The 45,782-nt window shown below is 31.1% G+C and carries 45 protein-coding genes; 1 reads left to right on the top strand and 44 read right to left on the bottom strand.

The annotated features are described in order from the left end of the window. Window positions 1-40 precede the first annotated feature (40 nt). From IAI56_RS06375 to IAI56_RS06415, 9 genes are read right to left on the bottom strand one after another with little or no spacing between them, the layout of a single operon-like run. Entirely contained in the window at window positions 41-727 is a 687-nt protein-coding gene (locus tag IAI56_RS06375; RefSeq protein WP_187657085.1) for an acylneuraminate cytidylyltransferase family protein, read from the bottom strand. Beyond that, entirely contained in the window at window positions 727-1,887 is a 1,161-nt protein-coding gene (gene neuC, locus IAI56_RS06380) for a UDP-N-acetylglucosamine 2-epimerase (RefSeq protein ID WP_187657086.1), read from the bottom strand. The genes IAI56_RS06375 and neuC overlap by 1 nt, the downstream gene beginning before the upstream one ends. After that, complete coding sequence (locus IAI56_RS06385; RefSeq protein ID WP_187657087.1) at window positions 1,884-2,891, bottom strand: N-acetylneuraminate synthase family protein; 1,008 nt, start codon at window positions 2,889-2,891, stop codon at window positions 1,884-1,886. The genes neuC and IAI56_RS06385 overlap by 4 nt, the downstream gene beginning before the upstream one ends. A 34-nt stretch (window positions 2,892-2,925) precedes the next feature. Continuing rightward, complete coding sequence (locus IAI56_RS06390; RefSeq protein WP_222940986.1) at window positions 2,926-3,828, bottom strand: glycosyltransferase family 2 protein; 903 nt, start codon at window positions 3,826-3,828, stop codon at window positions 2,926-2,928. 3 nt (window positions 3,829-3,831) lie between these two features. Beyond that, window positions 3,832-4,848: a glycosyltransferase family A protein gene (locus IAI56_RS06395; RefSeq protein ID WP_187657088.1), complete on the bottom strand. Its 1,017-nt coding sequence runs from the start codon at window positions 4,846-4,848 to the stop codon at window positions 3,832-3,834. After that, on the bottom strand, window positions 4,845-6,008 hold the full coding sequence (locus tag IAI56_RS06400) for a glycosyltransferase family 4 protein (RefSeq protein ID WP_187657089.1): 1,164 nt from the start codon (window positions 6,006-6,008) through the stop codon (window positions 4,845-4,847). The genes IAI56_RS06395 and IAI56_RS06400 overlap by 4 nt, the downstream gene beginning before the upstream one ends. Window positions 6,009-6,023: 15 nt before the next feature. After that, window positions 6,024-6,722 (bottom strand): class I SAM-dependent methyltransferase, encoded by a 699-nt coding sequence (locus IAI56_RS06405; RefSeq protein WP_187657090.1) that lies wholly within the window; start codon window positions 6,720-6,722, stop codon window positions 6,024-6,026. Between the two features lie 4 nt (window positions 6,723-6,726). Further along, window positions 6,727-8,010 carry an ABC transporter ATP-binding protein gene (locus IAI56_RS06410; protein ID WP_187657091.1) on the bottom strand — a complete coding sequence of 428 codons (1,284 nt, stop codon included), beginning with the start codon at window positions 8,008-8,010 and terminating at the stop codon, window positions 6,727-6,729. Beyond that, window positions 8,010-8,876, bottom strand: a complete 867-nt coding sequence (locus IAI56_RS06415; protein ID WP_187657092.1) for an ABC transporter permease — start codon at window positions 8,874-8,876, stop codon at window positions 8,010-8,012. The genes IAI56_RS06410 and IAI56_RS06415 overlap by 1 nt, the downstream gene beginning before the upstream one ends. Before the next feature lie 153 nt (window positions 8,877-9,029). Here IAI56_RS06415 and IAI56_RS06420 point away from each other — a divergent pair, with 153 nt between their 5' ends. Continuing rightward, entirely contained in the window at window positions 9,030-9,764 is a 735-nt protein-coding gene (locus IAI56_RS06420; protein ID WP_187657093.1) for a tyrosine-protein phosphatase, read from the top strand. Here IAI56_RS06420 and IAI56_RS06425 read toward each other — a convergent pair. The 35 genes from IAI56_RS06425 to IAI56_RS06590 all read right to left on the bottom strand — a co-directional run bounded on the left by IAI56_RS06425 (window position 9,751) and on the right by IAI56_RS06590 (window position 45,111). Further along, a complete protein-coding gene (locus IAI56_RS06425; protein ID WP_187657094.1) occupies window positions 9,751-12,138 on the bottom strand; it encodes a GumC family protein in 2,388 nt (795 codons plus the stop codon). The two genes, IAI56_RS06420 and IAI56_RS06425, sit on opposite strands and share 14 nt — an antisense overlap. A 2-nt stretch (window positions 12,139-12,140) precedes the next feature. Further along, entirely contained in the window at window positions 12,141-12,899 is a 759-nt protein-coding gene (locus tag IAI56_RS06430) for a polysaccharide biosynthesis/export family protein (protein ID WP_187657095.1), read from the bottom strand. Between the two features lie 57 nt (window positions 12,900-12,956). After that, window positions 12,957-14,900, bottom strand: coding sequence for a polysaccharide biosynthesis protein (locus tag IAI56_RS06435; protein ID WP_187657096.1), 1,944 nt, complete (start codon window positions 14,898-14,900; stop codon window positions 12,957-12,959). Window positions 14,901-14,955: 55 nt separating this feature from the next. Further along, window positions 14,956-16,089: a DegT/DnrJ/EryC1/StrS family aminotransferase gene (locus IAI56_RS06440; RefSeq protein WP_187657097.1), complete on the bottom strand. Its 1,134-nt coding sequence runs from the start codon at window positions 16,087-16,089 to the stop codon at window positions 14,956-14,958. A 14-nt stretch (window positions 16,090-16,103) separates the two neighbouring features. Then, window positions 16,104-16,658 carry a sugar transferase gene (locus tag IAI56_RS06445; protein ID WP_187657098.1) on the bottom strand — a complete coding sequence of 185 codons (555 nt, stop codon included), beginning with the start codon at window positions 16,656-16,658 and terminating at the stop codon, window positions 16,104-16,106. Window positions 16,659-16,667: 9 nt separating this feature from the next. Continuing rightward, complete coding sequence (locus IAI56_RS06450; RefSeq protein ID WP_187657099.1) at window positions 16,668-17,300, bottom strand: NeuD/PglB/VioB family sugar acetyltransferase; 633 nt, start codon at window positions 17,298-17,300, stop codon at window positions 16,668-16,670. A gap of 5 nt (window positions 17,301-17,305) precedes the next feature. Continuing rightward, window positions 17,306-17,911, bottom strand: coding sequence for a sugar transferase (locus IAI56_RS06455; RefSeq protein ID WP_187657100.1), 606 nt, complete (start codon window positions 17,909-17,911; stop codon window positions 17,306-17,308). Between the two features lie 4 nt (window positions 17,912-17,915). Next, window positions 17,916-18,920, bottom strand: a complete 1,005-nt coding sequence (locus IAI56_RS06460) for a sugar-transfer associated ATP-grasp domain-containing protein (RefSeq protein WP_187657101.1) — start codon at window positions 18,918-18,920, stop codon at window positions 17,916-17,918. A 1-nt stretch (window position 18,921) separates the two neighbouring features. Further along, window positions 18,922-20,055: a hypothetical protein gene (locus IAI56_RS06465; RefSeq protein WP_187657102.1), complete on the bottom strand. Its 1,134-nt coding sequence runs from the start codon at window positions 20,053-20,055 to the stop codon at window positions 18,922-18,924. Between the two features lies 1 nt (window position 20,056). Beyond that, window positions 20,057-21,208, bottom strand: a complete 1,152-nt coding sequence (locus IAI56_RS06470) for a glycosyltransferase family 4 protein (protein ID WP_187657103.1) — start codon at window positions 21,206-21,208, stop codon at window positions 20,057-20,059. A gap of 24 nt (window positions 21,209-21,232) precedes the next feature. After that, entirely contained in the window at window positions 21,233-22,387 is a 1,155-nt protein-coding gene (gene gmd, locus IAI56_RS06475) for a GDP-mannose 4,6-dehydratase (protein ID WP_187657104.1), read from the bottom strand. A gap of 17 nt (window positions 22,388-22,404) precedes the next feature. After that, the gene (locus IAI56_RS06480; protein WP_187657127.1) at window positions 22,405-23,355 is read right to left on the bottom strand and encodes a GDP-L-fucose synthase family protein; all 951 of its coding nucleotides are present in this window, start codon (window positions 23,353-23,355) and stop codon (window positions 22,405-22,407) included. A 7-nt stretch (window positions 23,356-23,362) separates the two neighbouring features. Then, window positions 23,363-24,499 carry a glycosyltransferase family 4 protein gene (locus tag IAI56_RS06485; protein WP_187657105.1) on the bottom strand — a complete coding sequence of 379 codons (1,137 nt, stop codon included), beginning with the start codon at window positions 24,497-24,499 and terminating at the stop codon, window positions 23,363-23,365. A gap of 13 nt (window positions 24,500-24,512) precedes the next feature. Next, window positions 24,513-25,409, bottom strand: a complete 897-nt coding sequence (locus tag IAI56_RS06490) for an NAD-dependent epimerase/dehydratase family protein (protein WP_187657106.1) — start codon at window positions 25,407-25,409, stop codon at window positions 24,513-24,515. An 8-nt stretch (window positions 25,410-25,417) separates the two neighbouring features. Continuing rightward, window positions 25,418-26,503, bottom strand: coding sequence for a glycosyltransferase (locus IAI56_RS06495; RefSeq protein ID WP_187657107.1), 1,086 nt, complete (start codon window positions 26,501-26,503; stop codon window positions 25,418-25,420). Beyond that, window positions 26,493-27,512, bottom strand: coding sequence for an ATP-grasp domain-containing protein (locus IAI56_RS06500; protein ID WP_187657108.1), 1,020 nt, complete (start codon window positions 27,510-27,512; stop codon window positions 26,493-26,495). The genes IAI56_RS06495 and IAI56_RS06500 overlap by 11 nt, the downstream gene beginning before the upstream one ends. Further along, a complete protein-coding gene (gene asnB / locus IAI56_RS06505) occupies window positions 27,513-29,402 on the bottom strand; it encodes an asparagine synthase (glutamine-hydrolyzing) (RefSeq protein WP_187657109.1) in 1,890 nt (629 codons plus the stop codon). It abuts the gene before it with no gap. Window position 29,403: 1 nt separating this feature from the next. Continuing rightward, the gene (locus tag IAI56_RS06510) at window positions 29,404-29,961 is read right to left on the bottom strand and encodes a serine O-acetyltransferase (protein WP_187657110.1); all 558 of its coding nucleotides are present in this window, start codon (window positions 29,959-29,961) and stop codon (window positions 29,404-29,406) included. Window positions 29,962-29,963: 2 nt separating this feature from the next. Next, window positions 29,964-31,094: a CapA family protein gene (locus tag IAI56_RS06515; RefSeq protein ID WP_187657111.1), complete on the bottom strand. Its 1,131-nt coding sequence runs from the start codon at window positions 31,092-31,094 to the stop codon at window positions 29,964-29,966. Between the two features lie 73 nt (window positions 31,095-31,167). Beyond that, entirely contained in the window at window positions 31,168-31,947 is a 780-nt protein-coding gene (locus IAI56_RS06520; protein ID WP_187657112.1) for a methyltransferase domain-containing protein, read from the bottom strand. Window positions 31,948-32,097: 150 nt separating this feature from the next. Further along, a complete protein-coding gene (locus IAI56_RS06525) occupies window positions 32,098-33,219 on the bottom strand; it encodes a hypothetical protein (RefSeq protein WP_187657113.1) in 1,122 nt (373 codons plus the stop codon). Between the two features lie 5 nt (window positions 33,220-33,224). Further along, a complete protein-coding gene (locus IAI56_RS06530; RefSeq protein ID WP_187657114.1) occupies window positions 33,225-34,448 on the bottom strand; it encodes an EpsG family protein in 1,224 nt (407 codons plus the stop codon). Further along, entirely contained in the window at window positions 34,448-35,548 is a 1,101-nt protein-coding gene (locus tag IAI56_RS06535) for a glycosyltransferase (RefSeq protein WP_187657115.1), read from the bottom strand. The genes IAI56_RS06530 and IAI56_RS06535 overlap by 1 nt, the downstream gene beginning before the upstream one ends. Window positions 35,549-35,553: 5 nt before the next feature. Beyond that, a complete protein-coding gene (locus IAI56_RS06540; protein ID WP_187657116.1) occupies window positions 35,554-36,234 on the bottom strand; it encodes a class I SAM-dependent methyltransferase in 681 nt (226 codons plus the stop codon). Continuing rightward, window positions 36,231-37,241 carry a glycosyltransferase family 2 protein gene (locus IAI56_RS06545; protein WP_262896772.1) on the bottom strand — a complete coding sequence of 337 codons (1,011 nt, stop codon included), beginning with the start codon at window positions 37,239-37,241 and terminating at the stop codon, window positions 36,231-36,233. The genes IAI56_RS06540 and IAI56_RS06545 overlap by 4 nt, the downstream gene beginning before the upstream one ends. Before the next feature lies 1 nt (window position 37,242). After that, the gene (locus IAI56_RS06550; RefSeq protein WP_187657118.1) at window positions 37,243-38,187 is read right to left on the bottom strand and encodes a glycosyltransferase family 2 protein; all 945 of its coding nucleotides are present in this window, start codon (window positions 38,185-38,187) and stop codon (window positions 37,243-37,245) included. Window positions 38,188-38,201: 14 nt separating this feature from the next. After that, window positions 38,202-39,677, bottom strand: coding sequence for an oligosaccharide flippase family protein (locus IAI56_RS06555; protein ID WP_187657119.1), 1,476 nt, complete (start codon window positions 39,675-39,677; stop codon window positions 38,202-38,204). After that, window positions 39,677-40,807: a DegT/DnrJ/EryC1/StrS family aminotransferase gene (locus IAI56_RS06560; protein WP_187657120.1), complete on the bottom strand. Its 1,131-nt coding sequence runs from the start codon at window positions 40,805-40,807 to the stop codon at window positions 39,677-39,679. The genes IAI56_RS06555 and IAI56_RS06560 overlap by 1 nt, the downstream gene beginning before the upstream one ends. Further along, window positions 40,800-41,300 (bottom strand): acyltransferase, encoded by a 501-nt coding sequence (locus tag IAI56_RS06565; protein WP_187657121.1) that lies wholly within the window; start codon window positions 41,298-41,300, stop codon window positions 40,800-40,802. The genes IAI56_RS06560 and IAI56_RS06565 overlap by 8 nt, the downstream gene beginning before the upstream one ends. A gap of 3 nt (window positions 41,301-41,303) precedes the next feature. Then, on the bottom strand, window positions 41,304-42,221 hold the full coding sequence (locus tag IAI56_RS06570) for a DegT/DnrJ/EryC1/StrS family aminotransferase (RefSeq protein WP_187657122.1): 918 nt from the start codon (window positions 42,219-42,221) through the stop codon (window positions 41,304-41,306). Then, complete coding sequence (locus IAI56_RS06575; RefSeq protein ID WP_187657123.1) at window positions 42,221-43,156, bottom strand: hypothetical protein; 936 nt, start codon at window positions 43,154-43,156, stop codon at window positions 42,221-42,223. The genes IAI56_RS06570 and IAI56_RS06575 overlap by 1 nt, the downstream gene beginning before the upstream one ends. Beyond that, window positions 43,138-43,557: a sugar 3,4-ketoisomerase gene (locus IAI56_RS16105; RefSeq protein WP_204158760.1), complete on the bottom strand. Its 420-nt coding sequence runs from the start codon at window positions 43,555-43,557 to the stop codon at window positions 43,138-43,140. Before IAI56_RS16105 ends, IAI56_RS06575 begins: the two co-directional genes overlap by 19 nt. 6 nt (window positions 43,558-43,563) lie before the next feature. Continuing rightward, window positions 43,564-43,959 (bottom strand): sugar 3,4-ketoisomerase, encoded by a 396-nt coding sequence (locus IAI56_RS16110; protein WP_204158759.1) that lies wholly within the window; start codon window positions 43,957-43,959, stop codon window positions 43,564-43,566. Between the two features lie 98 nt (window positions 43,960-44,057). Then, on the bottom strand, window positions 44,058-44,579 hold the full coding sequence (locus IAI56_RS06585; protein ID WP_187657124.1) for an ArsR family transcriptional regulator: 522 nt from the start codon (window positions 44,577-44,579) through the stop codon (window positions 44,058-44,060). Between the two features lie 70 nt (window positions 44,580-44,649). Next, window positions 44,650-45,111 (bottom strand): UpxY family transcription antiterminator, encoded by a 462-nt coding sequence (locus tag IAI56_RS06590; RefSeq protein ID WP_187657125.1) that lies wholly within the window; start codon window positions 45,109-45,111, stop codon window positions 44,650-44,652. Window positions 45,112-45,782 lie beyond the last annotated feature (671 nt).

Genomic DNA, 45,782 nt, shown 5'->3' on the forward strand with positions numbered 1-45,782 from the left:
AAATTTATTTGAATTAATTTTGTGTACAGTAATTAAACTGTTAAATTATTGTTAAAATTTTCTCTGCATTTTCCCAATCGGTTATTGTGTCTATATTGACATAAAAATTTGCGTTACTTTCTATATATGCAATTTTATTTCCAAAAAAACTTCCATTTTTTAATGTTTGGATTTTGGTTATATAAATTGAACCATCTCGATGGAATGCATTTGGCAAATCTTGTCTTCTTGAGATTATTTTCTCTTCGCCTGTAGCTATTTTTAAAGTTCCATTATTTTCTTCAAATATCCAGTGAGGATTATATTGATGTGGAACAGGAAGAACACTTATTAAACTATCAGCATCAGATTCAATAAATTTTTCTATTGCTTTATCAATAAATCCATTTTCTCTAAAAGGACTGGTAGGTTGAAGTAAGCAAACCGCATCGAAGAAAGAATTTTGCTTTTCAAAAAATTCTACTGCATGTTGTACTACTTCAATTGAGGTAGAATGGTCTTGAGCCAAGTTTGTAGGTCTAATAAATGGTGGTTTACAACCAGCTAATTCAGCAGCGATAGCAATTTCATCATCATCAGTAGATACAACTATTTCTGTTAAAAGAGTAGCGTTTTTTGCAGAGTCAATGGTAAATTCAATTAAGGGTTTATTTCCTAGAAGTTTTATATTTTTTCTTGGTACTCCTTTTGAACCGCCGCGTGCTGGAATAACTGCAAGTATTTTCATTAATAAGTTATGGTTTTATGAAACTTTAACGGTAAGCTGCTTAATAATTTTGCAATTTTTTCTCCAGCATTTCCACCGCCATAAACTGTTGATTTTTCTCTTTTGTTTTCTTTCAATATAATTTCAACTGCATTTACAATATCATCTTCATTGTATGAAACATCAATTACATTTTTTCCTCTATCTCTTCTGTTTTGTCTTGAACCTATGTTAACTGTGGGAACACCAAGATAGGCGCATTCTCGAATTCCAACACTGGAATTTCCAATTAAACATAACGAATGATTTAATAATGTTAAGAAATCATCGCCTTTCATGTTTTTAAAAAAATGTACATTTTCAAGTTCATATTTTTCTCTAAAAGAACGAATTCCACTAGACGTTCCGTCGGCTCCAGCATCAACATTTGGCCAAAACCACAATGTTGGTTTATTTATTTTTTGTATGGCTGTAAGTGTAGCTTCAATATGCTTTCTTGAGTCTTTATATTCGTTAGTAACTGGATGTTGCATAACCACTAAATAACCCTTTTTTAGATTAGGTTGAGAACCAACTCCTCCATATCTTTCATAAGGATTAAAGTCTAAATTAGTTTTATTATTAACTTGACTTGCAATATCTATTGATGGACAGCCTGTATTAAAAACCATTTCAGGATTTTCGCCCAATTGTATAACTCGTTGTTTAGCATTTTCAGAAGCTACAAAATGATAGTCTGCAAGTTTTGTGATTGAATGTCTTACTTTTTCATCAATATTACCAGTAACTTCACCACCTTGAATATGGGCAAGAGGAATATTCATATAGGAAGCTGAAATAGCTGTTGCCATTGTTTCAAAACGATCGGCAACTGTGACAACAATATCTGGCTTTAAATTATCAAATACTGTTGATAATTCTAGTATTCCTATTCCAGTTGTTTTTGCTGCGGCAGTTAAATTTTCTCCTTCTAAAACATTAAAAACTTTTGCTGCAATTTCAAATCCATCATTTACAATGTAATTAACAGCACTTCCATATCTATCCAATAATGCTGATGCAGCAACAATTAGCTGTAATTCTAGTTCAGGATGATTTTGTATTGCTGTTAATACTGTTTTTACTCTACTGTAAGATGGTCTTGCTGTTATGACTACAGCTATTTTTCTTTTTACATTCATTCTAAGTCATCTTCATTTAAAAAATCCCATTGTGATTTTTGTTTGTTTAGTTTTCGTCCAATAACTTTATGGAAATCTAACGCTAAAATACCAAAACCTTTTGGTTTTTTACTTTCTAAATCGTCAAATGTAATTATATGGTTTTTAGGTAAATTTTTATTAACTGCTAGTGATTTTTCAAAAATTTGCTTCAACTCTTTGAATTGATTGTTGTTGTTTTTATCGATTGGATTATCAATGGCTTCTTGAATTTGATTTACTGCTTCAACTAATTGTATAGTTTCTTCAATTGTTAAAGAAGCTTTTGCATCTGGTCCAAAAATATCTCGATGAAACACAACATGGAATTCTAAAATTTTTGCACCCAAAGAAACTGCGGCTATTCCTGTAGCAATTTTTGCTGAATGGTCTGAAAATCCTATGGTTACATTGTACCTATCACTCAGTTCTTTTATTACATTCAGTCCAAACTGTTCTGGTTTAGTTGGATAAGCTGTTGTACATTGTAAAATTGAAAAATCGGCCTTATTATTTTTTAAAAAATTGATAGTTTCATCTAATTCATCATAACTACTCATTCCTGAAGAAATAATAATTGGCTTTCCAGTTTGACAAACTTTTTCTAACAATAAAAAATTATTGACTTCGCCCGAGCCTATTTTATAAGTGTGTACACCTATTTCTTCTAACCAATCAACAGCAAGATTACTAAAAGGGGAACAAATAAAGTCTAGTCCAACTTCATCACAATGTTTTTTAATATCTTTCCATTGGTCCATGGAGAATTCCATTCTTTTCCAATAGTCAAATCGAGTTAAGTCTTCTTTTGAAAATTTAACTCTGAAAGGTTCATGAACACTACTTTCTGCCTCAGCTAAATGCATTTGAAATTTAATAGCTTGAACACCTGTTTTTGAAACGGCATCAATATAGGAATGAAGTATTCCAAGACTTCCTTCATGAGCTTGAGCAATTTCAGCTATTAAATAAGGTTTGTTTTTCATCAATTATACTTTTTTTGGAAGTAGGTAAATGTAATTATTTTTGTGGTTTCCAATAAATTTTTGGTTCGCTTAATTTTTTATAAGAATCAAACTCTTCTTCAGTAAATTTATTTCTATTTTTTAGAATTGTTGGAAAACTTTTTATCAGATCGAGAAATGCAAAGAAAAAAGGTTTAATTACTTTGAAATTTCCTTTGACTATTTTTTTAAATTGCATGAGAATTGAATATGCAAAATAGTAAGTTATTTTCTTTTTGGGATAAAATAAGAAAATATTATACCATCCAGCTCGAAGACTTCTTCTGTATCTAAAACTAAAGTCTTTCTTTTGTTTTGCTCTATTCTTTAAATCTACTCTATGTTGAATTAAAATTTCTGGATTATAATCAACTTTCCATTTTTTTTTGAATAATTGCATTGAAGCAAAACTCTCTTCTCCATAAAATTCATACCATTCTGGATAATTAGGTATACTTTTCCATGCTTTTGTTCGCCATGCATGTCCACATCCTACAAAACTTTTAACTTGATGTGTTGTATCATTAGTTGTAATGCAGTTTGTTTCTTCTAAACTCCAAAAAATTCGGAAAGCAATTAATCCACACGATGGATTATTATTAAAATGTTTTTCTATTAATTCTAATGAATTTTTAGAGATGAAATGAGCATCATCGTCAAGAGAAATTGCAAATTCAGCATCAGTCTCATTAAGCATTTTATTTCTACAATAAATGTAACCATTGGAAATTTCATTTCTTTGAATATCTAGAAGTGGAAATTTTTCTTTGACAATATTATAGGTGTTATCTGTTGATCCATCATCAATAATAGTACAATCAACATCGCATCTATTTAGTATATCACTCATTTCATTTAGTGTAAATACTAAGTCTTTTTGGCGATTTTTTGTTGTAATTAGAAATTTGAATTTAGTCAAAATTTAATATTTTGTAATGGAAGATTTTGGCAAATCTTTTATTTTGTAGAAAAACCTTCTAAACTCCTTTCTATTGAAAAGTTTTCTAAAAAGTTTGTTTTTTATGTAGAAACTTATTTTATTTTCTTTGGTAAGTTGATTAAAATCTAATAATTCTATACTTTTTTCATTATTCTCATTTAATTTTTGTACTTCTTCATCCATCCATTTTTCATAATAATTCCCCATATGGTATGCATGATTTTTACTTGTAGTTAAACGCCAAAGTTTATGATACAATGGTAGACTATCTAAATTTTTTAAAATTTTTGGTCCCATTTTTAAATTAGAATGAGTTTTAATTGTCTCAAAAAAATCGCCTCTGTAAGTAGCAACAAAATGTCCTGAACCTACCACCGTTTTACAACCATTTTGTTCAAACGTTAAATGATATTTTAAATAATCTTGATTGTAATTATTTCCCCATCCAAGACTTTCATAAAACATTTTTAAACCATCAGGATCATCTACATTTGTAAATTTCAATTTATTAGAAAATAATTTTTCAAAAATTAAATTAGTTGAATGCTCTCCAAAACTTCTGAACTGAGGTACTAACCCAACAATTCCTGCTCTCGGGATTTTATTATAAACTTCATAGGTAGCATTTTGCCAATTTTTCAGAAATAAAACATCGGCATCGGCTATTGTTACTAATTTAAATTTTCTTCCAGAAATTCCTTTTACAATTGCATTAAACTTTCCAATATTATCTGTATGTATGACTTCGTGAATAATTTTATCCTTGTACAAACTATTTAAATAATCAACCACTTCAATATTTGAACCGTTATTAACAATTGTGATATATGTTTTTGTATGTATGGTTTTTAATAGAGATTGTAAACAAATTTTAAAAATTTTAAATGCATCAACGAAGTAGTCTTCATTATTAGGAATATATACAGGAATTATTATCTGATGAAAATAAATGGTCTCATAAGAAATATCATTTTTAGATGGATTTGTGCCTATTCTCATTTGACAATAATATTATCAATTAGTGCTAAATATTGACTTTTTATAGTAGCAAAACTATACTTTTTCACATAAACTTGTCTATTTATTTCTGCTATTTTTACTAAATCAGCTTGTTTTAACTGTTCAATTATTTCAATACTTAAGTTTATTGATTTTTTTTCGTTAATGTCTATCCAAAAATCATTTTCTGTTGAAAACAATCTATCTTCCATAGCACCAACTTTTGTTGAAATAATAATTTTACCAGCTGCCATAGCTTCTAATCCTACCAATGGTCCTGATTCTTCGTGAGATGCAATTACTAACACATCAATTTCTTTGAAAAATTTATAAAGCTCTTGTTGATTTATTTGCCCTAGAAATTTTATGTTTTTTTTCTCTTTGCTTTTAATTTCTATATCATTTTTCAAGACACCATTTCCTGCGACTATAAACTCATAATCATCATTTTTGCAAAAAAAATCAATTAATTCAATTATGCCTTTCTCCCTACTTATTCTACCGAGAAAACCGTATTTTTTTTTCTGATTAAAATTTATTGGTAACTCTAAAAGGCAATTGTCGTTTAAAGCGCATTGATCAATAATGGCATATGGTAATTCAATTTGGTTATTCAAATTTCTTGCATTAGTTTCAGAATGGTGCACAAAAAGTGCTACTCTTTTTAGAAAGTCAGTTTTTTTAATATCAAAATCTCTAACTGTACCTGTAGTTCTTACTATACAAGGTTTATTATGTTTATTTGAAATTTCAACTAGTTCTTTTAGATAATTTGACGACAGTTGAACGCAAGCAATAACGACATCCGATTCTTTAATTTTACTTTCCAGAATTGAGATGTTGTTTTTTTTAAAATTAAATATTTTTTTTGAGAGTTTATTTTTTACAAACGCATATGCTTTTTTGTTTTTTTTATTCTTAAACTTTAAAACATATGCCAAAATTCTTAAAAGTAAGGAAGAATTAAATGCTTGTATTTGAAAAGAGGTGAAATTTTGTACTGCAAGGTCTGCTAATGCATAAGATTTATCAGAAATATAGATTGATGATAGTAAACTTATATTGTATTTTCCATTTAATGACTTTGCGATAATGTTTACTTCTACATCTCTACCACCAAAATCACCAATTGGACCAAAAATTAAAACTTTCTTGTTCAAAATTTTATTAAAAATTTAATTCAATCTATACAATAGAAGATATTTGTCAATATATTTTCCATTTTTTTCAGTACAGTTTTCAAATAGACTATCAACTGGATTATCCATATTGAATGGAGCAATTTCAAGATTTATAGGTCTCCAAATGCCAATTTCTCCATTATCAATATTTACAGTTGTATTTTTAAAACTTGTTGTTAAAAGATATTTGGAGCCACTTTTTTGAATATTCTTTAGTGCTAAAGAAATTTGTTTGTTTTTTAAATGTACTAATAAATCTCTACAAAAAATTAAATCTACTTTTGGTAATGGTTGAGTTAGTATGTCTATTTCTTTGAAAGTAATTGAAGAGTTGGAAAATTTTATATTATTTTCATTTATTACTTTTTCAACTATATCAGCACCTATGTAATTTATAGAATTCAAATCAACATTTTTCATCCAATAAAAATCTCCACAAGGAATATCTAACATACTTTTAATTTCGTATTTTTTTAGAAGTATAGGCAGCTTTTCAATAATTTCTTTTGTTTGTTCAAGATCAGAACCTGAACCAGATTTGGATACATTATTAGCATTATTACTTCTTTCATTAAACAAATCTTTTTCATAAATTTTAGTAAAAACACGTTTATTAAAAGAGTGATTATTTACATTCAATGAATTAATAAACAACTTAAATCTTTTTTTAATAATTTTTTTTATTTTTTTCATTGTTTTAAATTATTTCCCAAGAAGTATTAAATGCTATATTTCCATGTAATCTTGGATTTATATCTCTATTGATATTTAATTTTAATGCATCAATAATCTCAAGCGACATGAAATTTTCTATGGTTTTGACTTTTGAGGTATCATTATAGTTAACGACTACTAGATTAATTTTATAGTCGCCTTTCATAAAGTTAATTGGACCAATATTTATTCTTAAAATAAGTTCATTTGTTTTTTTATTCAAAATAAATCCTGATAAATAACTTGAAATAACAGATATAATATTCCCAAAAATATCAATTATTTTTAACTCAAATACATAATTTTTAAAGTCAACTGTATTTTCAGATTTAATCAATAAATCAACAACTATATTTGAATTCGATCTAAAAGATGTTCTCTCTTGAAACTCTTCATCTAATAGTTTATAATTTACAATAAAACTATCGTTTCCAATGGTTATCAACTTGTCACTTATGGTACTTGAAGCATTCCCTTGCTGTAAGTAATGATTTATTGCATTTGAAATTTCTCCATCAAATGATACTGAACCGTTTACAAGAACAATTCCATGGTTACATAAACTCTGTACGGCTGCCATGTTATGACTAACAAACAAAACTGTTCTACCTTGGCCTTTACTTATATCACCCATTTTGCCTAAGCATTTTTTCTGAAATTCGGCATCGCCAACGGCTAGAACTTCATCTACAATTAAAATTTCGCTTTCAAGATGTGCTGCAACAGCAAAGGCTAAACGAACGTACATTCCTGAAGAATATCTTTTTACAGGAGTATCAATATATCTTTCAACTCCAGAAAAATCAATTATTTCATCTAACTTTCTGGCAATCTCTTTTTTTCTCATACCAAGAATTGCACCATTTAGAAAAATATTTTCTCGACCTGTTAATTCTGGATGAAATCCAGTTCCAACCTCAAGTAAGCTTGCAATTCTACCTTTTACTTTTATTTCGCCAGTTGTTGGACCTGTTACTCTTGATAATAATTTTAGTAGAGTACTTTTTCCTGCTCCGTTTCGACCAATAATTCCAACCGCTTCTCCTTCATTAATTTTAAAATTTATATCCTTTAATGACCAAACTATATCAGTGTTTCCTTTACTTGTTCTATCATTAGTTTCGCCAATTTTTAAAAATGGATCTTCTTTACCAAGAACTTTGGTTAACCAAAAACGTTCTATATCTCTAGATAATGTTCCAGTTCCAATTTGTCCTATTTGATAGGCTTTTGATATATTGTTTAGTTCTATAACTGTTTTACTCATTATATTGTATCTACAAAGTTCTTTTCTGTTTTGTTAAAAATCAAGATTCCAAGTGTTAGTAAAACTAAAGTGACGCAAGTTGAGTATCCAATACTCCAAAAAGTGAACTCTCCTTTTCCTAAAAAAGCATATCTAAAAGCTTCTATAATTCCAGTCATTGGGTTTAATTCAATAAATTTTCTATATTCAATTGGCACTTCACTCAATGGATAAATGACTGTTGTTCCATACATCATTAGCTGAACTCCAAATGTTACTAAAAATGTTAAATCTTTATATTTAGTGGTTATAGCTGTTATTATCAATCCGATACCTAATCCTAATAAAGCCATTAACAATACTATAACTGGAAATAAAAAAATTCCTTTAGAAAATGAGAAACTTGTTCCTTCTACTGGATTGATATAGAAATAACCCATCATAATAAGCAACAATAATAATTGGACTGCAAAACGAACCAAATTACTCACAATAATACTTAACGGCATTATCAATCTTGGAAAATAAACTTTACCAAAAATATTGACATTGTCTCTAAACACGGTACTTGTTTTAGTTAAGCAATCAGAAAAATATGCCCAAGCAGTAATTCCTGAGAGAAAAAACAAGTATTGTGGTATTCCATCTGTTCCGATTCCAGCAAGTTTACCAAAAACAAAACTAAAAACTATAGTTGTAAAAATAGGCTGAATAAAAAACCACAACGGACCAAGAACTGTTTGTTTGTAAAAACTAACAAAATCTCGTTTTACAAATAGCAACAACAAATCTCGATAATGCCACAAATCTTTGAATCTAACATCAAAAAGCGATGTTTTCCCTTTAATAATTAAATCCCAATCATGAGATGGATTTATATTTTTCATTATATATAATTAAATATTGCTGTAGGATTTAATAACTTTGCAAATATATAAATTCGAGGTAGTCATTTAATGAAAATGATAATTAAAACTGTATAATTACACTCATTAAAGGAAAAAAATTATAGTTTTACACTTATTTAAAATTTTGAAAAATTGTTATTCTTTTCTAAAAGCAAACCTTATTTAAAGGATTTAATTTCTAGCGGTACTGTTGATATTCATTCTCATTTATTACCAGGAATAGATGATGGAGCAAAAAACATTGATGAAACTATTTTTTTAATTTCTAAAATGAAAGAAATAGGATTCACTAAAATTATAACTACACCACATATTATAACAAATATTTGGGACAACAATGAAAACACTATTATTGATAAACATATTGAGACTTCTGCATTGATAAAAGATACAATAGAAAAAAGTAATTTTAATGTAGCCGCAGAGTATATGTTAGACTCTTATTTTTTTAAACGATTGAACACCGAAAAACTTTTAACATTAAAAGAGAATTATATTCTAATTGAAATGTCTTACTTGAGTCCGCCTATTCAATTATATGACATTATTTTTGAGATTCAACTGTGTGGTTACAAACCAATTTTGGCACATCCTGAACGTTATACTTTTTATATTAATAATTATAAAGAATTTGAAAAATTAAAAAATTCTGGATGTCTGTTTCAGTTAAACCTTTTATCAACTGTTAATTATTATGGTGAAATTGTAGGCAAACAGACTGAAAAACTTTTAAAAAATAACATGTATGATTTTGTTGGTAGTGATATTCACCATGAAAATCATATCAAAGCTTTTGAAAGAAAAATAGAGATAAAAAGTACTAAAGAACTTGAAAAGGTTATTTTAATGAATTCTATTTTCTCTTAAAAAATTTGTCTTTCCAAGATTTATTTTCAATTTCCATACCATATCCATATCCATAACCGTATCCATAAGCATATCCATAGGATTTCTTTAAATCGGTATCATTTAAAATTAATGATAAGTTAGGTAGTTTTTTCTGTTGATATAAATCTTCAATAAATCCAAGCATTCTTTTGTCTAGATAATTTGCTCTAATGACGTATATGAAAGCATCAGCATTTTTTGCTATTAAAAGTGTATCTGTTACCAAGCTAACTGGTGGTGTATCGACTATGATATAATCATATTCTTTTTTCAATTCATCAAATAATACGTTTATTTTGTTATTGCTAAGTAATTCTACTGGATTAGGTGGAATTACACCAGATGGTAGTGCATAAAAATTTTCAAAATTTTCTACTTTAACAATGTACTCATTTATATTGTTTTCGTTTCTAGCTAAATAATTAGTTAATCCTTTTGCTGGCAAGTTGATATATTCATTGAGCTTAGGATTTCTAATATCTAAACCAATAATTAATACTTTTTTTGAAGTCAAAGCAATTGTTGATGCTAGATTTATGGAAACAAAAGTTTTACCTTCTTTTGGAATAGAAGAGGTTACAAATATTGTTTTGCATTTTTCATCACTAATATTACCTAGAATAAAATCAAGGTTCGTTCTAATCATTCTAATTGCTTCAGCAGAACTTGAACGACTGTTTACTTCGATGATTTTATCATTACTTTCGGATGCTGGGATATCTCCTAAAAATGGTATTGTTACAACTTGTTCAACATCTTTTCTGTTTTTGACTTTAGTATCAAGAAAATCATGTATAAATATTACTAGAAAAGGTATTAATAAACCTGCTAAAAGAGCAAAAAGTTGAACTAATCTTGTATTTGGTGAAAATGGTGATTTTGCAGGAATAGCAGAATCAATAATTTTAGCATTTGGTGCTGTGATTGCTAGTGTTATTCCAACCTCTTCTCTTTTTTCAAGTAGGTATAAATATAATGTTTCTTTAATTTTTTGTTGTCTTTCAATACTATTAAATTCTCTTCCTTGTCTTGGTATTTCAGATATTTTACTGTTGGTAATATTATCTTGCAATTGGAGTTCATTTTTTTTAATTTTTAAAGAAGCCGATAACCTATTTAAGCTTTCTTTAATACTTTTTCTCATATCATCAATTTTATTATTCAAATTGATGACTGTAGTATTTTTTTCTGTTCCTCCGTTTTCTAGATTTCTATTTCTTTGATTAACAAAACTATTGTATTGATTAATCAAATCACCGGTATTTATTGAGTTTTCATTTGTTGAAGGAATTATATTGTTAGGTATAATTGCATCTTTTGCAGAGGAATTTAAGTAGTCAATCATTGACTTTACTACTTTTATTTGTGTTTCTGTTAAAATCAATTCTTTCTCAAATTCAACAGAATTTTCAAGAAAAGTTTCTGCATTATTAGCTATACTAGTTAATTTATTTGATTTCAAATAGTTTTCACCAGCTTTTTCTACATCACCCAACTCTCCTGTTATGTATTTTAATCGTTCATCAATAAATTTTTGAGTGTTTTTTGAGATGAAATTCTTGTCATCAATAGCATCTTGATTATAAATTTCAATCATAGCATTTAAAAAATCAGCTGCTTTATTAGGTACAGGATCATTTAATGTTAATTCAACAACACTGGAGTTTTTACTTAAAGGAGCAACGGAAACTCTAGATTTATAGCTCTGTACAACTTGATCTAAAGGACTAATTCTTAAAATAATTGAGTATTCCTTTTTTTCAAAATTATGAGTAATTGTTCTCTTTGTAATTACCATTTTCGCATTTGGTAAGTTTATAATGGCTCCAAATTTATAGGTACCAATTAATTTATTGTCTAATGATTTTAAATCGAATGAATTTTCATTTTTGTAGTTCACTAAAAACGATTGTCCTCTTTTGTAAAAATCATCATTGGTTTCAAAAAATGATACTTCAATAGGGCTATTTTCATAAAGCTCTATAGTTTTTACTCTTCCTTCAGTCAAAAAAGACACATTAAAATTTAATGCTTTGACTGCCGACTCTATAACACTTCTTGACTTAATTATTTCAATTTCATTATCAACGTTATTTTTAACATTCATTAAACCTAATTCGTTAAAAGCTGATAGTTCTGACTGCAAATTACCTTTTCTATCATCTTTAACCAATATTGTAGCTACAGATTTGTATTGTGGTTGCGTATATCTTAAATACATAAAAGCAAACAACAATGAAATTATAACTGAAAAAACAAACCAAGGCCAATGCTTTATATAACTTTCAAGCTGTTCTCTTAAATTTATACTTTCATCTTGAAGTTTATGTTGAAATGAATTATTTTCTTTCATTTTTAATTCCTTGTTAATAATAAAATAATTGTAGCTATAACAGACAATGCTGATATAGTAGCCGTAATATTAGGTCCAAAGGCAGAGGAATTCACTCTTGTTTTATTTGGTTCTACAATTACAACGTCATTTTGTGTTAGATAATAAAAATCTGAATTAATAAAATCTGATTTTGTAATATCGATGCGGTTATAGGTCTTTTTACCATCTTTTTCCCTGATGATTAAAATATTATCTCTTCTACCATAAATTGTTAAATCTCCTGCATTGGCAATTGCCTCTAACAAAGTAATTCTTTCACTATTAATTGTATAATTACCAGCTTTATTAACTTCTCCCAGAACGGATATTTTATAGTTAAGAATTCTTAAGTTTATCGTAGGATTGGTAATGTAAGGCTTAATTTTTTCTGCTAACTTATCAATTGCTTGAGTTCTAGTTAAACCTGCTAACTTAATTCTACCTATAACTGGAAATTCAATTTCACCTTTTGTATCTATAAGGTAGGTTTTAATTCCATCTTGGTTTTCGTTTACTTTATAACTTCCTTGAATTTGAGGAATATTAAACATATAGGTAATTTCAGGATCATTAGCTGATACAATAATACTTAATAAATCATCATTTTTAAGTACTGGTTCATAATTAGCTTCGGTTTGGGAATTTGAGTTATTATTTACATCTTGTAAATAAGCTACATTTTTTCTTGAAGCGCAGGATTGTAACAAAATAAAAAGGAGGAAAAACGATGTATAACGCATTGTTAAGTTATATTAATTGGAGACAAAGATATATTTATTTCTAGAAAATTGGGTTAATTAAACATCCAAGGTTTCAAAAACTGAATTCATACTTTTAAATTCTGGAACAATTCTTTTCATTAGAGAAACAATTTCTTGATTATTTCCATTTTTTGAAACTAAAATTAAATCTTCTATTAATGAGTTAACTTCCTCGAAATAGTCAACTTTATCTTGACCAATCATGATTTTTTCGTTGTGTGTTGGAAGTGTTTTACTTGTATCATTTAGAAGTTCTTCATAAAGCTTTTCTCCGGGTCTTAATCCTATAATCTTAATTTTTATTTCGTTATCTGGAGTAAAACCAGCTAATCGTATCATTTTATTAGCTAAGTCTATAATTTTAACAGGTTTTCCCATATCAAAAATATAAATTTCACCTCCATTTCCCATTGCACCGGCTTCTAAAACCAGTTGGCAAGCTTCGGGAATTGTCATAAAATATCTAATTATTTCTGGATGAGTTATTGTAATTGGTCCACCTTGTTGGATTTGTTTTGTAAAAAGTGGAACAATTGAACCGTTAGAACCAAGAACGTTTCCAAATCGAGTAGTAATGAATTTTGTTGTTGAATTGGATTTTTCTAGTAGTTTAAAATTAAATGATTGAACATATTTCTCAGCTATCCTTTTGCTTGCTCCCATTACACTGCTTGGATTAACTGCTTTATCTGTTGAAATCATCACAAACTTTTCAACGTTAAATATACTTGAAAGATCTGCTAAATTTTTTGTTCCTACAATATTTGTCAATACTGCTTGCGAAGGATTATCTTCCATTAATGGAACGTGCTTATATGCGGCTGCATGATAAACAAAATTTGGTTGAAATGTTTCAAAAACTTTTTCGATAACTGAATAGTCTCTAATATCAGCAATGATAGTTTTTACATTTATTTTTTTTGATATTTCAGCTATTTCTAGTTTCAAATTATGTAATGGAGACTCGGCTTGATCTAGAATAATTAAATTACTTGGTTCATAATTTATTATTTGTCTTACTATTTCGCTACCAATTGAGCCAGCGCCACCAGTAATCAAAACGGTTTTATTTTTTATTTGCGAAGAGATACTTTTATTATCTAAAACGATAGGTTTTCGTTCTAATAAATCTTCAATATCAAAATTCTTTAATTGATTAGAAATTTGTTTTTGGTCTTCCCAATCGGTTATAAGAGGAACTGTGTAAACTTTAAAATTATATTCTATACATTCTTCAACCAGAGCAATTGTTTCTTCTTTAGTTAAGCTTTTTTCTGCAATAATAAGCGCTTCAGCTCCTAAGCTTCTGAGAATAACATGAACACTTTTAATTTGATTTACAATTGGTAAATCTAAAATACTCTTGGAAGTCTTGACTTGATTAAATTTATCAATAAAGGCTATGAGTTTAAATCGAGATGGTTTTTCTGTTTTTAATGCATTGGCAACGGATATAGCATTAGCATCGGCACCAAAAATTACGGCTTTGATTAATTTATTTTTATCTCCTGTTTGCAAATAGGTTTCAAAAACATTTTTTACCAAAATTCTAAATAAAAACAATAGTAAAAATGAAATTACGTAGGTGATGAATAACGCTGTTGGTAAAAACATTCTAATATTTACTGTAAAGAAAAATATATAATTTGTCGTTAACAGTAAAAAGTAAGCACAAGTAGAAGCAACTAATAATTTTACACCATCAATAAAAGTTGAATGTCTGATAATACCCGCATAAGTTCTAAAAGCCATAAAAAATATAGCATGTGTAAGAACAATAATTAAACTACTGACTGGTCTTTCAAAATAACTATCAAACTTAACTGAAAGATTATCAATAATTACATATGTAACTATAGATGCCACTGCAACTATTGTTACGTCAATAGCAAATATTATCCAACGCGGCAAATAGCCAATGTTTTGGAACTTTTTATTAAATATATTCGACCTTAATTCTCTAGTAATGTATTTAATCATACTCTAATTTGTGTTTAACAAATTTAAGATATTTTTAACACCTAAGCTATTATTTTTAAAAAAAACGATTAAAAACATTTAAAATCCTATTTCTCTCATTTTCAGATAAATTAGAACCCGATGGTAAACATAATCCGTTTGCAAAAAGATTCTCAGAAACCGATTTGCCATAATAAGGATAAATTAAAAAAATAGGTTGTAAATGCATTGGCTTCCATAATGGTCGAGACTCGATATTTTCAGCTTCTAGCGCTAAACGCAAATCTTCAGTTGTTTTTCCCAAGACATTTGCATCTATAACAATACAAGATAACCAATGGTTTGAATAAATATTCTCATTAGACTCTTTTAAAACCGTAACACCTTGAATTGTTTCAAAATAATCATGGTAAAATTGATGCATACTTCTTCGCAAGCCAATATGTTTTTCTAAAACTTGCATTTGACCTCTACCTATTCCAGCTGAAATATTACTTAATCTGTAGTTATACCCAATGTGAGAATGTTGATAATGCGGTGCATTGTCTCGAGCTTGAGTAGCCAAAAAAACGGTTTTATTTTTTACTTCTTTTGACTTTGTTACTAAAGCTCCGCCACCAGAGGTCGTGATTATTTTATTTCCATTAAAAGACAAAATACCGATATCGCCAAATGTTCCACATTTTTGTCCGTGATAAGTACTACCTAAGGCTTCTGCACTATCTTCAAGTATTGGAATTTGATATTTATTGGCAACTGCTCTAATTTCTTTTACTTTAAATGGCATTCCATATAGATGAACTGCAATAATAACTTTTGGTTTTTTTCCTTTTTCAATTCTGTTAATAATTGCTTCTTCAAGAGCTATTGGACACATGTTCCATGTCTCTTCTTCGCTATCAACAAAAATAGGAGTTGCACCTTGATAAAGAATTGGATTTGCTGATGCAGAGAAAGTAAAACTTTGACAAATTACTTCATCTCCCGCTTGAACATCTAACAAAATTAGTCCTAAATGAATAGCCGCTGTTCCTGAACTTAGTGCGGCAATTTGAGAATCACTTCCTAAAAAGGCTTCCAAATCGGTTTCAAAACCGGTAACGTTTGGTCCGAGTGGTGCAACCCAGTTGGTTTCAAATGCTTCATTTACAAATTGCTGTTCATTTCCTCCCATGTGAGGTGATGATAGCCAAATTTTTGAATTATTCATAGTAGCAAATTAGTTTAGCTAATTAAATTTTTAATTGTTTTCAAAATTATTTTGACATCCAAAATAAATGATTGTTTGTAATAATAATCTAAGTTCATTTTTATTTTATCTGGAAAAATAACGGTATCGTTGTATAACTTTGGATTTTCGTGTTGACTTAAAATATATTCTTCGTCTTTATATTTTATTGATGCTTCACTAGTAATTCCTGGTTTAAGTTCTAATAATTTTCGTTCTTCTCCTTCTAATAAATCATAATAACCCGCAATGTCTGGTCTTGGACCAACAATGCTCATTTGTCCAAACAAAACATTTAAAAACTGTGGTAATTCATCAATTTTATAACGACGAATAATCTGTCCAAAAGAAGTCACTTTCTCTTTTTTGGGATACATTGATTTTAGTTTGAGAACAGAAAATGACTTTCCATGTTGACCAATTCGCTGTTGAACAAAAATTCCATTGGATTTGGTTTGAATACTAGTAATAATGTAGGAAATAAGAATCAACCAACTAAAAGTTATTAGAATAAATGATGAAAAAAAAATATCGAAAAGACGTTTTATCAATTTTGTAAATTATTTGACTTTTGCTGGAATTCCAATAACAACTGTTGATTTAGCAACGTTTTTTACTACCATTGCTTTTCCTCCAACTTTTGCATCATCTTCAACAACTACAGTTTGTAGGGTTGAAGCACCAATTCCTAATTCAACATTATTTCCGATTTGGGTATTTCCACCTAAACTAACGCTTGGTGAAAGTGATGAAAACTTACCTATAGAACAGTTATGTCCTATGGCGCAATTCATATTGATTACAACAAAATCGGCTATTGATGTCTCATAATTTATTGAAACTCCTGGATAAATAATGCTTCCTTTCCCAACAGAAACTTCATTTGAAATCCAAGCGTTTTTGGAAATAAATGAAGGAAAATCAAAAGATAAATGCAGGTATTTTTCGAACAAATCTTTTTTTACTTTTGGAAATGCTATTCCTAAAACCAATGCTATTTCTTTTCCTGAAAAGTCATTCAGTTTTTCAACCGATCCCAAAACTGGAAAACCTGCTATTATTTGGTTGTGCTTAGTGATATCATCGTCCAAAAAACCAATTATTTCAAAGGATTGAGTAAAATTTTCAATGTTGTAGGCAATAAATTTACCAACACTTCCTGCGCCAATTATCAAGAGTTTTTGCTTTTCCATAAGTACTAATTTGTTCCGTCAAAAGGTTGCATCGGACGAATATCACTTTGGTTTACACCTTCTGTTTTAATTACCTTTATGAATGTTTTCCATAATATTTGTAAATCAAAAATAAAATAAACATTCTCCACATAATAAACATCTAGTTCAAACTTTTTTGTCCAACTGATAGAGTTTCTTCCATTAACTTGTGCCCAACCCGTAATTCCTGGTCGAACATCGTGGCGACGCAACTGTACTTCAGAATATAATGGTATGTATTTGAACAACAATGGTCTTGGCCCAACTAAACTCATATCGCCTTTTAAAACATTTATCAATTGTGGTAATTCATCAATCGATAATTTCCTGATAATTTTGCCTGCTTTAGTAATTCTTTGATTATCGGGTAAAAGCTTTCCTGTTTCATCTTTTGCATCAGTCATAGTTTTAAACTTTATGATGTTAAAAGCTTTTTGATGCAATCCTGGTCGCTCTTGAAAGAAAAATACTTTTCCTTTGTTTTGGTACAACAGAATTAAATAGGCAACAAGAATTATCGGAGAGGTTAAAACCAAAACTTTGATTGAAATTACTATGTCTAATAATCTTTTAAAAAACTTACGATACATGAAACTATTTGTTAAATGGTTCAATAAGATGTTTCAATCCTTTTTTTGCTGGTAGTTGCCATAATAATTTACACCAATCGTGATTACCTTCAATAAAACCTGGACCATTTTCTGTTATGACAATATCCCAACCTATTGAACGATTTTGAGGATGTAATTTTGCTGCTTTTTTAACCATAGCTACAGTTTCATTCCAAAAAGGAACCTGAAAACCAATTATTGAAATTCCTGTAATTGGATGTATAGTTTCTTCATTTTTAGTAATATCACTATAAACTCCTGAATCAATAATTTTTCCTGAATGTTCGTCAATAATTGCAGCCATATTTCCTGCAGCCATATTATCAACGCTTGAATTAACTGATATTCGCTGACGACAACCCAATAAAATCACTTCATTATTTTTATCCAACTGAGTAAAAATCCTAACTGTATTTACCCCAGATGGAGATAATTTATTTAGTTCACTATGTTGAATGATAAACTCTTCAACCATATCAAATTTATTTTTTTCCATAAAACTAATTATGGTTTTAGAATCATATTGGTTGGCTTTTTCGACTTGAACCGCTATACCGCATTTTCCATCGGCAACTTTAAAGACAATTTTTCCAGAAGGATTAGCTAACATAGCATTAGCAATTTCAGGATGTTTATTTAACTCGTCAAGAGTGGCAACTTTATGAATAAAAAAATCTTTGTATTCTTGATAAAACTTTCTTTTGTCGTCTAAAATATGTCTTTCAGACTTGGGATTCATTTTTAACTGATATTCAAACATATAACCAGTTCCAGCCCAAGTAGTTCGTTCTTGCTTATTTTTTTCAAAAAAACGAAACTGAAAATATTCTAACAATGAAATATTGTATTTAAAAACCGATAAAAGTGCATCAAAAAGTAATACAACTTTATTTTTATTAGTTTGCTCACTAGCAAAATTTAAAAACAAATTGAATTTTTTCCAATCCATTTGCTTTAAGTAATATCCTAAATATAAAAATCGTTTCATTTTACTTTTTTACAATACAATTTCCTAATTCGTCGGCTGACATAAACTCTACATCGGGCCATTTTTTTACAATTTCTTGCAGTAAACTTTCTAAAGATTTTAAACCTTTTTCTCTATTTTTTTCATCAATATGTCCACAAAAATTTACTCTATGTGAACTTATTATGGCTGGTTTATTCCATCTAAAAGCAGTTTCAATTTGCTTTAAAGTAAAATCTATCCAATCAATTCCTCTATCTTCAGTAGGCTCAAAAACTACGTTTCTAACCATAATCGTTAACCCTTCATTGGTTTTTTTTCCTGTATAATTGAGCGAATTTTTATATTTACCAAAACCTTGATGTTCTTTTCTATACAATGCTAAATCAATAAAATTAACGCCATTTTGCTTTAATGTTGGAAATAACGAATGATGAATATTAAAAACTGGCGGTGTAAAATAGTTGCTTTTGTATCCAAAAACTTCTTCAAATTTTTGCAATCCATCAATAACTATTGATTTTAAATTTTGATTTTCAGAAACATCCCAAAAATCAAAAGCAGCAAAACTAGATTTTGTTGGATAATCATCGTCCGAAATACTAGTGTATGATTTATTTTTTAAAGCTGTTATTATCTGCTCGTCTTTGTTTTTCAATTTATCATTAAAGATAGATAAATTTACATGTTCTCTTCCGTGAAATTGCGGTTTTAAAAATCCTTTTTGAATTCCTTCTTGCCATTTTTCCCAGGCACCAAAATAAGCTTCAGGTTGTTCTATGGCTAACTTTGAGTAGGTTTCAGGTAGCGTTTCATATTCAAACTTTTGAAAATTATTTTCCTCTACTTTTTCAAAATTAATGTTACAAGGCAATGCAAATGGTGTGAATACTGCATTTCTGCCATTTTTATCTTTTACCGAATTTAGAACCTCAAAAAGTTGCTCCAAATCTTGCTTGGTTTCTAAAGTATCCAAAGCGTCAAAGCGAGAGTAAATCTTCATTCCAGCTTTATCTAAGTTTGCTCTAGCAGCTTTAGAATTTAATCTAACATTACCATAATCGTCAACAGAAAAGACTATAATTTTTCTATTGGTTTTCCAACCAAAACTATTTTTAAGATTAGCAAAAACGGTATGTAAAATTCTTTTTATCAATTTACTCTTTTAAATACAGTTCTACAAATTTATCGGCATTATCTCTACGAAAGAGTTTTGAAGTATTCATTGCATTATTGGACATTTCATTCCACTGCTGTTCATTGGTTGAAATTTGTAAAATAAACTCTTTCGCTTTATTTAATTCTCTTTCTGTGAAGCATTTTGCTGCGTTGAAATTCTGCGCATAATCATGGAGTTCTGAGTCTTCGCCGGCTATATAAATTGATGGAATTCCATAACTCATTAAATTATATGATTTACTTGGAACGCTTCCTTTTGACGTTAATTCATCTAAAATCACAATACCTAAATCGGCAGCAGAAAGTGAAAACGGAAACATTTCATCACTTTGAAAGGGAAGAAACATACAATTTGGCAAATTCTTTTCCTCAACCATTTTTTGTAACGCTGGAACTCGTGGACCACGACCAATAATTTGAAAAACAATATTTGGATTATCTTTTAATAATTCGGCAATTTCTACTACAACCTCAACTTTGTGAGTTAAACCAATGTTTCCCGAATATTGGATAATGAATTTATTTTGAAGGTTATGTTCTTTAATAAATGGATTTTCCTCTTTTACTACTCGTTCATTAGCTTGAAAAATAGACCAAATGGGCTGAATGATGAGTTTTTTTCTTGAGACATAGACTTCTAATAAGTCGGCCATTTTATTACCAATAGTAAATAAACGGAATGCTTTATTAAAAGATTTTTTGTTTAAAGATGCCCATGTTTTATACATCCAATGGGTTTCTTTCATTCCAGTAATTTTAAAAACATCTGGATAAACATCCCAAACGACCATACTGAAACGATTTGAAACCAATAAATTTAACAAATATCCCATTGGTGGAATGGAAACAAAAAACACTTCATGTTTTCTATATTTAGTCAACAATAACCAATAGATTTTTAAGCAAGCAATAACATAAGACGTAAACTTTTTTCTTGCTGGTCTTTCTACCCATTTATTAATATAGGTTACCGTTACATTTTTTGAAAGTTCTTCGCCTTGTATATGAATACTCCCAGTTACAAGTGAGACACTTTCAAATTTATCGGCAAAGGCATTACAAAAACCAACAGTAAGATAATTGGACGCTTGGTTAACAACTACAATTTTTCTGTCTTTAATTTTTCCCATTAATGGATAAATCTTGTTATGATATTATTCAGCTTGACGTAAAATTTTGTGACCACCAGCTACCAAATGAATATCTCTTTGAAACAATTTTACATCGGAGCTAATCATTTCTTCCACTAGCATTTTTAAATCATATTTTGGTTGCCAACCTAATTTAGTTTTAGATTTTGTTGGATCACCAATCAATAAATCTACTTCAGTTGGTCGGAAATATTTTGGATCCACTTTTACGATTACGTCACCAATTTTAGGTAATTGAATTTCGCTTACATTGAATTCATTACCCATGGCAACTTTGTATTTATCAGCATCAATAGATTCTAAAACGCCTATTTCGTTTACACCTTCACCTTCAAAACGGATAACAAAACCAACTTCGTTAAATGCCATCTTTATAAAATCGCGAACACGAGTTGTAATTCCTGTAGCAATTACATAATCTTCGGCAGTATCTTGTTGTAAAATACGCCACATGGCTTCAACATAGTCTTTGGCATGTCCCCAATCACGTTGAGCATCAAGATTACCCATATACAAATCACTGTGTAATCCCAAAGCTATTTTAGCGACTGCTCTGGTAATTTTACGTGTCACGAAAGTTTCACCACGTAACGGTGACTCGTGGTTGAACAAAATACCATTACAAGCATACATATTGTAAGCTTCGCGATAATTTACGGTTATCCAATAGGCATAAATTTTTGCAACAGCATAAGGAGAACGAGGATAAAAAGGTGTTGTTTCCGACTGAGGAACGGCTTGAACCAATCCATACAACTCCGAAGTTGAAGCTTGGTATATTCTAGTTTTATGTTGTAAACCCAATAATCGAACAGCTTCTAATAATCTCAAAGTTCCTATTCCGTCAGCATTTGCAGTATATTCTGGAGTATCAAAACTTACTTTAACATGCGACATAGCTGCTAAATTATAAATTTCATCTGGCTGTACTTCTTGAATAATTCGTGTTAAATTCATAGAATCAGTCATATCTCCATAATGCAACTTTAAACGAATATCTTTTGCATGTGGATCTTGATACAAATGGTCAATTCTATCCGTATTAAAAAGTGATGAACGTCTTTTTATTCCGTGAACCATGTATCCTTTTTCAAGTAATAATTCGGCTAAATATGCACCGTCTTGACCTGTAATTCCTGTTATTAATGCCGTTTTCATTTTTATTATAATTTTTATTATATTTTAACTTCTTTAAAAGAATGTTCGTTTTCCAAAAACCATTGATAGGTAGCTTTAATTCCTTCTTCTAAAGAAATTGTAGCACTCCATCCTATGTTTTTCATTTTTGAAACATCCATTAATTTTCTTGGTGTTCCGTCTGGTTTTGAACTATCCCAAACAATTTCGCCTTGATGTCCAACTATTTTTTGAATTAATTCTGCTAATTCTCTAATAGTCAAATCTATTCCTGTTCCAATATTATACAAATGTTCATCTAACTGATTTTCAAGTGCAAAAACTACTGCATCAGCCATATCATCAACATGAAGAAACTCACGCATGGGTATTCCTGAACCCCAAAGCGTTACTGGCTGGTTATTGTTGTTTTTTGCCTCATGGAATTTACGAATCATAGCAGGTAAAACATGTGACGTTTGCAAATCAAAATTATCATTGGAACCATATAAGTTTGTTGGCATTAAGCTAACAAAATCTTTATTAAATTGTTTTCTAATGGACTCACAAGCTTTTACTCCAGAAATTTTTGCTATTGCATACCATTCATTGGTGGGTTCAAGCGACGAGGTTAATAAGCATTCCTCTTGTAAAGGTTGTGGTGCAAGCTTTGGATAAATACAAGAACTTCCTAAAAAAACAAACTTTTTCACATCAGTATCTAGGGCAGTTTGAATTAGATTGTTTTGTATTAGCATGTTTTCCATCAAAAATGTATAAGGAAAGTTATTATTGGCTAATATTCCTCCTACTCTGGCAGCTGCATCAATAACAACATCTGGCTTTTCGCTTTGAAAAAAAGCTTGAACGTGTTGTTGATTTCTTAAATCTAACTCTTTGCTGGTTTGTCCTATTAGGTTAGTATATCCTTTACTTTCAAGAGCGCGCCAAATAGCACTTCCTACCATTCCTTTGTGACCGGCAATGTATATTTTGTAATTTTTATTCATCATTATTTTATTTAAAAACAGAAAGTAGCTCGTATGCTGCTTGTTTCATTCTATTTTCGTAGCTATCGTAAATTTGTTTTGAAAAATCTCTATTTGGATATTTTTCCATGATGGAGACCAGTTTCTCTACATTATGAGGTTCAAAGTAAGTACCTAACTCTTCAAGCTGTTCAATATTTACATCTAAATTAGCCGCAATAACTGGAACTTGTAATGATTTTGCATCTTCAATAACCGTACTCCAACCTTCAAATAAACTTGGTTGAATTATAGCTTTTGAATATTTCATTAGTAATAACTGGTCGCCACGAGGTATCAAACCTAAAAATTTGATATTTTGTTTTAAATCATTTTTATTTATAATATCATGTAGTTCTTGAATATAAGGTGAATCGGGTTGCTCTGGAAAACGACCCGTAATACCTATACAAACTTCGACTCCTTTTTTCTTTAATTGTGCAATGGCTTCAAAAACCACTTTATGGTTTTTATGTTTGTGAAACTGATTGCTAATCATATAATAATTATCTTCTAGCTTGTATTTATCTCTGATTTCTTCGTAGGTCATTGAAGGTAATCCTTCAATAATTGATACAAAGTGATACACATGAACTCTTAAAGAAGAAGGCATTTTGAAAAACTTTATAAAGTCGTTTTTTACAGCATGACTTGATACTACCAAATCTTTTGAGTTTCTTAGAATAAATCTAATTCTAGCATTTCGTTCAAGAATTTTAGTTTTGGTAAAGAACTGTGGATAATAAAAATGCTGTAAATCTGCAATCCAAGATACTAACTTGGCGTTTAAATTACTTTTAACGGGATAATCGTGCATTGGAAAAACAGCATCCAATTTATGAACAACAACCAAATCATGTACAAATACATTTTTCATTTTAAGAAATGACTGCATAAATCCTTTATAAACTGTTGGAAATTGATGCGGAACCAATTCCATGTAAGGATAATTAATCTCGTCTATATATTGTTGTAAACTTGGGCTGTAAAATACTACTACTTTAGGTTTATCTTTATCTTCTAAAAAGTTTAAAATTCTGATTGAATTAACTAAATAGATAATTCCTCCAGTCCATTTTGGATTAAAATTGAATAAAAAACCTAATCGAAACTTGTTGTTGTCCATTACTAAAATTAGATTATTTTAATTTTTGTACCCATTTAATATAATCTTCCACTCCATTTTCAATAGATATTGATTTTGAATAACCTAATTTTTCTAATTTCGAAATATCGGCTTTCCAATTTAATGGATCACCAAGTTTTGTAATATTATTAAAGGTTACTTCTGCATTTGGATTTAAAAATGAACTAAAGAGTTGAGCAATATAACTAATCTTATATTCCTCAGCGTTTGCCAAGTTAATGATGTCGTTTTCAAAGGTACAGTTTTGAATAATTAAATCTAATGCGGTAACTACATCCTGAACATGTATAAAATCGCGAGTTTCATTACCCGTTCCAAATAACTCAATAGTTTTATTCGATTGAAACTTATGGTATAAATCCCATAACAATTGTTTTTTTAACCCATTACCATAACAAGAGAATATTCGGACTGAGCACGTTTTTAGATTGTAAAAATGGTTGAACTCATTACAAACCTGTTCTGCTTGCATTTTATGAATACCATAAGGTGATAATGGTTTTGACACAAACGTCTCTTCTATTGGCAATCGCTCTGGATTTCCATAAACAGCTGCACTAGAAAGATTTATAAATTTACAATTGGGTTGATGTAGTCGAATGGCATCTAGAATTTTAAATACATTTAAGGTGTTTAGATAAAAATCTTTCAAAGGAAATTCTAACGAAAGTGGTACACTTGCTGCTCCAGAACAATTTATACAGACATCAAATTTATTTTTCTCAAAAATAATTTGATAATCCGAATTTGTTACATCGATTTGAAAATAGTTCTCATCCACATAATCCGTAACCACATCACATCCATAAACTGTATCGTTTTTTTGCTTAAAATAGTTTAGAGCATGATTGCCGATAAATCCTTTGGAACCTATAATCAGGATGTTCATTTTTCTATTTATTTTGATGGAATTATAAATTCTTCATATTGCTTGCAAATATAGTTCAATTCAAATTGAGCCATACTGTTTTTGGCATTTTTACCAAAATCTTCTATTGTTGACTGATTGTCAATTAAGTATTTCAGTTTTTGAACAAATAATTCCTCATTATTTAAAGGAATTAAATATCCATTTGTATCATTGGTAATTAAATCGCTTGGACCAGCAACACAGTCAAAAGCTACAACAGGTAATCCTGCCGACATGGCTTCGCCAATTACATTAGGAAAACCTTCGGAACTGGAGGTGAAAGCAAAAATTTTAGACTTACCATAATATTCCTCTACATTAGCTTGCTTGCCTGTAAAAATAACTTTGTCTCTAATTCCTAAATCTTCAGCTAATTTTTCCCAGTTGGCTTGGTTCGCTTGTTGCAAATGATCGTATCCTAAAAGGATTAGTTTCCAATTGGGAGCGTTTACTTTGGCAAATATTCTAATCAATGCGTCTTGCTGTTTTGATTTAATGTATCGACCAACCATTAAAACATAATTTTCTTTTTCAAGATTTTGATTTTCGATTGCTCTGATTGGATTTCCAATTACTTTAAAATTGGATTGCTTGTACATTTTTTGAAAAATAGACAAGGCTTTTGAGGTTTGCACCACTACACCTTTTGCTCTTGGGTACAACCACTTTCTTAAGGTATCATCTTTGAAGCCCAATGGTTTATCGGGTTGTGCTCTATCGGATACAAAAACAGGTGTTTTTAAACCATATAATGCCAACAATACCAAGTTATTCCAACGTTCTCCAAAGGATAAAGCGGCGATTGGATTTATTTGTTTGATTGTTTTTCTTAAAAAATGGATCGTTTTTAGTGTTGACATCAATCTTTTTGAATTATCGAATTCAAAACTTGGTCTATGCACTATAATATCGTTTGCTATGGGATAAAACACTTCTCTTTTAATTCCATAAAGCACAAGATGCACTTGATATTTTTTTGTTGCTGAAAAATAATTTACCAATTCAGACATTACTCTTTCCATTCCTCCTGCTTGAAGCGAATGAATAACAAAACAAACGGATTTATTTTCCATTTTTTAGCATTAAATCGATCATCCAACCATAAGGATTGAATTTTCCTTCGTACCAATTCATGTTTTCATCCCAATAACCAGGACAGTCGTTGTAACCTGCATTAGCAAAACCATAACTGATTTCTATCAATAAAGGTTTGTTATTTTTCCCATAAACAAAGTCATAGGCGATGCATTGAGCTTTTATTTTTTTATTTATTTCGAAAGCTGCTTTTACAAAAACGGCATCAATTTGTTCCTTTTCATAAAGAATAAAACCACTACCTGAAGCTCTAAAATCGTTTTCGCGATTCATTCTTTTAATTCCAAATGCTTTTCCATCAATCACAATAATTCGGATATCAGAATCATTGTTAGGAATAAACTCTTGGAAGTAAAGGTAATTGATTTCATTACCCATGACTTGAGCATATCTTGGAGGTTTTATTAAACGAACTGTTCCTTTTATGACTTCTTTAAAATCAGCTTTGCCCAAACGCCATTTTCTAAAACGTTCTTTAAAACTTTCCCAACCGTCATAAGCAGGAAACCCTTTGCCAAACGCTTTTTTGACTAAAGCTGTAGCTTTGCTTTTGGTTTTTACTAATTGTACATTTTGAGAACCTGCGCCACCACGAAGTTTAAACACTTTTGGAAAAGTAGTTTGGTTAATCCATGATAAAGCGGTTTTTGTATCATAGAAAACCCAAGTTTTTACTAAATCAATTTGTAATGATTCTAGCAGATATTTTTGTCCAATTTTGTCATCAAAATGCCAAGCTGTGTTGAAGTCGGGAAAAACTTTAAAACCACTTTGTTCTAAAGAAAAAAGGAGTGGTTTTGCCATTACTATATCAATAGAGCTTGATTGATTGTAATGCCACATTAGACATGAACAATCTGCTAATTGATTTATAATATCACTATCAAAACAATCAACAAGTTTATAGGCAATATTTTTTTGTTTGCAATATTCTATCCACAAATAGTGAAATAAATGTTTTCTTAAATCATTGTGTATTGCTATCATCTAATCTAAATATTGTTTAGCCCAAACTTCAAACCCAAGAAGCAACCAGATGGCATCTAATTGTTCTGGTGTTGCTGTTTTTATATTTTTTACCCAAGATGATACTACATCTAATTGAAATTGATTTCTTTTTTTCAAATTGGGTTCAATTTCGTTTTGCCATTTATTTTGAAAAAATTGTGTTGACATAAACTCCCGTAACGGAATTCCGAAGCCCATTTTATCGCGATAGGCAAACTTTTCATCAAATTTTTCGGCGCAAATATCTTTCAAGACTTTTTTACCTTCTAGTTTATTTTTGTGCTTAGCTATTAGCTTATCTCCAGAAATATTTAACGAGGTTGTTACCATTTCATTATCAAGAAAAGGAACACGATTTTCAATGGAATGTGCCATAGACATTTTGTCTTGACGCATCAACAAATCAGGCAAATAGGTTAGTAATTCGTATTTTCTTTGTCGGAGACAAGTTTCGCCAGTAACTTTTTTTAATGTATTGTTTCTGTCGCTAATTGCTTTACTAAGTTTGAAACTTGGCCTTAATGCTTTGGCAGTTGCAACACTTCCAAAAGCAGTTTCCATAATCATTTTTTTATCTGGATTTAAAGCATAACTCAAATAGTCAATCGCGGAATTCTTATTTCTTTTTAATCCACCAAAAAAAGATTTGGATAGTAATTTATTTTCTTTTGCTCTGATGAAACGGCTGTAACCTGCAAGCGATTCATCAGCACCTTCACCACTTAGTAAAACAGTGACATGTTTTTTTGCTTGTTCGCTCAACAAATAAATACCAATGGTGTTAGGATGGTTTAACGGATGTTCAAAATGCCAAATGGCTTTTTCTAAAACATCAAAATAGTACGTTGCCTCCATTTCATATTTATGTGCTTTTAGCGAAAGCTGTTTAGCAACATAATCAATGTATTTTTCTTCAGAAAAATTAGGATTATTAAACGTTATGGATATGGTTTCTAAGTTTCCTTTTGCCACGTTTTGAGCCGCAAAATAGGTCACTAAAGACGAGTCAACACCACCCGAAAGTTGACAACCTAGTTTAACATCACTAATCATTTGAGAGGAAACACTTTTTTGCAAAGCTTTTTCCAATACTTCCTTTTCATTTGAAGTTATGGCTTGATTTCCTTCGGAATTTATATCGTAAAATGTATGAGAAGAAATTGTTCCGTTTTTAATTTTTAAATACGTTCCCGGAGTACAATTGACTATATTTTTAAATAAAGTAGTATTGATTAAATTTCTGAATAAAAGAAACTCGTCCATTCTACTAAAATCGGCCTCGAATTTAAAATTGGGTAAGGGTTTAAAACTCTTCATTTCAGAAGCAAAAGCAATTCTATTTTCTTCTTGAAGAATGTATAAAGGTTTGATGCCAAAACGGTCTCGGACTAAAAACAACGAATCTAAAGTAAAATCATAAATGGCTAAAGCAAACATTCCGTTGAGCATTTTTACCATTTTTTCAATACCATATTCTAGGTACAGATGAAGTACTACTTCGGTATCTGAAGTGCTTTTGAAAGTGTGTCCTTTACTGATTAAATCGTCTTTGAAGTCAAAGGCATTGTAGACTTCTCCATTCATCATTAGGATGACTTTTTTGTCAGGACTAATCATGGGTTGATGTCCGTTGGGCGATAAATCAAGAATACTTAAGCGGTTGAAACCAAAAAGTAAATCTTTACTCGTTGAAAAATTAGCTGTAGTTGTACTGCTAATTTCTTCGAAGTTTTTCTCTTTGGTATTGATACCAACTATTCCTGAATCGTCTGGTCCACGATGTTTTTGTATGGCAATCATTTCTCTAATTACCTGATTATTGGTTTCTAGAGCATTGTTTAGGTTAAAATATCCTGTAAATCCGCACATTTTATTTTAGAAGTATTTGATTGATATAATCTTCAGTTGGGTTTTCTTTTTCTATTATTTTTGCTGGGTTTCCTATTACGATAGAATTTGACGGAACATCAAAGTTAACATAGGAATTTGGAGCTATTAAAACGTTATTTCCAATATTAATTTTTCCGACAACTACGCAACCTGTTCCAAACCACACGAAGTTTCCTATTGTAGGCGAACCTTTTTTACTACCTCTATTTTGTCTTCCGATAGTTACATTATGATTTACATTACAATTTTCTCCCATTGTAACATTTTCATTTATTACTACTGTTCCAAAATGGCTAAAATAAAGTCCTTTCCCAATTTTAGTATTAGATGGAATCTGAAAGCCAAATTTATATGAATAGTGGCGCATCATCATTCTCGAAAAAGTATATACAAACAGATTTTTTCTGTAAAAATGAGACAATCGCATAAATAAAAGATATCTAAAACCTTGATTTCTGTAGGCTTTAAAGAAATTAACAAGCGTTATTTTTTTTCCAATTACTCTATAACAATCATGATTGATATAATCTGAAAACATAATTAACTTTTTTTTACTATTGAACCTAAAAGTATATCTCTATGTGATTCACATCGTATCAAATTAGAGTATAATAGAATTTTATTTTTTGATAAAATTGAAGGTAATAACCCTTTTTTGTACAAACTAGGTAGGTATTTTCCTTTGTAAGGTTGAATCCAAGTGTTCATAACGGGTTTCCAAGTTTTAACATAGTCATTGAATTTTTGCTCTAGAAGAGAATCATTTATGATGATTTCATTTAATTGTTTAACGTGTGCTTGAGTCACTTCTTTATCAACACCTGTTTGAAGAAATAAACCTAGTTCTGCATTGTTTTGAGTAAAGAATTCGATATCAAAAGTGATAGGTTGATTTTTTTCAAAATGTAAACTTACCATCATACCTTTATTCCAAGGCAAGTTTTGCAATCCATTCCAATCGAAACAAAAGTTTCCTAAGCTGTAGAAAATTGGCGCTTCATTATAGGTTTCGTACCCTGAAATAATATGGGTATGATGTCCTATAACAGCGCTTGCTCCAGCATCAACAAAAAAGCGGTACCATTTTTTCATTCTTGGACTCGGCAGTTCATAATGTTCGTGTCCGCCATGAGCAATTACCACTACAAAATCAGCTTGTTTTTTGGCTTCTTGAATTTGGTTGAAAACATTAACTAAGTCGATTGGATGACAACCTGGAGTTTCGTCATTTGTAGTTGTCCATTCGTTTTCGGCTACATTGATAAAGGCAAATTTTAAATCGTTTTTTTGCCAGTAAAACGTTTTTGAAGCTTCGTCAAAATTTTGACCACTTCCGAACCATTGAATATTATGTTTTGTCAGTGTCTCGTATGTTTCTTTCATTCCATCCCAACCATAATCTTTGAAATGATTGTTGGCAGTAGCTACTACTTTACAGTTTAAATGGTTTAGAATTTCTGCTGTTTCTGGCAGTGCTTTGATGTGTGGACCGGTTTTTTCAATAGGAACATTAGCAGTTGTTAAAGGACATTCTAAATCAAGAATATTCAAATCGTTTTGCGTGAAAAAAGGTTGAACCGTTTCAAACAAAGGTTTCCAATTATTGGCTTTAAACTGTTGTTCCACTCGAAGCCATGGACAAAAATCGCCTGTAAATCCTATTTTAATCATTAGTAATTTAATATCATTTTTAAACAAAATTATTTTTAATAGAAAATAACTTGAGTGTTTTTTTTATTCAGTATTATTTTTTGTTTCTAAACTTACTATAATATTTTTTAACCCAATTTTTGTCAACTTCTAATTTTTTATTGTTGCTATCTAAATAAAGCCATGGCTGGAGACAACGCTCAATTGTTGGTTTTTCAATAAAAAAAATAAATCCATTTTGTTGTTTAGGAAATATGTTTATAAATAAAAAGTAAAATGGTCTTAAAACTTTCAATATTATTTTTTTTAGACTAGAAAGATCTGGCCCATTTGGATACAATGACCAATGTTTGTAAACAAACTTATGTTTAAAAGCCGGAGCGTAGGTATTTATTGTTTTTTCAATCTCTCTTTCAGTCCATCTATAGATGTAATTTGGAATATTTGTACCATCAACACCACTTGTAGAATAACAACCAGCAACTTCATATCTTTGTGTAAAATTTAGTTTTTCAGCAACTTGAATCAAAAAAGAATCTCTACCCTCAAAGACTAGAACACCTTTTTTTGCAACACGGTACATTTCCGTTAATCCTTTGTGAGGAGAGCTCATATGATGAAGTACTGAATGGGTGACAACATAATCAAAAGATTGGTCTTTGAAAGAAATTGACATCCCATTTTCTTTGGTCCACTTATATGGTTTATATTCTAATACTCTCTCGTCATATCCAGAAAGTAAAACATTACTAAACCCTGCATTATAAAATGCTTCTCTATCTGCTAGCTGCGCTCCAATAACAAGAATAGAAGAATTTTTATCTTTTATAAACTCGATTAATGCATTGCTATAAATTTTTTCTATTTGAGTCATAACTTTAATGATATATTAAAATAATTAATTGATTAGTGAAATGAATTTTTAATTAGAAGTGATTACAAAATAAATAAAACACAAACTAATTAAATTTATTTAGAACAAAAGAATCTAACGATTAAAACGCTACTTTCAAAAAAATAAAATCTAATTTATCAATTTGTCTGCGTAATTTGACAACTGATCGGTTGATATAAATGTAACATCAGGCCATTTTTTTAGGATGGATTTTAGTAGTACATCCAAATCTTTAAGACCTCTTTGTCTGTTTTTTTCATTAATAAAACCTATATAATTTATCCTGTGAGAACAAATCACTGCAGGTTTAGAAAACATAAAAGCTGATTGAACTTGAGCCAAACAACTATTTACCCAATCTTTTGAAGGCAACATGCTTGGTTCAAAGAAACAATTTCTAACGTTGAATTTTATGCCATTTTGTTGTTGACCAAAAGTATGTTTTATGGGTTGATAGACATCAAAAACACCTGTGGGTTTCAACTGTGAACGCAATCCTTGTATCCATTCTACACCATTTGATGACAACAGTGGTTCTAACTTTGTATCCCAATTATAGCATGGAGCAATAAAGGTTTTTGATTTAAACCCAAAAGTATCTTCAAAAATTTGTAGTCCTTCAGTAATAATTTGTTTGTGTTTTTCTACATCGGATGGAACATCCCAATCGAAGGATTCCATGAAACTATAATCGCCAACACCTGAAAATGTTGTTCCAAAGCCAAATAGTTCTCTGACTTTTCCTGTATTATTCTGTAATGCAGTCATCCAACGAAGAATATTAACGTGCTCTCTACCGTGAAACTGGGGATGAAAAACACCCAATTCTATTCCTTGTTTCCAAAGAGACAAATTATTTTGATGCTCAGGATACCGTAGAAAGGTAGTATAAAACGGTTCCCAAAAATAGTGTTGATAATCGCTTTGTTTAATTTTTTCAAAATCAGGATTAGCCATTATGCTGTTGGCAGTTATAACGGCAAATTGACCATCACTTCCTTTGTGTTTTTGAAGAACCTCAAACAACATTTCCAAATCAGTCTGAGATTCCAAAGCATCATTTTTATAAATACTTTTGGAAACGTCAATATTCGATTGATCAAAATAAGATAAAATTTCTTTTGAAGGGGTTCGAATGGCACCCCAATCATCCGACTCAATTATCACTACTTTACTTTTTAAATTCAATCCCAAAGCATTTATTCTTGCAGCACTTAGGTGGGGTTTTATTTTGTTTAGTAACTTTTTCACAATATCTATTTTATTAAATCAATCAATGCAATGGGAGTATCAATAATCGAAGCTAAAAACGGATTTGTAAATACAGTCATTACAGAAACGGTGTCAAAGGATTTACGCAATGAAATGATGATAAAAAACAATAAAAAAGGAGAAACAACTGCCACCGCTTTTTTATAATTTAAAGAATAGTATTTAGTAAAAAAAAGCACGGTTACTGCTACTCCAAAAAATTGAGCCAAGATTAAATATCGTTCTCCTGAAGGCAAAGATGATAACAAATTACTTGCTCCTAAAAGAAAGATAGAGAAAGAGGCAAATCTAGAAAAAAATTTATCTTTTAAATAGCTTTGATTTTTAGCAAAATAAATTACTGTTATTAAAAATGCTATAGTATAATTTAATACTTTACCAAAGTATAAAATATACCAATTAGCTCCTTGATTGAGAGTATCGATAACCTCAACATACTCATCACTAGTATAACTTTTTACACGGGGTAACAAAACCTCGGGCAAAATGCCTTGCAAAAAAGAACTTACTGAAGTAATATTTAAAGCATTTGCGAAAAAACTAGCAACAAAGAATATATATATTACTCTGAATGGTAATTTAAACACGATGTATGTTAAAAATATTGCAATGGGTAAAAAGAATGAAAAGTGGATTAACGCTGAAGCTAAAACGAAATACATTCCTTTGAATTTTTTTTGGTATAGAAACACGAATGCTCCGTAGAAAAAGACTTGTGCGGCAGTCCACATTCTAACACCATTTAACTCCCAAAAGCCAATAACACATGAAAAAACAATTAGTAGAATGAATATTAACCTAGAATGAAGTTGTGTTTTAAACTCATCAATTAAAAACCAAATGTTTCTGGAGAAGAAAAAACCATAAACTAGACCAAAAAAAGCATACAGAATATTTCCATTATCTGTAAAGAGCGACACAAAGTTGGTCATTAAAGGTTGATAAATATCTACTGTAGCTTGATTATCTTCGTCAACACTATAAAAAGACAAAATAAAAGCATCCCAAGTTCTGGGATTATTATACATGTTTACTAAAGACTGAACGTAACGAGTACTATCGGCAAACTCTGGACGGAACATGGTATAGCCATAAAAAACAACAAACAGCCAAACCATATTTTTTGCCCAAGACAATCTATAGTTTTTGATGGCTTGAATTAGACCATAAAAAGGGAAAACAATAAAATAAAATAATGCGTTTTTCATTAAGGTATCAATGCCGTAAACTTAGATGCTACATTTTCAATTCTATATAGTTCTCTATCGGGTAAAAGCATTTTTTGGGTATAATCCGCTTTTAGGAACTGATGGACAGCTTGTTTATTCAAATCACCATATTTGATGCTTAGCACTGGTTTTTCGATTATTAAATAATCAATTAATTTACTTGGCGTTTGGGTATTGCCCACATTTTCAAAATTGACCATAAAATCCATTTTGGACAATTCGAACAGCAGTTTATCTCTTGGAACTAACTCTTTTAAAATAACTCTACCGTTGTTTTTTATATAGGGTTGTACAAACTGAGGTGTTGTGGTGTAGATATGAAATTCGAACGGTTTATCAGATTCAACGGTGTTGATGAATTCTAGAAATTCAGATGGATCGCGTCTTCCTGGAATGAACATACCCGCATAACCAAAAACGATTTTGGAATTGTCTTTTTCGCCTGTAAAAAGTTGAACATCTTCAAAACGAAACCCTTGAGGAATTACTTTTATTTTTGAATGGAATTCAGGATAATAGCCATTGATTGATTTTTCGGTTGGAACGGTTAAATAATCTGCTTTTTTACAGAACCATTTTTCTACCCATTTGAAATAAAAAGCTGGTTTGAAGGTGTCGTTTTCTTGTCCCATGTAAGGATCGCCACAATCGGCTATCCAGACTTTGGCTATTTTTTTTGACCAAATTCTTGCTACACCCCAATGGATAGGATAAGGCACGGCAATGGAGATTAAAGCATCGTAGCCTGTTTCGTTTTTTAATGCTTTTTTTACTAAAAATACTAATTGGATTTTTGGATATTCAAAAAGTAGTAAGCTCATTCTAACGATTATTCTCCAAAAAAGTCTGACCACACCTGAACCTTTTATAGTAGGTTCTGCCCAAGTCAAATTGCCTAAACTTTTGAACTTTATTCCATGTTGCTGACAAAATGTTTCTACGCCTTGGCGAGGATGCGTTACTACTGTAACCTGATTGCCTTGTCGCACTAATTCTTTTGCTAACTCTGTTGCGCGAAACGAGCGAGGCGAATTTTCAGGATAGAAACCGTTTGAAACTAAAAGTATTTTTTTTGACATTAATTTTATTTAATTCTAATGACTGCGTGAGGATCAAAAGTTCCATAAAAGTTAACTTCTATGTCTAAAATTTTCTTCCATTCCTCAATCATTTGTTGCTCATCCTCTCTGATGGTATCATCGACTAGAATGATTGCATTTTTTTCTAATTTTTCTTTGAATAAATGAATAAATCCTCTTCTTCCTCCTTTGGTATTAGAAGGTGGTGCATCACAAATTACTAAATCATAAGTTGACAAATCAATGTTTGTAATATCATACCAATCGAAATCACCATAATTTTTTAATTGTCTAACATATATTGTATTGTTGTCTAATTGAAAATTATCTATATTTTCTTGAACTCTTTTAGCCCAAACATCAATATGCTCGAAAGAAATCATTTTTCTTTTTTGTACTTTAGCAATATAACCTATTACAAGAGTTGATAAACCACTACCACATTCTATAATATTTCCTTTTGTACTTAAAGTATATTTGATACAAGTTTCCAAATAATCTGTTTGTGCAGAAAACCCTTGATTTCCCCAAGAATAGATGAGTTTTTTTATAACTTTTTTTGAAGGTACCTCACCTTTATCAATAGCTTCTTTAAAATTATTAAAAGATTTTTTCCATAATAAACTCTGATGAAAAGCTAGGAGTTGTTTTCTTATTTTAACCGGTATAACATCTTGTATTCTCATGATTTACTAAATTTTATAAAATAAATATAATTAATAAAAAACCAAACTTTATTAAAATTGAAGGAAAAAGATAATTTTTTGTAAGGTTGTCTAACTCCATCTGCTTCAATTTTATTAACTCCATTACTCTTGAGTAATCGTATAATCTTTAAATATCCGAAAAAATCTAACTTATTTATGAAAGGACTCATTGGAAGTAAAACAAACTTAGCTACTACATGATTTACTAACTGCTGTTGGGTTCTTACTAAATTGTTATTGGCTGCGAAATTTTTAATATCGTTGATGGCAAGAATGAAACCGTTGATTGCTTTTTCTGAAAAGAACAGTTTGGAATTGGTAGCTGAGCCTTTTCTGGTTGTTCTTTGATAGAAGATTTGATTATCGAATCCTACACTTGTGGCGACTGCAAATACTTTTGCTAAAAAGAGTCCATCTTCGAGATAAGGAACGTTTTTTGGGTAATCAATTTTGTAATCGTTAAGGAGTTGTCTATCATAAACTATTGCCCAAGAACGGTCAGGATCTTTTACCTCAAAGCCGCGCGCTTCAAAGTAACCTTCAACTCCATTGAAGGTTTTGTTTTCTTGTTTTGTATAATTGGTTTTCCAAATTGATTTTTGGTTGGCATCGAAGATTTCAAACCCTAAATAAAACACTTGGTAATTATTGGTTTGCACTAAACTTGCTATTCGACCAAGACTGTTAGGTACTACATAATCATCGGGATCGATGGGTAGAATGTATTTTGCTTTGGCTATATCTATACCATTGTTTCTAGCCATAGAAACGCCTTGGTTGACTTGATTGATTAAAACAATATTGGAATATTTTTTTTGTAGATTTTCAACTACTTCTTGGCAATTATCGGGTGAACCATCGTTGATACAGATGATTTCATATTGGTTTTTATCAATATCTTGATTTTGTAAACTTTCTATGCATCGGGTAACATGGTCAGCTACCTTATACATTGGGATAATAATTGAAAAAAGAGGTTGAGGCATGTTATCTTTTTATTTTTCTATTTATGAAATCAACATAATGAAATGGATTTATATAAACTATACTAATTTTATATAATAGATTGTTTAGTGGTGAATTTTTTACTAAACCCATTTTTTTAAATAGTTGAGCGGTTTTAAAAACCCAGTTTTCCTTCATAACTTGATACCAAGGTAGAAAAGGATGCGCAAACGTTTTTCTAACTTGATGACCATTTATTACTGATGGTTTAAATAGCAAATTATCTCCTGTATTGTTAGTAGCATTAGAATGAATTCTATATCCAACCGTTGGTTTATGAAAATAGCAAAGACGAATATTCGCTTTAGTTAATTTTAGCCACATTGGGTAGTCTTCTACTAACTTATTATTTTCGTCATAACCATTAACTGAGAGTATGGTTTGTTTATTAAAAAAATAAGATGGTGTATAATTTATTCGGTCTGATTGTACAAGAATTTTGAATTGTTCTTTTGCCAAAAAACTTTCGTGCATTAAGTTATCAGGATAAATGGATGGAATTGTTTTAGTGTATTTTTCTTGTTCAAAAGTATCTTGATAAACATCTACTTGACTAAAAACAATGTTAGCTTCAAGATTAGTAGCTACAAAATTCATATTATCTTCAATACAAGTATTTAACAAAATATCATCACCTGCAATAAACTTAATCCAATCTGCGGTGGAAGCTGTAATTGCTCGGTTACAATTTGCAGAAACTCCTGTATTTTTTGGAACTGTTATTATCTTGATGTTTGAAAAACGAGCTTTTACTCTGTCTTGTTCGCACCATTTAGTAACGATTTCCACGGTATTGTCTTTTGAACAATCATCAGAAACGATTAGCTCAAGATTAGCATGCGTCTGGTTGTAAATGCTTTCTAAAGTTTCTTCTACAAAAAAGGCAGCATTATAGGTAACAACAGGAACGGAAACTAGGATTGACATTGTACTATTTGTTACTATTTTTTAAATTTTTGTAGTATGGATTTTAATGGAATTTTTTTATTGAACTCGAAAATAAAAAAAGCCACTGTTATAAATACTATACTGATTTGGGCAATGATTGAATAGGTTTTCTCTAGACAATGAATGGATGCTAAACAAACAAAAAGAGAAATCATGCTGATGAATAAAAATTTGAATACATCTAACTCGAACTTGAATTGGTGCTTTTTCTTGAGGATTATCAACATAAACAAGCATGAAATAATGTAGCTGAAACATAACGATAATGCTAAACCTGTTAAACCATATAGATGGTAGAACAATATGTTAAACCCAAGAACTATTAGATTAGCAATGATTTCTACTGTTAAAAATAATTTGTTGTTTCCTTTTGCTAAAAAGATGTAGCCAACTACCCAAACCAAGCCTTTTAGCGGAATAGCTAAAACGGCAAATTGAATGAAATTTTGGGAAGCTATGAATTCTTTGCTTAATAAAATTCTAATTAATAGTGGTGTTGTGGTGATTAAAAGCACTAGTACTACACCGAGAATGATTAAAACCAATTCTGCTTGTTCGTTTACTAATCTTTTCCATTTTGCTTCTTCGTTTATAACTGCTGAAAGTCGTGGAAAATAATCGGTAGCCATAGCCGTAAAGACCATGCCTACATAGCCTTCGACAATTGCATTTCCTGCGCTATACAAACCTAAATCGGAAAGGGAACCTGTTTTTGAGATGTATGCACTTAACGCAAAGGCTACTGCTGAAGCAAGAATATTTACGAGAGTTAAACTTAAACCTAATTGGACAATAGGTTTTCCTAACTGGAAGGTTTCTTGCCAAGAGATGTTGATGGGTTCAAATTTTATTTTGCTAGTAAAATATAATGACACTAAGTAGTTCGCAAAAGCGGTAAGGATAATGGCTGGCACTACTCCATTGATGCCATAAAAATAGAAAATGGGTAACGCTACTACTAAACCGACTATTCCTCCGAAAACATTGGCTTGTGCTAGATATTTTAATTGACGAGTTCCGCGTAGCAAGGTGTAAATTCCACCGGATAATGCCCCGAAGACAAAGGTTACCGAAAGCCAAATAAAAGAAGTTGTATGCTCGTAATTTTTGAAAGCAAATTTGCTCAACAGTGGTGAAAAAATTATTGTAGCTAGAACGCCAAGCAAAGCTGTAAACCAAATCAATCGTTTGAAGACTTGGAAGGTGGTTCTAATTTTGAGATTGTCATTTGAACCGTGGGCTTTTGCTATATCTTTTACCGCGCTTTCTGGAACACCTAACGAGGTTAGTGTTTTGATTAAATTTAATCCTGAAAGTAAAAGACCGTTTAACCCCATACCAGCAGTACCAATTAATAGTGCCACAAATTTTCCTCTAATTAAGGTAATTAGAATATTAAACACTTGCACACCTCCAAAGATGGAAGTGGCTTTCATGATGGAACCGTATGAGGATTTTGTTTCTGACATTATGCCGAGAAAGAATTTAATGCTTGAATGACCATTGATACCTCATCATTAGTTACCACTGGACTAATCGGTAAACTCAATACTTGGTCGTGAATGGTATTGGTAATAGGGAAATCAAGGTGGTTTAATTCTTTGTAAGCCAATTGCTTGTTAGGCGGAATTGGGTAATGGATTAGGGTTTGAATTCCTTTTTCTGCTAAATGGTTTTGTAATGCATCGCGTTTTTCGCAACGGATTACAAATAAATGCCAAACATGTTCTTTGTTTTCAGCAGGAGAAAACTGGCTTGCAACTGGTACTGGCAGAATGATGTTTGGGTTGTTTATTTCGGATAAATAGCGTTGTGCTATTTGTCTTCTGTATTGGTTTTCAGTATCGATGTATTTTAGTTTTACGACGAGAAAAGCGGCTTGAATCTCATCCAAACGGCTGTTTAATCCTTGAAACTCGTTTACATATTTCTTTTTGCTACCGTAATTTCCTAGCGCACGAACTCGCTCTGCAAGTTGGTCATCGTTAGTAGAAACAGCACCGGCATCGCCTAACGCACCTAGGTTTTTGCCTGGATAAAAGCTGAAGCCAGCCGCATCGCCAAGGTTTCCTGTTTTTGTACCGTTGAATATTGCTCCAATAGCTTGTGCATTGTCTTCAATAATTTTTAGATTATTGCTTTTTGCAATTTCAACCAATTTATCGTTCCAACAGACTTGACCATAGAGGTGAACGACCATAATGGCTTTAGTTTTAGGAGTGATGGCTTGCTGAATTAAATCGATGTCTAGGTTGTAGCTTTGAAGATTAGGTTCTACTAAAACGGGCACTAATCTGTTATCTGAAATGGCTAAAAGCGAAGCGATATAAGTATTGGCTGGAACAATTACTTCGTCACCTTCTTGCATAATTCCCATATCGATGTAGGCTTTTAGAATCAGACGAAGTGCGTCTAAGCCATTTGCTACGCCAATGATGTGTTTTGAATTATTGAACTGTGCTAAGTTTTTTTCAAAAGAAGCTACACGCTCGCCAGTTAAAAACCAACCCGAGTCAATGACGTCGGCAGCGGCTTGCTTTAGTTCGGCTGCGTATTGTGCATTTATTTTTTGTAAGTCGAGGAACTTAATATTATTCATGTAATTTTTTTATTTCTTCTTGAGTTAAAGTTCTAATCAATTTAGCCGGAGAACCGCCAATGATGGAATAATCAGGAAATGATTTATTGACAAAACTGTTTGCCGCCACGACGCAGTATTTGCCTAAACTAACATTAGGCATTATTACTACGCTTGCTCCAATCCAGGTATGGTCTCCTAGGGAAACTTCGCCTTTTAGAATTGGAAAAATGCGTTGCATTACTTCGGAAGCATTTGGTCCTGAACCCGACATTAGGTTAATGTTTTGGGCAAAGCTGACATGATTGCCAATAATCACTTGTGCATTATAGCCTTCAACTAGCGTATTAGGACCGAAATAGCAATTGTTACCCACTTGTAACGGAAAACTTGGCGAACCAAATACTTTTACATTTGCGGCAATCTTAGTATTATCGCCAATGGTTACATTGTTGACCGATGCTGTGGTATCGATTGAAACGTTTTGACCTAAATTGATATTGGATGTAATCATGGTTTACTGATTTTTCAAAAATTGGACTAAACAATTGTACAGGTAGTCAATGTTAGCAAAGGATAGCGATTGATGATTGGGTATAAAAAAAGCCTCTTCGCCATAGAAAACACTGCTTTGAACACCATAGTTAGCAAAATGAACTTTAAGTTCGTTTAAATCTTTAACCACAGCATTGTTGTTAAGCATCAGCACTGATGGTACTGTAGTAGCTTTTGTTTCAAATCGAAGGGTAAAGCCAAGATTTGAAAATTTATTGAAGGCATAGTTAAAGTTTTCTTTACGCTTGGAGAGCAAATTATTTTCTTGTTTTAAATGAAAAGAAAGTACTTTTTGAATGTATTGCTTTTGTTCATCATTAATTAAATCCGTTGGAGGTAGTAGTTTACTATTATTTGCCACTAAAATACCTCCTACTTGAATGGGGAAAAACTTTGGCAGACTGTAAATAGCATAGTCACCGTATTTTCCTAGTTTGTTATTATCATCATTAGAAAAAAAAGTTGTGCAACAATCTTCAATGATTGGAATATTTAAAGCCAATAGCTTTTCCATTTGTTGAAAAGGATAGCCAAACTCATGGTTTACGAAAATGATTTTGGTATCGGCGGAAAGTTCTCTATTCCACTGGCAAAATTTTTCGATAGAACTAGTTACACAAGAGCTGATGTATTTATTGCCGGATGTAGTCAGTATGGTTACCACATCGGTTGGATTGAGATTGTAGTTTTTTAATGCTTGTTCAATGGCTTGTCTTCCATTGATGGTGTAAACCCATTGTTTTTTATTGAATTTATTATCTAAATACGTATCGGCAAAATTGTCGAATGGCAATTTTTCGTTTTCGGATAAAAACGAGGTTGCAAAAGGACTTATCCGAAAAGTAGGCAGAAGATAAGGATCGGGGTTTACTATGAACATTAATTAATTTCTTTATAGTATTCGTTTAGCAATCCTACAGAACAACCGATACTTTCTTTGAATTCGCACAGTCCATGATTAGGAACTGAGTCAACGGTGGAATGTCCAATATCGATAAAAGGAATTTGAATTTCTTTGTAATATTGGAATACATTATAGGAAAGATAGTTCATTGTTTTTAGTTCGGAGAACTTTGGCAAATCGCCCCAATATACTACTCTAACGATAGTTTTGCTTAGATGGAAAACAATAGCTGCTGCCACGTTATTTTCTGGATTTGAAACTAGAAAATAGTCGATAGGGATAATGGTTCCCGTTTCTTGCAGCTGTTCAAAAGTAAGTCGTAATGGAAATCCTCTTTCGCTTCTGTTTTGCGCAATTACTTCATAGGCTTTATGGCTATCTTCTGGTGTTAGCTTTATAAATTTCAAATCGTTTTTTAGTGATTTGTTTAAATTTTTTCGGGCGTTGTACCAAATGTTTTGAAGGTAGTTATCGTTTAGATTTTGTGTTTCAAAATGATAATTTACTTCAACGTTTTTAGTTTCGAAACCGGCTCTATAGAGACAGTTTGTGATTTTTGCTGAGAAGTTTGGACTGTAAAACGCTGGCGGAGGCAGGATTTTAATTCCGTTGAATTTATTTTGTTTTGCCCAACTTACTAATGTTTCGATGGCACCGTCAATTTGGTAAAGTTTTATATCGTCATACACGAATTCAAAACCTCCAAAGGAAGCTGAGAAAGGTGTTAGAAGAATACTATTTCGCACTCCAAAGGTTATCCCAAGTCGGTATTTACTGTCTTTAAAAAGCAGGTAGTAAACGGCATCGCACTTGGCTTTGTTTAAATCTGAAAACTCAGCCAAGTTGAAGTTTTGAATTGGGTTATTTATTACCGCTTTGTATTCAGATGCTGTTACTTCGAGAATTTCCAATCTTTAAAATTTTGATAGTTTCTAAAATAGTCTTCTTCATCATAGAGTTCAGAGGCTAAAACCATACATATTGAACCGCTAGAAAAGTTGTCTAAATCACGCCATAAACCTGGAGGAATTAGTAAACCTTGGTAGGGCTGATTGAGCATAAAGCTTTTTTTGTGTTTCCCATCATCAAGGGTAACGGTAAAGCTACCGCTGAGTGCAATCATTATTTGATGTAGTGCTTTATGGGCATGACCACCGCGGCTGTTTCCACCGGGAACGTCGTAGAGGTAATAAATTCTTTTTACGTCAAAAGGTACTTCTACTCCATTAGTTATAGCGGTTAGGTTTCCGTTGAGCTGGTGATTTTTTGGCAAATTAATGATTTTGCAATCTTGTACTGTAACGTTTGTCATACTTTTTTATTGATTTAGGTATGCGTTTAAGTCTCTTGAATAGTCGTTTTCGTCAAAAGCATCGTTGCAAAGGTGCAATGACACGGCATTTGTAGAAAAGTTTTCCATGTGTCGCCAGTGATTGGCAGGAATGTATAGCCCGAAATAGCTGCGGTTGAGGGTAAATTTTTGGTTTTGCCCGTTTGGTAGCGTTATCACTACATCAAAGCTGCCGCTGAGTGAAATGATTATTTCGTGTTGGGTTTTTAAAGCATGACCGCCACGGATTTCTCCACCAGGAACGTCGTATATCCAGAATACTCTTTTGATGTCAAAAGGGATTGTATTTCCGTTTTGAATAAAGGTTAAGTTTCCTCTTGGATCTTGAATTTTTGGTAACTGAATTATTTGAGGTTGTTCCATGGTTAGCGATTTGTTTTTTGGTTGTTTTTTTTCACGGCTTCGCTTGGTCAGTCACATGGAAAAGTGCTAACAAATGAAAAACAAAAAAGCAACAAACACTAGCTAACTAACTGTGTTTCTTGCTCAAAAACTAGTAGGCCAGAATTGTCATGCTGGCTGGTTGTATAAAAAATAACTTCTTTTTGAATTTCGTTTTGAATTTTATGCGCTAGATGTTGAATGTATTTTTGATCTAGTTCATTTCCTTCGAGTACTACTTCAATTTTGCCGCTATCAATTCCGTTTAGATAGTCGCCAATTAAAAAAACACGTTTTACTGAGCCCATTTTTTCTAGAACCATTTCGACAATAGTATCCAAGCCAATATACTTGTGGACTATTTTTTGTAAAAGGTTGAAGAAAGGGTTTTTTTGGTTGGCTTTGTAGGTGATTTTTTGATTGGATTCTGTTCTAATGAGATAGCCAGCTTCGGTTAAATTGTTGAGCTCTTTTCGAATTGCATTGGTTGATTCTTGCATTTCGGTTGCTAAACCTCTAAGATAGCCTTCGTTAGCAACGTTTATAAAAAACTTTACTAATAGACGTAATCTAGTTTTAGAGGTTATGATGTTCTCGAGCATTATTAAAATAATTTACCGAGTAACAAAGGTACTCTTTATATTGATTTTAACAATTTTTAAGGAACAAAAATTACTTATTTAATATAATCTTAAAACCGAGCTGTTCAAGGATGATTTCGAGGTGTTTTTTTTCGACTTTAGAGACAATACCTAATTTACCAGCCAGTGGACCGGTTTGAATTTTATATGTATCGCCTACTTGAATACCTTTTACCTCAAACGAAGTAACGACGGTATCTAAAAGCCATTGTTTGAGTTGCTGAATTTCTTCGTCGCGAATGATAGCTGGTTTTCCTAACCAAAAAAGATAGCGAACTACACCGCTGACTTGAAAAACTATATCTCTATTGGAATCTTCCAGCTTTACAAAAACATAGGAAGGCAGTAAAGGCACTTCAACTTTTTTCTTTCTATCTGACCACTGCTTGATTTGGGTTACTAAAGGGCAATATACTTCGACGCCAAGTTTAAGCAAACGGTCGGCTACTTTTTTTTCGTGACGAGGTTCAGTATATAGTGCATACCATTGCATAGGGTTGATTTTGTATTCATGCCAAAAATACAAATTCTAGTTTAAGGATGATATTTTAAATTTTATTTAGGTTTTAGGTTGGATTGTAGAGGTTGTAATTTACAGAATTTTAAACAAAGTATTGATTATCAATGATTTTTATATTGTATTAAACCTAAATAATTAGTCGTGTCATTTTAAATATTGAGCGTGTCATTTTGAATCTTGAGCGTGTAAAAACGGATTCAGGTGCGTGTCATTTCGAATCTTGAGCGTGTCACTTCGAGTTTTGGACGTGTAAAAAGGGATTCGGGTGCGTGTCATTTTGAATATTGGACGTGTAAAAACCGATTCTGAGCGTGTAAAAACCGATTCTGAGCGTGTAAAAACGGATTCGGGTGCTTGTCATTTTGGATTCGGGTGCTTGTCATTTCGGATTCGGGTGTGTGTCATTTTGGATTCGGGTGCTTGTCATTTTGGATTCGGGTGCTTGTCATTTCGGATTCGGGTACGTGTCATTTTGGATTCGGGTGCTTGTCATTTTGGATTCGGGTACGTGTCATTTCGGATTCGGGTGCTTGTCATTTTGAATATTGGATTTGTAAAAAGGAAAACAAAAAAACCCTTCGAAAGTTTCGAAGGGTTTTTGAATTATTTGGGTATATCGCTTAACGTTTTACCACTCTTAGTGT

Source organism: Flavobacterium macrobrachii (assembly GCF_014486675.1).
Lineage (GTDB): Bacteria > Bacteroidota > Bacteroidia > Flavobacteriales > Flavobacteriaceae > Flavobacterium > Flavobacterium macrobrachii.

Bases quoted from the DNA above. Each gene is read 5' to 3' on its own strand.
- IAI56_RS06375 (WP_187657085.1), bottom strand. From the start codon at position 727: ATGAAAATACTTGCAGTTATTCCAGCACGCGGCGGTTCAAAAGGAGTA.
- neuC (WP_187657086.1), bottom strand. From the start codon at position 1,887: ATGAATGTAAAAAGAAAAATAGCTGTAGTCATAACAGCAAGACCATCT.
- IAI56_RS06385 (WP_187657087.1), bottom strand. From the start codon at position 2,891: ATGAAAAACAAACCTTATTTAATAGCTGAAATTGCTCAAGCTCATGAA.
- IAI56_RS06395 (WP_187657088.1), bottom strand. From the start codon at position 4,848: ATGAGAATAGGCACAAATCCATCTAAAAATGATATTTCTTATGAGACC.
- IAI56_RS06405 (WP_187657090.1), bottom strand. From the start codon at position 6,722: ATGAAAAAAATAAAAAAAATTATTAAAAAAAGATTTAAGTTGTTTATT.
- IAI56_RS06410 (WP_187657091.1), bottom strand. From the start codon at position 8,010: ATGAGTAAAACAGTTATAGAACTAAACAATATATCAAAAGCCTATCAA.
- IAI56_RS06415 (WP_187657092.1), bottom strand. From the start codon at position 8,876: ATGAAAAATATAAATCCATCTCATGATTGGGATTTAATTATTAAAGGG.
- IAI56_RS06425 (WP_187657094.1), bottom strand. From the start codon at position 12,138: ATGAAAGAAAATAATTCATTTCAACATAAACTTCAAGATGAAAGTATA.
- IAI56_RS06430 (WP_187657095.1), bottom strand. From the start codon at position 12,899: ATGCGTTATACATCGTTTTTCCTCCTTTTTATTTTGTTACAATCCTGC.
- IAI56_RS06435 (WP_187657096.1), bottom strand. From the start codon at position 14,900: ATGATTAAATACATTACTAGAGAATTAAGGTCGAATATATTTAATAAA.
- IAI56_RS06440 (WP_187657097.1), bottom strand. From the start codon at position 16,089: ATGAATAATTCAAAAATTTGGCTATCATCACCTCACATGGGAGGAAAT.
- IAI56_RS06450 (WP_187657099.1), bottom strand. From the start codon at position 17,300: ATGGAAAAGCAAAAACTCTTGATAATTGGCGCAGGAAGTGTTGGTAAA.
- IAI56_RS06455 (WP_187657100.1), bottom strand. From the start codon at position 17,911: ATGTATCGTAAGTTTTTTAAAAGATTATTAGACATAGTAATTTCAATC.
- IAI56_RS06460 (WP_187657101.1), bottom strand. From the start codon at position 18,920: ATGAAACGATTTTTATATTTAGGATATTACTTAAAGCAAATGGATTGG.
- IAI56_RS06470 (WP_187657103.1), bottom strand. From the start codon at position 21,208: ATGGGAAAAATTAAAGACAGAAAAATTGTAGTTGTTAACCAAGCGTCC.
- gmd (WP_187657104.1), bottom strand. From the start codon at position 22,387: ATGAAAACGGCATTAATAACAGGAATTACAGGTCAAGACGGTGCATAT.
- IAI56_RS06480 (WP_187657127.1), bottom strand. From the start codon at position 23,355: ATGAATAAAAATTACAAAATATACATTGCCGGTCACAAAGGAATGGTA.
- IAI56_RS06485 (WP_187657105.1), bottom strand. From the start codon at position 24,499: ATGGACAACAACAAGTTTCGATTAGGTTTTTTATTCAATTTTAATCCA.
- IAI56_RS06490 (WP_187657106.1), bottom strand. From the start codon at position 25,409: ATGAACATCCTGATTATAGGTTCCAAAGGATTTATCGGCAATCATGCT.
- IAI56_RS06495 (WP_187657107.1), bottom strand. From the start codon at position 26,503: ATGGAAAATAAATCCGTTTGTTTTGTTATTCATTCGCTTCAAGCAGGA.
- IAI56_RS06500 (WP_187657108.1), bottom strand. From the start codon at position 27,512: ATGATAGCAATACACAATGATTTAAGAAAACATTTATTTCACTATTTG.
- asnB (WP_187657109.1), bottom strand. From the start codon at position 29,402: ATGTGCGGATTTACAGGATATTTTAACCTAAACAATGCTCTAGAAACC.
- IAI56_RS06510 (WP_187657110.1), bottom strand. From the start codon at position 29,961: ATGTTTTCAGATTATATCAATCATGATTGTTATAGAGTAATTGGAAAA.
- IAI56_RS06515 (WP_187657111.1), bottom strand. From the start codon at position 31,094: ATGATTAAAATAGGATTTACAGGCGATTTTTGTCCATGGCTTCGAGTG.
- IAI56_RS06520 (WP_187657112.1), bottom strand. From the start codon at position 31,947: ATGACTCAAATAGAAAAAATTTATAGCAATGCATTAATCGAGTTTATA.
- IAI56_RS06530 (WP_187657114.1), bottom strand. From the start codon at position 34,448: ATGAAAAACGCATTATTTTATTTTATTGTTTTCCCTTTTTATGGTCTA.
- IAI56_RS06535 (WP_187657115.1), bottom strand. From the start codon at position 35,548: ATGTCAAAAAAAATACTTTTAGTTTCAAACGGTTTCTATCCTGAAAAT.
- IAI56_RS06540 (WP_187657116.1), bottom strand. From the start codon at position 36,234: ATGAGAATACAAGATGTTATACCGGTTAAAATAAGAAAACAACTCCTA.
- IAI56_RS06545 (WP_262896772.1), bottom strand. From the start codon at position 37,241: ATGCCTCAACCTCTTTTTTCAATTATTATCCCAATGTATAAGGTAGCT.
- IAI56_RS06550 (WP_187657118.1), bottom strand. From the start codon at position 38,187: ATGTCAATCCTAGTTTCCGTTCCTGTTGTTACCTATAATGCTGCCTTT.
- IAI56_RS06555 (WP_187657119.1), bottom strand. From the start codon at position 39,677: ATGTCAGAAACAAAATCCTCATACGGTTCCATCATGAAAGCCACTTCC.
- IAI56_RS06560 (WP_187657120.1), bottom strand. From the start codon at position 40,807: ATGAATAATATTAAGTTCCTCGACTTACAAAAAATAAATGCACAATAC.
- IAI56_RS06565 (WP_187657121.1), bottom strand. From the start codon at position 41,300: ATGATTACATCCAATATCAATTTAGGTCAAAACGTTTCAATCGATACC.
- IAI56_RS06570 (WP_187657122.1), bottom strand. From the start codon at position 42,221: ATGTTCATAGTAAACCCCGATCCTTATCTTCTGCCTACTTTTCGGATA.
- IAI56_RS16105 (WP_204158760.1), bottom strand. From the start codon at position 43,557: ATGACAAACGTTACAGTACAAGATTGCAAAATCATTAATTTGCCAAAA.
- IAI56_RS16110 (WP_204158759.1), bottom strand. From the start codon at position 43,959: ATGGAACAACCTCAAATAATTCAGTTACCAAAAATTCAAGATCCAAGA.
- IAI56_RS06585 (WP_187657124.1), bottom strand. From the start codon at position 44,579: ATGCTCGAGAACATCATAACCTCTAAAACTAGATTACGTCTATTAGTA.
- IAI56_RS06590 (WP_187657125.1), bottom strand. From the start codon at position 45,111: ATGCAATGGTATGCACTATATACTGAACCTCGTCACGAAAAAAAAGTA.